The following is a 55529-nucleotide window of genomic DNA, read 5'->3' on the forward strand; positions in this document are numbered from 1 at the left end:
CGTCATAATCGGTATAGAAAACCGGCTGCCGCGCCATTGACGTCAGGACCTCATACTGCCTGACGACGATGATCTGATTGTGATTTCTTTTGTGGAAGAGCCCAAAAATCATGAGAATCCCGGAATTGGCTCCTTCAGAGCGCGCCGTTTTTGCTTGGCCGTGTTGCATCCACGCAAAAGCTGGTTTACCGAAGCAGGCGCGAATTGCAATGCCGTTTGTGCCCGCTTCGAGGCTCCTGCCCCTTACCGTCGTCACGTTGTGCATGATCGGTGATGAAGAGTGCCGAACAACGTCTTTGTGCCTCTTCCAATCGCGGAAAGGCCACAATGATGTGCACAGCAAGGTCATACCGGCCGCTCGGCCATCGGATTGATTCATTAGGGGAGATGAGATGTCGTTGACCAGACGGTATTTCAAGTCTGACATTACTTTCAGCAGCGGTGCCGCCATCGCCCTGGTGATTGCGACCATGGGACTTTCAGGTTGCAAGACCAGCGAGGTCATGAATAACGGCTACATCTTCGATCCGCAGTCGCTCGCGCTTGCGCCGGTCGGCTCCAGCCGTGAGCAGGTCCTGCTCTCGCTCGGCACGCCATCGACCACCGCGACCTTCGACGGCGAGGTCTTCTACTATATCTCCCAGAAGCGCACCCGCGCCGTCGCCTTCATGAAGCCGAAGCTGGTCGACCAGAATATTCTGGCGATCTATTTCGACAAGGACGGTATCGTGAAGCAGGAAGCCAACTATACGCTGAAGGACGGCAAGGTCTTCGACATGATCAGCCGGACGACGCCGACAGGCGGCCGCGACATCACCTTCCTGCAACAGATCCTGCAGGGCAGCGGCAACGGCGTCAACGGCGCGAGGAACTTCCTCAACAACCTCAACCCAGGCCAATAAGCCGGGAAGCCCTTCAAAGAAAAACCCGCGAGGCACGCGCCCCGCGGGTTTTCATTATGCGTTCGATTTGCTTCGCTTAGAGCATGATGCCGAAAAGTGTCAGGGGATTTCGGACGACATCATGCTCCGCCTATTTGATGCTAGCGCGGATTCAGATTTAGGTCGATCCGACCTAAAATCATCTGGCGCTAGCCGGCGAGAACGGCGAGCAGCAGCAGGGCCACGATATTCGTGATCTTGATCGCCGGATTGACGGCCGGGCCTGCCGTATCCTTGTAAGGATCGCCGACAGTGTCACCCGTCACCGACGCCTTGTGGGCTTCAGAACCCTTCATGTGGCGCGTTCCGTCCTTGTCGACGAAACCGTCCTCAAAGCTCTTCTTGGCATTGTCCCATGCACCGCCGCCCGACGTCATCGAAATGGCGACGAAGAGACCGTTGATGATCACGCCGAGCAGTGATGCGCCGAGTGCGGCGAAAGCCGAAGCCTTGGAGCCGGAGAGCAGCAGGACGCCGAAGTAGACGACGAGCGGCGCCAGCACCGGCAGCAGTGACGGGACAATCATTTCCCGAATGGCGGCCTTGGTCAGCAGGTCGACGGCGCGGCCGTAGTCCGGACGTTCCGTGCCCTGCATGATGCCCGGTTTCTCGCGGAACTGCCGGCGCACCTCCTCCACGATCGAGCCGGCGGCGCGGCCGACGGCCGTCATGGCGATGCCGCCGAAGAGATAGGGGATGAGGCCGCCGAACAGCAGGCCGGCGACGACGTAAGGGTTCGAAAGCTCGAACGAGATCGTGCCCACATTGGCGAAATACGGGAACTTGTCACCGTGAGCCGCGAAATATTGCAGGTCGTTCGAATAGGCCGCAAACAGCACCAGCGCGCCGAGACCGGCCGAGCCGATGGCATAGCCCTTGGTGACGGCCTTGGTGGTATTGCCGACCGCATCGAGCGCATCGGTGGATTTGCGCACTTCCGGCGGAAGATGCGACATTTCCGCGATACCGCCAGCGTTGTCGGTAACGGGGCCGAAGGCATCGAGTGCGACGATCATGCCGGCAAGGCCGAGCATGGCGGTGACCGCGATGCCGGTGCCGAACAGGCCGCCGAGCTGGTAGGTGGCGATGATGCCGCCGACGATGACGATTGCCGGCAGTGCCGTCGATTCCAGCGAGACGGCAAGCCCCTGGATGACGTTGGTGCCGTGACCGGTCACCGACGCCTGGGCGATGGAATTGACGGGCCGCTTGTTCGTGCCGGTATAATATTCAGTGATGACGACGATCAGCGCCGTGACGATCAGGCCGACGATGCCGCAGGCGAACAGCTTTGTCCCGGTGACGTCGAAGCCCGCAACCGTGCCGATAGAGCCCCAGCCGATGGTCAGCGAGGTGGCGACAGCCAGTCCGACGATCGACAGGATGCCGGTGGCGATGAGGCCTTTGTAGAGGGCGCCCATGATCGAGCCGTTGGCACCGAGCTTCACGAAGAAGGTGCCGATGATCGAGGTGATGATGCAGGTGCCGCAGATCGCCAGCGGATAAGTCATAGCGGAATCGAGGAGCGGCGAGCCGGCGAAGAAGATCGAGGCGAGAACCATGGTCGCGACCACAGAAACCGCATAGGTCTCGAACAAGTCGGCCGCCATGCCGGCGCAATCGCCGACATTGTCGCCGACATTGTCGGCAATGGTGGCGGGATTGCGCGGATCATCCTCCGGAATACCGGCCTCAACCTTGCCGACGAGATCGCCACCGACGTCGGCGCCCTTGGTGAAGATGCCGCCACCGAGACGCGCGAAGATCGAAATCAGCGAAGCGCCGAAGCCAAGCGCCACCAGCGCGTCGATGACATCGCGCGATCCGGCCTCATGGCCGAGAATGCCGGTCAGGACGTAGAAATAGATGGAGACGCCGAGCAGGGCGAGGCCCGCGACGAGCATGCCGGTGATAGCACCCGACTTGAAGGCGATATCGAGGCCCGCCGACAGGCTATGCGACGAGGCCTGCGCCGTGCGGACATTAGCGCGCACGGAGACATGCATGCCGATGAAACCAGCCCCGCCCGAGAGAATCGCGCCGATCAGGAAGCCAAAAGCGGCTTCGGCAGACAACAGAAGCCAGGCCGCGATGAAAACGATGACACCGACAATTGCAATGGTTCTATATTGACGCGCCAGATAGGCCTGCGCGCCTTCGCGGATATAACCCGCGATTTCCTGCATGCGCGCGTTACCCTGATCGGCTGATAGCACCGACCGGGTCGTCCAGATGGCATAGACCACCGAGAGCAAGCCGCACGCGATTACACCTAAAAGAATCGACATTTCGCTTTTTCCCTCCAAAAAGCCGGCGGTTCACTCCTCCCCCGGCCGCCTGCGACAACGAACAGCCCCTTCCTCCCGGGGCTCGACCAATGTGCAGTTGCGAGATTGCTGTCGCGATAACGCCACGTCAAGACCGCCCGCGGGTAAAATACCCGCAGGAGGTTCAAAAGAATATTCGAAGATGAAATCGGGCGCGAACGAAGGAAACGAAAGTGACCGCCGCCACCGATTACGCGCTCGCCGGACCTTATTTCTTGGCTTCGCCGCGAACCTGCTTGGCGATTCGGTCGAGCACGGCGTTGACGAGCTTGGGCTCGTCCTCCTCGAAAAAGGCGTGGGCGATCTCGACATATTCGGTGACGATGACCGGAACCGGCACGTCCTTGCGATCGAGAAGCTCGAATGTGCCGGCGCGCAGGATGGCGCGCACCGTGCTGTCGAGACGTGACAGCGCCCAGTCGTCCTGAAGGGCCGAGCCAATCAGCGGATCGAGCTTGGTTTGATCGCGCACGACGCCTGATACGATGGAGCGGAACCAGGATGCGTCAGCCTTCAGATAGGTCTCGCCGTCCAGCTCCTGTCCGAGACGATGGGCCTCGTATTCGGCCACGACCTCCAGAACGCCGGTTCCGCCGATATCCATCTGATAGAGCGCCTGCACCGCCGCAAGGCGCGCTGCGCCCCGCTGGTTCGCGGGCTTTGCCGGTCGCTCGTTATCCTGATTGCTCATGAATTATGCACCCAACTTCTCTTTCAGCGCGATCATGGTCAGCGCTGCGCGAGCGGCAAAGCCGCCCTTGTCCTTATCCGAACGGCGGGCGCGAGCCCAGGCCTGTTCATCGTTCTCGACCGTCAGGATACCATTGCCGATCGCGAGGGATTCGCTGACGGCCAGATCCATCAGCGCGCGCGAAGATTCATTGGCGACGATATCGAAATGATAGGTCTCACCGCGGATGACCATGCCGAGAGCGACATAGCCGTCATAGACCACATTACCATTGTCGCCGCCATCGAGCGCCATGGCGATCGCGGCCGGGATCTCCAGCGCGCCGGGAACGGTGACGACATCATAGGTCGCGCCAGCCTCCTCGAGAGCAGCCTTGGCGCCATCGAGCAGCGCATCGGCCATATCGTCATAGAAGCGGGCTTCGACGATAAGGATATGGGCATTGGAAGAGCTGGTCATACATCACCTGCGGATTGAGAGGGCGCGGCACCTTGTTAGGCCGGGTCAAACCACGGCGGGCCTCGCTTGGCAAGTGTTTTTAATGGTCGGCGCCAATTCCGGCCCTATTTGGAAATCCTCGATGCGGCGCGGAAATTGTGGCTTTCGCCAACGCAACCGCTTCGATAATAATTCAAAGTCTACGAAGGGGAGGTTCATGACGAAGAAATTCACACCCGCCGTCAATGTCGGCGCGCTCGAGCTGGAGCATTGGCAGCAGGGCAGCTTCTTTGCCGGCAGCGACACCTCCTTCGGGGCGATGCTCGGCCTGAAGGGCCTTGGGATCAGCTATAACGAGGTACCGCCCGGAAAGTCCGGCTGTCCCTTTCACAACCATCATGTCGAGGAAGAACTCTTCGTCATTCTCGACGGTGAAGGCGAATATCGCTTCGGCGACCAGCGTCTTGCGATTAGCAAGGGCGACGTGCTGGGTGCCCCCGCCGGCGGCCCGGAGACGGCGCATCAGCTGATCAATACCGGTCCCGGCGTGCTCACCTATCTTGCCATTTCCACCAAGGCACGGACAGAAATCGTCGAATATCCCGATTCCGGCAAGTTCCTGGCGAAGACCAATGACGACGGCAAGGCGACGTTCCGTACGATCGGCCGCACTGCCACCGGCAACCTCGATTATTGGGACGGCGAGCCCGGCGCCTCAAACGACTAAGCACCATCAAAGATGTAGTTCAGCAAAGCTCCATATCGCCATGACCCATATTCCGACGCTGACGACCGATCGCCTGCTGCTGCGCGGCCATAGACTCGATGATTTCGAAGAATTCCTCGGCCTCTGGAAACACGAGGAGATCGTTCGCTTTATCGGCGGCGAAATGCCGACACGCGAGCAGGTTTGGGCCCGCCTCCTGCGCTATGCCGGCCTATGGCATCACCTCGGCTTCGGTTTCTTTGCAGTCGAGGAACGCCAAAGCGGCAAGCTGATCGGTGAAGTCGGTTTTCTCGATCTGCACCGTGACATGACGCCGATGACGGAAGGCACGCTGGAAGCCGGCTGGGGCATTACGCCGCCCATGCAGGGCAAGGGCTATGCGACGGAAGCCATGAACGCGGCGATTGCCTGGGCGGACAGCCAGTTCGCAGGCCGACGCATGACCTGCATCGTAGACATCGAGAACGTACCGTCCCTGCGGGTTGCCGAAAAGATCGGCTTCCGCCGCATCGGCGAAGTAACGTTCAAGGACAGGTGCAATGCCATATTCGAGCGCTAGGCGCTGTCAAGAGGACTATCATGCCGGTTTCGCAGGATAGGTTTTCGGTCAAGCGTTACGAACCGCGTGACGCCCAAGCCACGATCGACATTTTCCTGAGGGCCATTCGCGAGGTCGCGTCGAGGGATTACAGCCCGGCGCAGATCGCCGCCTGGGCGAAGGTTGAAGACGCCGAAGTCTGGGCGCGGTATCGCGCGAGCCGGCCGACTTGGCTTGCGATGGATGGTTCACTGCCCGTCGGCTTTACCGATCTGAAATCGGATGACCGCCTCGATATGATGTTCGTTTCGCCCGACTATCAGCGAAAGGGTGTCGCCAGCCTGTTGCTTGCGACCGTTGAAAGAGCTGCGCGCGAACAGGGCCTTCAGCGGATTTTCACCGAGGCGAGCCTGACCGCCCGCCCCTTCTTCGAGCGCAAGGGCTTTGTCGTCGTGGCCGCGCAGCAGGTGGAAAAGCGCGGCCAGATCTTGTCGAACTTCCTGATGGAAAAAACGCTTGCGTAAGCTGCCGAGGCGCCGATCGACGCCTCCCTGCAGCGAGCCTATGAAACTCAGGCTTCGCGGACGACCGGGAATTCCGCCAGCCGGGCGGCGTAGCGGGCCATGGTGTCGACTTCGAAATTGACGAAGTCACCGGCCTTGCGCTCACCCCAGGTCGTGACTTCGAGCGAATGGCGGATCAAGAGCACGTCGAATTCGGTCCCATCGACGGCGTTGACCGTCAGCGAGGTGCCATCGAGCGCGACCGAACCCTTCGGAGCGACGAACCTGGCGAGGTGTTCCGGCGCGCGCAGGCGAAAACGGGTCGCATCGCCTTCGGCCGTGACCGAGAGGATTTCCGCCTTGCCGTCGATATGGCCGGACACGATGTGGCCACCGAGCTCATCGCCGATCTTGAGGGAACGTTCCAGATTGATCTTGGCTCCGGTTTCCCAGGTACCGATGGTCGTCAAGCGGAGCGCCTCTTCCCATGCCTCGACCTCGAACCAACGTCCGTTGCTGCCCTCTTCCGGCAAGCCGGTGACCGTCAGGCAGACGCCGGCATGCGAAATCGAGGCACCCATGTCGATCGTCGCCGGATCGTAATTGGTGGCAACGCGCAGCTTGATGCCTTCCTTCAAGGGAGCAATGGATTCGACCGTGCCGACGTCGGTGATAATTCCGGTAAACATCAAAAACCTCTTTCAAATTCGTCGCAGCGATCATCGCCGAAGCGGCTTTCGCCGATATGCATGAAACTTGCTGGGATATTGGATTTGAGGACGGGCGATTCAATACCGCCTTCGCCGATATCGGCAGGCCCCTGAAAGAGCAGGATGCGGTCGACCAGGTCAGCGGCGAGGAAACGCCGCGCTGTCTTGGCGCCACCCTCGACCAGCAGGGAGGAAATCCCACGCGTACCCAAGGCTTCCAGCAATTCTCCCGGTTCGCTCAAATTGGACTGCAACACCTCGACACCAGCGGCATCGAGGGCGGCACGGCGGCCCAAGAAGGCGCTGTCGGCATTCTCGTCGAAAGGTGGCTGATGACCAGCAACGGCAATAACCGGATATTGCCGTGCCGTCCTTACCAGCTTGCTGCCGAGCGGCAGCTGAAGATCTTTGTCGATGACGATGCGCAAGGGCGAGCGGTCTTCCAGGCCGGGAAGACGGCAAGTCAACTCCGGATCGTCTGATATCGCGGTGCCGATACCGACGAGAATGGCGTCGCTTTCGGCCCGCAGCATCTGCACCTGCGCCCGCGAGATGTCGCCGGTGATGCGTACCTGCCCCCCACCCGTCTTGCCGATCATGCCGTCGGCGGAAATGGCAAGCTTGAGAGTCACATAGGGGCGGTTTCTCGTCTGGCGCATGAGATAGCCAGCGAGAGCCCGCCTACCCTCCGTCTCCAGAATGCCGGTATCGACCTCGATGCCGGCTTCGCGCAGCATGGTGATGCCGCGCCCGGAAACGCGCTGGTCGGGATCGGTAACGCTGATGACGACGCGCACCACGCCATAGGCAATCAGCGCTTCGGCGCAGGGCGGCGTCTTGCCATAGTGGGAACAAGGCTCCAGCGTCACATAGGCGGTGGCACCTCGCGCCGCCTCGCCTGCCTCGGCCAGAGCCTGAGGCTCCGCATGCGGCCGCCCGCCAAGCGCGGTTACGGCGCTGCCGAGGATGACGCCATCCTTGACGATGACGCAACCGACGGATGGGTTGGTTGAGGTCAATCCAAGATGCCTGCGCGACAGACGGATGGCCGCGGCCATGAAACGCTCGTCCTCGGGCCGCGGCGTCATGGTCAGGGATCCAGCGGATCGCGGGCGATCTTCGCGTTGATCTCCTCGATCACATGCTCGAAATCTTCCGCATGCGAAAAATCGCGGTACACGGAGGCGTAGCGCACGAAGGCAACGTCATCGAGGCTCTTCAGCGCCTCAAGCACCTGCAGACCGATCTGCTCGGAGCTGATTTCGGTCTCGCCGGAGCTTTCAAGGCGACGGACGATGCCGGAAACGGCGCGCTCGATCCGGTCCCGATCGACCGGGCGCTTGCGCAGCGCGATCTCGAAGGAGCGCACCAGCTTGTCGCGATCGAACAGCACCTTGCGGCCGGTCTTCTTGATGACCATCAGCTCGCGCAGCTGCACGCGCTCGAAGGTGGTGAAGCGGCCGCCGCAATCCGGACAAATGCGCCGACGGCGGATGGACGTATTGTCCTCCGCCGGGCGCGAATCCTTGACTTGGGTGTCTTCTGAGCCGCAGTAAGGGCAGCGCATGCGCTCTCCTTAGCCCATGTAGCCGTACATCGGGAAGCGGTCGGTGAGCTTGACCACTTTCTCGCGCACGGCAGCCTCGACGGCAGCATTGCCTTCATCGGAATTGGCAACCTTCAGGCCATCGAGCACTTCGATGATCAGATTGCCGATTTCCCGGAATTCGGCTTCCTTGAAACCGCGTGTCGTGCCGGCCGGCGTGCCGAGACGGACACCGGAGGTGACAAAAGGCTTTTCCGGATCGAAGGGAATGCCGTTCTTGTTGCAGGTGACATAAGCGCGGCCGAGGGCAGCTTCGGCGCGCTTACCGGTGGCGTTCTTCTTGCGCAGGTCGACCAGCATCAGGTGGTTGTCGGTGCCGCCGGAGACGACGTCGACGCCGCCGGAGATCAGCGTTTCGGCAAGCGCCTTGGCGTTTTTGACGATCTGGGCGGCGTAATCCTTGAATTCCGGCTGCAGCGCCTCACCGAGCGCAACGGCCTTGGCGGCGATGACGTGCATCAGCGGGCCGCCCTGGAGGCCGGGGAAGACGGCCGAATTGAACTTCTTCGCCAGATCCTCGTCATTGGTGAGGATCATGCCGCCACGCGGGCCGCGAAGCGACTTGTGCGTGGTCGTGGTGGCGACGTGGCAATGCGGGAACGGCGACGGATGCTGGCCGCCGGCAACGAGACCGGCGATGTGCGCCATATCGACCATCAGATAGGCGCCGACGCTGTCGGCGATCTCGCGGAAGCGCTTCCAGTCCCAGATGCGGGAATAGGCCGTGCCGCCGGCGATGATCAGCTTCGGCTTGGTTTCTTCAGCCTTGCGCTGCACTTCGTCCATGTCGAGCAGGTTGTCGCCTTCGCGCACGCCGTAGGACACGACGTTGAACCACTTGCCGGACATGTTGACCGGCGAACCATGCGTCAGGTGACCGCCCGAATTGAGGTCGAGGCCCATGAAGGTGTCGCCCGGCTGCAAGAGCGCCAGGAATACGGCCTGGTTCATCTGCGAACCGGAATTCGGCTGAACGTTGGCGAAGTTGACGCCGAACAGCTTCTTGGCGCGCTCGATGGCGAGTTCCTCGGCGATATCGACGAACTGGCAGCCGCCATAATAGCGCTTGCCCGGATAGCCTTCGGCATATTTGTTGGTCATGATCGAGCCCTGCGCTTCCAGAACGGCGCGCGAGACGATGTTTTCCGAGGCGATCAGCTCGATTTCGTGGCGCTGACGACCCAGTTCCTTGCCGATCGCACCAAAAATTTCCGGATCGGTATCGGCAAGCGAGCGATTGAAGAAGGGTTCGGTGGACGCATTGGTCATCGTGAAAGCTCCTGAACGGGCCGGAACGGCAATGCAGACGGTATTAGCGTCAGGGTCGCCGGAGAGCAATACGACCAGCGACATTTGCGCGCATAATCCCGAAATCCAGCAGGATTTCGGAAAAGATTATGCGCCATTTCAAAGCGTTACTGCGTCCTTTGCGCGTCCAATGACGCGCGGCGCAGTAAGCATTCTACGCAGAGCGATACCGGCAAACGAAAAAGCCGCATCCGAGGACGCGGCTTCCATAAGAATTGCCATCAGGCGGCCGTTATTGAACCGGCTGCTCCATGCCTTGGGTCGTATTGAGCGCCAACTGGGAATTGCCGTCGAGATTATAGATGTCGTCGCGGAACTGGACGATACCGTCGCGGGCGCTCCAGGCCGAAATATAGACGAAATAGACAGGCACTTCCGACGCCAAGGTGATCGGCGTATTGACGCGGGTGGAGATGACCTGCTCGATGTGCTGACGCGGCCAGCCGGGCGTTTCGGCCAGCAGCCAGGTCGCGAGGTCGCGCACATTCTGAACGCGCACGCAGCCCGAGCTGTCGAAACGCATCAGCTTGTTGAACAGGCCCTGCTCCGGCGTATCGTGCATGTATTCGTTGTTGGGGTTGTGGAAGTTGATCTTCGTGGACGCCATGGCGTTCGTTTTGCCCGGGTCCTGACGGAACATCAGGTCCGGCGCCTTGTCCGAATTCCAGTCGATCGTCTCGGGCGCTACTTCCTGGCCCTTGCCGTCGATAAGGCGAATGTTGTTCTTCGTCAGGTAGGTCGGGTCCTTGCGCATCAAGGGCACGATGTCCTTGATGACGATGGAGCGCGGCGCCGTCCAGTACGGGTTGAGGATGACCTCGTAGATCTTTGAATTGATGATATGCGTCGGCCGTGATTCCCGGCCGACGATCGCCTGGTGGCGCAGCGCCACCTGACCATCCTCGACGGCTTCGACACGTGTTGCCGGGACGTTGACCATGACGTGACGACGGCCGAGGTCGGATGGGAACGTCTGCAGGCGAACAAGATTGGTGTTCAGCTGCTGCAGGCGGACATTGGCGGGGATGTTCATCGCCTTCAGCGTGAAATCGCCCATGACGCCATCTGCCGGCAGTCCGTGACGGGCCTGGAAACGCTTGACCGCACCGTCGACATAGGAATCGAAGGCAGAGGAGATACCAGCCTCACGCGGCAGGTCGCCGGTAATCATCAAATGCTGGCGCAGCGACTGTACGGCCGGATCGGTCACACCGAGCTGCAGCGGCTGCTGGCTTGTCGGATTGATCTGCGGCCATCCGCCGTTGGCGGCAATGTTCTGATATTGCGCGATCGCCTGTTGAATATTCGATACGGAATCTGGCCCGAGGATTGGCGCGTTCGACTGGACGGCGGCGGCGGTGCGCGCCGCAGCCTTGGCGTCGAACTGATCGTCCCAATTCCCGCGGGAGCGGTCATTGATCAACGCCTCGAGCGGAGTTGCGTTTTGCGCGAGAGCCGGAGCGGCCAGTGCGGCAGCGCCAAGAGTTGCAGCCGATCGCAGGAAAGAGCGGCGCGAAAAGGGTCCAATTCCGTTTTTCTTCGACATATCCCAACCGTTCAACGCTGCGATCCAAATCATGCGCAGCCTAGAGAGGAAGCAGTAAATAGCGCAAGCTCGCGCCAAGTAACGCCGCTCAGTATCAATCAGCACCCTTAAAGCACCACCAAAAACTTCGCCACGAACTATCACAATATCGCGAAGCGAAGACTTTAGGGCCGTAAGATCGAAATTCGAGAGCGCTGCTTGCCGTCCGTTTCCGCTGTCATAGCAATATGGCCAATTCGTGTCTCCCGGCATGGAACTCGCCTTACCGGACGACGCGGAAATAAAAGTCATATTGCAATTGCTAAAATACCACAGCTGCGCGTGGTTCATAGCGTGTATTGACCCGCCGTCAATGGCACACGCGTCATGCGGGTTGGATGTGACACAAGGCAAGGAGCGGACGTGGCAAAAAACGCACAATTATAACGCCGCAACGCATTCAAGCCGGACACGCAGGGAACGCGTCCGGCTTCTTCCTCTTTCGAGGCAGATCAGCGCGCCTACACATGGAGTCAGCGCGAGCAGCAGAAATACGATCATGTGGCGCTGGCGGCACTTCGTGAAGCCGAGCCCGCGCGCCACGCTCTCCTTTATCACAGTTCTTTAGTCGAAGCGTATGCCCAATCAAAGACTTGGATACCGCTATACAACGGTATTACATGCCCAGCTCGCGAGTTCCGGAGAGAGCGGCGTTGATCTGACCGACAAATTTCATGTGAGCATCAGTACTATAAACAAAGCATTAATGCACCCGGTTGCCTAGCTTCTGGTATTGTAGTGTCTGTTGCTTCGAATCTTCCCAGAGGAGTTCTCATGACCGAAATTCTTTACATTGTAACCGCTGATATCATGAATCGCGAAGAAGACGGCCGCGACCATCAGGATGGCTCAACGATCTTCCGCTCCTTTCAAACCCGCGAGACGTGGACGTTTCCTGCCAGCACCCCAATCGGAACTATCATGGAGGAGGTCAACAAGCTCAGCTACCAGCACTCATATGTAACCGGTGTAAGCATCAATGAAGACCGGATCACCGCAGAAAAGGCGCGCGAGGAACGTTACCAAGCCCGCAGAGCCAAGGAACATGATAACATTCCCGACTAAACCGGCCCGCGGGGGAAAAACTATAATTCTGCATACACTTTTGGGTGGAAACGAACCAGATGAATGAAAAAAACGGCGATTTCGAGAGTATTAACCTACCCGCTTCTTCCAAATTCCTGCTGATCGGAGCTATTGCGCTCACTGTTGTTTGGCTTTTAGGTGCTCTTTACTTGGGATCTCATCCATCAAGCTTAGCAAAGCCGCCGGAAAAAATAAATGAATGGGGTGATTTTGCTGCCGGTGTTTCTGCGCCAATCGCCTTCTTATGGCTTGTTCTTGCCGTCATTCTTCAGTCCACGGAACTTAAGGAGCAGCGCAAGGAGATTGCGCTCACTCGCAGAGAATACGAGCACAACCGTGAGGTCATGACGGCGCAGGCTAATGAAGCACGACGACAGGCAGAATATATTGAACAACAAACGAGGATGCACCTCGAAGACCGAGCGCATGCAGCTTCTTTAGAGGTTTACACCGCTAGCATCGACCTAATCGCCACGCGCCTGCGTCAATATTCAAACGCGTGGGAAATTTACCTTGCGACTCCTAACGGCAAGCTAGACACAAATAACTCGGCAATCTTCGGAATATCAAGAACGGCGTACAATGATTTAACCGATCAATTGGTCGTTGCTCGGACCGTTCAGACTGTCAGGACGCAGCTCCGCAATTTTCGGGAACATTTCGAAGGTTCCAGTCTTGCGGCTGCCTACCCCTACGACTTCGAGCGCATTTCCAGCGCCGTCATCAGCAGCGCAGAAACAATCTCAAAACTTCCTGAGAGCGTTCAAATTAAAGCAAAGACATTGGAGCTGGACGAACTCAAATCCCAAATCATTTTTATCAACAATCTTCTTCCTGCACGGAGCTTGTTCTCAAAGCTGATTGATGGCTGAGACCGGTTTCAGGATGGCTGCACGGTATTTTCCTGTGCTTCAGATCGGCTGTTTCTCTTCGGGGCTAGCGGTGACCGTGGGTTCCAAACCGGAGAAACATTCGAACTTATCGAATGTGAAAATGGCCGCTTCGTTAGCCGATCGTTTCTCAGCCTGATTATCCATGTGACTAACTTCGAGCAAAAGACAAATTGGGTTGTTTTCGGCTTCCTTGAGCGCAAAAATATTCACGCGTAGCTGGCGCAACGTGGCGTCTTCTCTCGCCTCGTTACGCCCATCTACACACCGGGAGGTTCTAAGAAGCCGGAGGGAACGCCAGCTTGGTAGATTACATGCGGTAGGCGATGCTGTCGTTCCAGAAGCGGTCGAGACGCTGCAGGAGCTTGTTCATCTGGGTGAATTCGTCGGTGCCGATACCGCCGACCTTGTCGATCGAGCCGATGTGGCGCTCATAGAGCTTGGCAACGGTTTCGGCGATGTCCTGGCCGGTTTCGGTCAGACTGATGCGGACCGAGCGGCGGTCGATGCGCGAGCGCTGGTGATTGATGAAGCCGAGGTCGACCAGCTTCTTGACGTTGTAGGAAACGTTGGAGCCGAGGTAGAAACCGCGGGAGCGCAGCTCGCCGGCCGTCAGCTCGGAATTGCCGATGTTGAAAAGGAGAAGTGCCTGGACGGCGTTGACGTCGTCGCGACCCTGACGGTCGAACTCGTCCTTGATGACGTCGAGCAGGCGGCGGTGCAAACGCTCGACCAGGTGGAGCGATTCCATGTAGAGACCCCGGATATCATCAACCTGCTGATCCCGAGCATTTGCAACTGCCTGCGGCTTGATTTTCGTGTTCATCATGACTTGGCCTCACTGTTTGTTTGGCGGTGTCGTTTTCTTCCCGCCTTGAGTGAGACCCTATCGAATACACATAAAATTCTACTTAAACTGCAGGCTTAACAGCACCTTACCGCGAAGTCTTGGTGTCTCAGGGTAAATCAACCATTACCTGCTGCCGACGACGCCGGCGTTTTTCCTGCCACAGCAGGACGCGGAAAAGGCAATAGATCACGGCCACGCAGGCATGCAAGATCATGATCAGCGGGTTGGAGCCGAATATCTCCGGCCAGGCCCCATACATCAATCCCTGCCCGCCTGCCGCCAGCACCCACATGACCGGCCCCCACGACACGGTGAGCCACAATCCGAGCGCGGCAACCGGAAAGACGACGGCGAGACCGGCGCCCGCAACCTTCCATGGCAGGGCCAATAGATCGAAGCGGGCATGACCTTCCAGCGAATAGCCGACCAGCATCGCCCAATATTGCAGGCCGAGCCAGAAGCAGGCGATCGCGATCAGCCGCAGGAACAGCACGAACAGGATGTCCGTCAGCGTATTCTTGGGTACGGTCGAAGAATCAGGTTCCATGCGCGAACAATACGTAGGAGGCATCGGCCTCGCCAGAATATAATGGCTGCGGCTTTTCGCCTGGTTTTGAATCCTGGGGACAGCGTGATAGGTACGCGGCCTATATATAGAGTGCCATAACTAGACGAAAAAGGATGGCGGCATCATGGAGAACAAGACGCATCTCGTTGACGAGATCACCGGACATCGCCGCATGCGACGTAACCGCAAGGCCGATTGGACCCGCCGCCTGGTACAGGAAAACCGGTTGACGGTCGACGATCTGATCTGGCCGATCTTCCTGATTCCCGGCACTGGCATCGTCGAGCCGATCCCCGCCATGCCCGGCGTCAACCGCATGACAGTGGACAAGGCCGTGGAAGCGGCCAAGGAAGCAGCCGATCTCGGCATTCCCGCGCTTGCCACCTTCCCCAACATCGAAATGGAGTTGCGCGACGAGACCGGCTCCAACAGCCTTGAGAAGAACAATCTCATCAATCTCGCCACTGCCGCCATCAAGAAGGCCGTTCCGAATATCGGCGTCATCACCGACGTCGCTCTCGACCCCTTCACCAGCCACGGCCATGACGGCATCCTGCGCGGCAATGAAATCGTCAACGACGAGACCGTCGAGCAGGTTGCGCTGGCTGCCGTCTACCAGGCGGATGCGGGTGCCGATATCATCGCGCCGTCGGAAATGATGGACGGGCGCATCGGCGCGATCCGCCAGGCACTCGATGCCGCCGGCCACCAGAATGTCGGCATCATGAGCTATGCGACGAAATTCAGCTCGGCCTTCTACGGCCCCTATCGCGAGGCGATTTCGACCGGTGGACTGCTGAAGGGCGACAAGAAGACCTATTACATCGATCCCGCCAACGGCACCGAAGCCGTGCGCGATGCCACGCTCGACGTCGAGGAAGGCGCCGACATGCTGATGGTCAAGCCCGGCCTGCCCTATCTCGACATCTGTTGGCGGCTGAAGGAGGCTTTCGGGCTTCCGACCTTCGCCTATCAGGTCTCCGGCGAATATGCGATGATCAAGGCGGCGGCCGCCAACGGCTGGATCGACGGCGAGAGGGTGATGCTCGAAACCCTGCTCGCTTTCAAGCGTGCCGGCTGTGACGGCATCCTCACCTATTTCGCCATGGATGTTGCAAAGCATCTCGCGCGAAAATAGCTCCGCACCGCTCGCTTATTGTATTTGCCGGACCTGATACCATATGTTCGGCAAATATTTCCCCAAGGAGGAAAGCAATGAGCCTGAATCCCAGCCCGCTCTATGCAGCACCGGACGACTGGCGCGCCTATAGTGGCGTGCTGAGCCGGCGCATCTTCGCATTCATCGTCGATTACATCATCGTCGCGTTGCTCTGCATTCCAGCCGCCGTCGTGCTGTTTTTCGTGTCGATCCTGACGCTGGGGCTTGGCTTCATCCTCTATCCCGCCCTCTTCGTCATCGTTGCCGGATTGTATTTCGGCTGGACACTCGGCGGCCCATACCAGGCCTCGCTCGGCATGCGCGCCATGGGCCTCACCATGGTCCGCGTCGACGGCCGGCGGATGGATTTCCTGACGTCGATCGTCCACCTGGCGCTGTTCTGGATCCTGAACTCCGTCTTGACGCCGCTGATCCTGCTGGTAGGCCTTTTTACCGAGCGCAGCCGTCTGGTGCACGACCTGCTGCTCGGCACGGTCATCGCCCGCACCGCCTGAAACACGCAAATCGCGATATCAAATTGACGATCCCTCGTGGGGCAAACGACCTGCGAGGTGGCGTCCGAGCGCATCATGAATTAGGAAACTTCGATCTTTAGCGAAGGACGTAGTTGACGTTTTCTAAACTTGGGCCATGCTTGTAAAAAACAGGTGCCGAAAGAAAGGGCAATCAACGGCAGATGAACACGCAGTCGACGCCTTCTCCGCAGTTTTACCTGACGGCACCGGCCCCCTGCCCGTACCTGCCGCACGAGATGGAGCGTAAGGTTTTTACGCACCTCGTCGGTCCTCGCGCGGCGGAGATGAACGATATCCTGACCCAGGGTGGCTTCCGGCGCTCGCAGAACATCGCCTATCGTCCTGCCTGTGAATCCTGCAGGGCCTGCGTATCGGTCCGCATTCTCGCCCAGGAATTCGAGCCCAGCCGCTCGATGCGGCGCATTCTGGCCGCCAATAGCGACGTCATCGCCACCGAATTTCCCGCGCAGCCCTCGAGCGAACAATATTCGCTCTTCCGCCGCTATCTCGACTATCGGCACCAGCACGGCGGCATGTCAGACATGACGGTGCTCGACTATGCAATCATGGTCGAGGATACGCATGTGAATACCCGCATCATCGAATATCGCCGCCGCGAAGAAGGCTCAGGGCTGGAACAGCGCCCGAAAGGCGAATTGCTGGCGGCCGCCTTGACCGACGTCATGAGCGACGGGCTGTCGATGGTCTATTCCTACTTCAATCCCGATCTCGACGCGCGATCGCTCGGCACCTTCATGATCCTCGATCATATCAAGCGGACGAAGGCGCTCGGCTTGCCGCATATCTATCTGGGCTATTGGGTCAAAGGCTCGCGCAAGATGGACTATAAGACGCGCTTTCAGCCGCAGGAACATCTCACGCCGCGCGGCTGGGAGCGTTTCGATCCCGCCTCCGACGGCGATAAAGATACTTTCCGCTGAATGTTCTCCCGTCTTTCGGATCATCAAAAGGGCCTGCTGCTGACGACGCTCGGCGGCCTCGCCCTATCGATGGACATACCGCTGATCCGGCTTTCCAGCGGTGAGATCTGGTCGGTGCTGTCGACGCGCAGCCTTGCGACCATCGTCGTTGCACTTGCCGCACTTTTCGTCGTCCGCCGCGTTACGGGTTCGCTGCGAAGCGTGCTGCCAGGCTGGCTCGGGCTTCCCGTCGGCTTCTTCTACGGGCTGACGACCATCGCGTTTCTCCTTGCCGTCTATTACACGACGGCGGCGAATGTGGTGTTCATCATCGCGCTGAATCCGATGTTCACAGCACTTCTTTCCTGGATATTCCTCAAGGAGCGCCCCGCCCTTTCCACCTTCATCACCATGGCCGTCATGATCCTCGGGGTCGGGCTCATCGTTGGTGACGGTATGGAAGGTGGCCATCTCTTGGGCGATGCGCTTTCCGTGCTCGCATCGTTTTCCATCGCCTGCGCCATCACCATCAGCCGCGCCTCGGGCCGGGATATGGGCTTCGCTTCCTTGCTGGCCGCCGTCATCCCGGCCGCCGCCGGGCTCTATCACATTGCGCCCTCCGGTTTTTCCATCGAACATCCCGGCTGGATCCTCTTCGACGGCGCCGTTCTGATGCCGCTTTCCTTCTGGTGCCTTGCGACAGGCACGCGCTTTCTCTCGGCACCGGAAGTGGCGATGTTCTACCTGCTGGAAACGATTCTCGCGCCCATCTGGGTCTGGCTGATCTTCTTCGAGGCACCCACCAACATGACGCTCGCCGGCGGCGGGATATTGATCCTTGCGCTTGCCGCGCACTCGCTTTGGCAGGTGCGGGTCAAGGCGAGAGCAGCAATCATCGCGCAAGCCCTCGCGCCTTGAAGCAACGCCCATCCAATGTTATAACCAAGTTATTACATTGGAGCTGAGACATGAACGTCACCATCCGCAAGATCGGCAATTCCGAAGGCGTGATTATTCCGAAGGAAGTCCTTCAGAGACTTGGCTTGAAAAATGGCGATGCCCTGGAGATACGTGAAGTGAACGGCAACATCGAGTTGGTTCCAGAGCGTGCCGACCTCGCGGAGCAATTGCGGGCTGCAAGGCTTGGCATGCAGAAATATCGTGCCGCTCTGCGTGAACTCGCAAAATGAATAACTATAAGTGGCTATCCCGTGAAGCGGTTGAAATCATGCACGAGGAGCAGGTCGCAGAACATGGCGGATTGCCGGGTTTAAAGGACGAGAATGCTTTGGAAGCAGCCATGGCACGCCCTTTAAACAAGGCCGCATATGGCGAGAATGATCTATTCGCTTTGGCTGCGGCTTACCTTTATGGCCTCGCGCGGAACCATCCTTTTTCCGATGGGAATAAAAGAACTGGATACCTAGCAGCTTTCACATTCCTCTACATCAACGGCTATTTGATTGAAGCCGAGGATGGGATGATTGTGGCCTTCGTACTAGGCGTTGCCGCCGGCGAAATAGATGAAGAGGGAGCGACACACTTCTTCAAAGACTTTTGCACCCCACTAGCTGGGTGACGACGGCTCCACCCCCCTACACTGCGCTGGCCCGCCGTTCATCCAAGCTCAGGGCGTTCGTCGCTGCAATCGACCCGCCGGGCCGATTGCCTTTAGCTCAACTCAACCAGGCCTCACCCTGAAAACCTGCCGCTTCTGGGGAAGCCTTTCGGCACTGCTCTGCCGGCACCGGCGCGATCGCCTAGCCATTCCGTCAGTTCGTCCTTGGTCTTGGTGAAGGTGCGCCCGGCGCTGTCTTCCCATGTCAGGCCGTCGGCAATCGCGAAGCACCGGATATCGGCAACGCCGCCATCTTTGTAGCGCTGCAGGCGCACGCCCTTGCCGCGCGACATTTCCGGCACCTGCGAAAGCGGGAAAATGACCATCTTGCGGTTCTCGCCGACCACGGCGACATGATCGCCCGAAACCGGCACGAGCAGCTTGGTCTCGTCGGGATAGGAGACGTTCATGATCTGCTTGCCCTTGCGGGTATTGGCGACCAGTTCCGCCTCGGGCACGATGAAGCCGTTACCCGCCGTCGACGCGATCATCTGCTTGCGCTGGGGATCGTGGACGAAGGCGGTCAGCACGTCCTGATCGTTCTCCATGTCGATCATAATGCGCAGCGGCTCGCCATGGCCACGGCCGCCGGGCAGCTTGTCGCCGCCGAGCGTATAGGCCTTGCCGCCGGTCGTGATGATGAGGATCTTGTCCGTCGTCTGCGCCGGGAAGGCAACCTTGAGCCCATCGCCCTCCTTGAAGGTCAGCGACGAGGTATCGGAGATATGGCCCTTCAGAGCGCGGATCCAGCCCTTTTCCGAGACGACGACGGTAATCGGCTCCTTCTCGATCATCGCCTGCTGAATGGCGGCATCGTCTGCCTCGGGCGCTTCCGCAAACTGCGTGCGGCGGCGGCCGATGTCGGTCGCCTTGGCGAATTTCTTCTTCACCTCGCCGATTTCCCAGGAAACCGTCTGCCACTGCTTTTCTTCCGAGGCGAGCAATGCCTCTATGTCGGTCTTTTCCTTGGTCAGGCCGTCGAATTCCTTGCGGATCTCGAACTCTTCCAGCTTGCGCAAGGAGCGCAGCCGCATATTGAGGATCGCCTCGACCTGATTGTCCGTGAGGCCGAACCGCTCCATCATCACGGGCTTCGGCTCATCCTCCTCACGGATGATGGCGATGACTTCATCGATGTTGAGATAGGCAACCAGGAAACCGCCGAGGATTTCGAGGCGCTTTTCGATTGCCGCCAGACGGAAGCGCGAGCGGCGCAGCAGGACGTCGCGGCGATGATCGAGCCACTCCTTCAGGACGTCGTTCAGCGCCATGACCTTGGGGATACGGCCCATGGACAGGACGTTCATGTTGAGCGGGAACCGGCTCTCCAGCTCCGTCAGCTTGAACATCGATTCCATCAGGATCGTCGCATCGACGGTGCGGCTTTTCGGCACCAGAACGACGCGGATGTCCTCGGCCGATTCATCGCGGATGTCTTCAAGCAGCGGCAGCTTGCGCGCCAGCAGCAGCTCGGCGATCTTTTCGATCAGCCGCGACTTCTGCACCTGGAACGGGATTTCGGTAACGACGATCTGGTAACCACCACGACCGAGATCCTCGATCTCCCATTTGGAGCGAACGCGGAAACCGCCACGGCCAGTCTTGTAGCTTTCGATGATGCTCCGGCGATCGTCGATGATGATACCGCCCGTCGGAAAATCCGGGCCGGGAATATAGAGTTCCACGAGCTTCTCGACGGTGGCATCGCGATCCTTGATCAGATGCAGCGCGGCGTCGCAGAGCTCATGGGCGTTGTGTGACGGAATGGAGGTCGCCATGCCGACGGCGATACCGGAGGAACCGTTGGCGAGCAGATTTGGAAAGGCGCCCGGCAGAACGATCGGCTCGGAATTCGACTCGTCGTAGGTATCGCGAAAATCGACCGCATCCTGATCGATGCCTTCGAGCAGCAGTTCGGAAACCGCCGTCATCTTGGATTCGGTGTAACGCATCGCGGCCGGGCTATCGCCGTCGATATTGCCGAAATTGCCCTGGCCGTTGACCAGCGTGTAGCGCTGAGAGAAATCCTGCGCCAAGCGCGCCAACGCGTCATAGATCGACTGGTCGCCATGCGGGTGATAGTTACCCATCACCTCGCCGACGATCTTGGCGCATTTGCGGAAGGCGGCATTGGGGCGAAGACCCATCTCGCTCATCGCATAGACGATGCGGCGATGCACCGGCTTCAACCCGTCGCGGACGTCGGGAAGCGCGCGTTGCGTAATGGTCGACAAAGCATAGGCCAGATAGCGCTCTTCGAGCGCGGCCTTCAGGTCGACCGGAACGATGTTGTCGTCGCCGTCACCGGACGGCGGTGTAAGATTTTGTCCCATGGCCCTTGACTATAAGAGATGGCGATTCCCGGCAAGAAATCAGCGGAAAGCACCTGTGGATGAAGGCATTTCGGCCATCCTGCGAGATGGCCACCGATACATTTTTGCTGCACTCGCGCGCTACATTCATTGTCATTGGATTTTCAAAGAAAGATCAATATAAGTCGGCGCAGTACACGCGCAATCTGTACACCCCCGCCGATACCACCGGCTCAACGAGGAAACGCCATAATGACTTTCTATCGGACCACGCGGCTGATGCTCTGCAGCGCTGCCATCCTGTCCTTCGCCAGCTCAGCCTTTGCCCTTGACGGCAACGACCTGCTGAAGAAGATCAACGACATCTACGGCCAGCAGGGCGCTTCGATTGCTGCTGGAGGTATCGATATCGACGGTAGCACCGTGACGCTGAAGGGCGCAAGCTTCAAGGCGGGCGGCATGGAAGACAGCATCCCGCTCGGCGACATCACAATGGAAGATGTCGAAGAAAGCAACGGCGGTTACACGATCGGGGAAATCGACTTCGCGGATGTCGATTTCAACAAGGATGGCGCGGCTGTTTCCGCCAGCGACCTCAAGCTGAGCGGCGTCGAAATTCCGGCTGACGCAACCAAGGGCGACCTCGCCTCGCTCCTCTATTACAAGAGTGCCCATGCCGGCGCCGTTTCCGTCACCAAGGACGGCACCGAAGTGTTCTCGATCGAGGGCGCCGACGCGACGATGAACAAGCGCGGCGACAAGTCGGGCCTCGACTTCGACGCGAAGATCAACGGTATCAAAGCCGATCTCAGCAAGGTCGACGACCAGAAGTCCAAGGAAGCGATCGATGCGCTCAAGCTGCAGCAGATCGACGGCGCGATCGCCATGAAGGGTAGCTGGGAGCTCGGTCCCGGCACGATCGACATCTCCGAATATTCCTTCGATTTCAAGGATATCGGCAAGTTGAACCTTGCCTTCAGCATTTCCGGCTACACGCCCGCTTTTGCGAAGTCGCTGCAGGAAGCGCTCAAGACGGTTCGCTCCAATCCGAACCAGCAGGAAGCGCAGCAGTCGGCTGGCCTTGCCATGCTGGGCCTCCTCCAGCAGCTGACCTTCAATAGTGCCGCGATCCGCTTCGACGATGCCTCGATCACCACACGCGCGCTCGATTTCGCCGGCAAACAGCAGGGCGTCACGGGCAAGCAGCTGGCCGACACGCTGAAGGCGATGACGCCGATCATGATGGCGCAGCTCAACATTCCGGAGCTGCAGAACGCCGTCTCGTCGGCAGTCAATGCCTATCTCGACAATCCGAAGAGCCTGACCGTCACCGCGGCCCCCGGCAAGCCGGTGCCGGTGCCGATGATCATCGGCGCCGCCATGGGCGCGCCGCAGACGATCCCGCAGGTTATCGGTCTTAAGGTTTCCTCGAACGACTAAGCCGTTGTTCGTTCCCGATGCTATTCAGAAACCCGGCGATCTCGGTCGCCGGGTTTTTCTTTGCGGCGAGTTAGGTTTCTTGCCTCAACTGATACTTCTTCAGTTCGCTGAGCGCATGGGACAACAGGGCAAGCAATTCATCCGTGGTCGCGCCGTCGCGCGCCTGAACCGACATGCCCTGCACGATCGCTCCCAGAAAGCGCGCAAGCGAATGGGCGTCGGCATCCGGCCGCATGTCGCCCTCCGCGATGCCGCGTTCGATCCGGGCGGCGAAGATATCCAGCGTCTGCAGGCGCATCGATGCGACGTGATGGGCGATCGGTTCGTTCTCCTCGGCGCAGTTCAGGACCGCCGTTGATATCATGCAGCCCTTCGGGTGTTCCGGAGCGGTGAAGATCTTGGCGGAATTCGTCAGAAAGCGCTCGAAGGCGGTTACCGTATCCACCTTGTCCTGAAACGGATTGCCGGGTTCCGGTCGCGGCATCCGCCGATATTGGTCAAGCGTCTCGCGATAAAGCTCCGCCTTCGAACCGAACGCAGCATAGAGGCTCTGCGGCGTGATGCCCATCGCCGCCGTCAAATCCGCAATGGAGGAGCCGTCGTAGCCGTGCCTCCAGAACGTGTCGCGCGCTGCGGCGAGAACCGTCTCGCGATCGAAGGCAGGCGGCCGCCCGCGCTTCCGTGGTGAAGAATTTTCTGTATCTTCAATATTTTTCACAATGGTCACTCTAGAATTATCTTCCGATCCGGTTTATTCAGGAATGGTCATTGTGATTATAGAAGGTTTTGCCCCATGAGTCTTCCCTTGGAAAATTTGGCGCGCCCGAGCGACGGCAGCCTTGCTGAAGGCGTCGACATCGCGATTGACTCCGCCTTGTCGGACAAGAGGCTGGTTGGAGCTGTGGTCCTCATCGCCCGGGGCGGAGAGCTGGTTTACCGCCGCGCCGCCGGTCTGGCGGATCGAGAAAACAGGATGGCCATGCGGGAAGATGCCATCTTCCGCCTCGCCTCCGTCACCAAGCCGATCGTTACAATTGCCGCTATGCGGCTCATCGAACAGGGCCGCATCGGGCTCGACGATCCGATCACCAAATGGCTGCCGGATTTCAGGCCTCGTCTACCCGATGGCGGCGAAGCGGTGATCCGCATCCGGCATCTCCTGTCCCACACATCCGGCTTGGGCTACGCGTTCTCCGGCGACGAGAATGATCCCTATACTCGCGCCGGCGTGTCGGACGGGCTCGACCAACCCGGCCTGCCGCTTGCGGAAAACCTGCGTCGCCTTGGGAGCGCTCCCTTGCGTTTCGCACCCGGCGATGGCTGGGAATACTCGCTCGCAATGGACGTGCTCGGCGGCGTCCTCGAAAAGGAAACCCGCGGCGTTCTCGGCGATGCCGTTGCAGAGCTTGTCATGAAGCCGCTCGGTCTCTCCGATACCGCCTTCTCCGTCCGTGATCGCAGCCGCCTGGCCGCAGCCTATATCAATGGCGCATCGGAACCGCAGCGGATGGGGGACGAGGCGCTGGCCCCGATTCTCGATGGAACGATCCGCTTCACGCCGGACAGGATATTCGATTCAAGTTCCTACCAATCCGGCGGCGCGGGCATGGCCGGAACCGCCAGTGACATCCTTGCGATCCTCGAAACCGTGCGCAAGGGCGGCTCGCCGCTGCTTTCGGCCGAGACCGTGAAGACGATGATGACCGATCAGGCGGGCGGCCATATGCACGCGCAGCAAGCCGGCTTCGGTTTCGGCTATGGCTGGTCCGTCGTCCTCGATCCTGTCGTGGCGCAGGTTCCCTTCTCGGCAGGCACGATCAAATGGGGCGGCGTCTACGGCCACAGCTGGTTCGTCGATCCAGAGAAAAAGCTGACGGTCGTGGCGCTTACCAACACGACGCTCGAAGGCATGTGGGGACAATTCACGATCGATCTGCGCGATGCGATTTATGCTGCTATCTAGCTGGTATTGGCATGCCAAACAAAAACCCGGCGATTTCGGTCGCCGGGTTTTTGCATTTCATCAAGCCTGTAAAGACCTCAGTCCTTCTTGACCGGCGGTACCGGACGGATAGCCAGTTCGCGCAGCTGTGTTGGCGTGGCGGCCGAGGGAGCGCCCATCAGCAGATCCTGTGCCTGCTGGTTCATCGGGAACAGCGAGATCTCGCGCAGGTTCCTGGCGCCGACCAGCAGCATGATGATGCGGTCGATACCGAAGGCAGCGCCGCCGTGCGGAGGCGCACCATACTGGAAGGCGCGATAGAGACCGCCGAAGCGCTCTTCGACGTCTGCCTGGCTGAGGCCGACCTTTTCGAAGGCGGCGACCATGGTTTCCGGCGACTGGTTACGGATCGAGCCCGAAGCGATTTCGAAGCCGTTGCAGACGGCGTCGTACTGGAAGGCCTTGATCGTCAGCGGATCCTGGCTCTGCAGCGCCTCAAGGCCGCCCTGCGGCATCGAGAACGGGTTGTGGGCGAAATCGACCTTCTTTTCTTCCTCGCTCCATTCGAAGAACGGGAAATCGACGATCCAGCAAAGCTCGAAACGGTCGCGGTCGACAAGGTTCAGCTCCTCGCCGGCCCTGGTGCGGGCCTCGCCGGCAAACTTGTAGAACTTGTCCGGATCGCCTGCAACGAAGAAGCAGGCATCGCCGTCGCCGAGGCCGAGCTGGGTGCGGATCGCATCGGTGCGCTCCTCGCCGATGTTCTTGGCAAGCGGGCCGGCGCCTTCGAGCTTTTCGCCTTCCTTGCGCCAGAAGATATAGCCGAGGCCGGGCTGGCCCTGGCTCTGCGCCCAGGCGTTCATGCGGTCGCAGAAAGCTCTGGAGCCGCCGGTCTTGGCCGGGATCGCCCAGACCTGAACCTTCGGGTTCGAGGCAATCATGTTGGCGAAGACCTTAAAGCCGGAGCCGGCGAAATGCTCGGTGACCGCTTCCATGACGATCGGGTTGCGCAGGTCGGGCTTGTCGGAGCCATATTTGCGGATGGCTTCGTCATAGGGAATGCGCGGCCATTCCTTGGTGACGGGCTTGCCTTCGGCAAACTCTTCGAACACCTGGGTCATCAGCGGCCCCATGGTGTTCCAGACGTCCTCCTGGGTGACGAAGCTCATCTCGAGGTCGAGCTGGTAGAATTCGCCCGGCAGACGATCGGCGCGCGGGTCTTCGTCGCGGAAGCAAGGCGCGATCTGGAAATAGCGGTCGAAGCCGGCAACCATCAGCAGCTGCTTGTACTGCTGCGGCGCCTGCGGCAGGGCGTAGAAGGTGCCGGGATGAATGCGTGATGGCACGAGGAAGTCGCGCGCGCCTTCCGGCGACGATGCCGTCAGGATCGGCGTCGTGTATTCGGTGAAGCCGACTTCGCCCATATGACGGCGCATCGAGGAGATAACCTGCGTGCGCTTGACGATGTTCCGATGCAGCGTTTCACGGCGCAGGTCGAGGAAGCGATACTTCAGGCGAACGTCTTCCGGATAGTCGGGCTCGCCGAAAACAGGCAGCGGCAGCTCCTTGGCGGCCGACAGCACTTCGATCTCCTGAGCGTAGAGCTCGATCTCGCCGGTCGGCATGTTCTTGTTGATCGTGTCTTCAGTACGCGCCTTCACCAGGCCGTCGATGCGGATGACCCATTCGCCGCGCACGGTTTCGGCGAGCTTGAAGGCCGGAGAATCCGGGTCGGCAACGACCTGGGTGATGCCATAGTGATCGCGCAGGTCGATGAACAGCACGCCGCCATGATCTCGGACGCGATGAACCCAGCCGGAGATGCGGACGGTCGAACCGACGTCGGACTTGCGCAGGGCGGCGCATGTGTGGCTGCGATAGCGATGCATAATATTATATATCCTGGACTTGGCGGGCGGCGGCGAAAGGACACGCAAGCCCCTCGCCCGCCGACGAGAAAATCGGGCGGAAAAGCGCATGGTGCGCCCGATTTGTCAAGGCTGGAACACGGGAAGTCGGCTTAAAGCTACTCACGTACCACCCATATCAGTACCCGCAAGTAGCCTCTGCGGCAGTTTGGCTACCTCGATGCTATTGCTGAACGCCGATGTCAACTTTAAACAAACATCCATAGATCTTCGCCCCCGGAGCATGACATGCCGATCCTCAGCCGCCGCAATCTCCTGAAAGCTTCAGCCGTTGCCGGAGCCTATGGCGTTGGTCTCGGCATTGCCGGGAAGTTTGCGGGCAAGGCGGCGGCAGCCGAGCCGTTTGCGCTGAAGACGGCCAAGATCGAGGCCAATCTTACCGATAGCGGCATCACAAAGAGCGTGTTGACCTATGGCGACGCCGGCATGCCGCCGGTCGTGCGCATGAAGAAGGGGGAATCCTTCGCCGCTCGGCTCATCAACGGCATAGACGATCCGACGACCATCCACTGGCATGGCATCCGCCTTCCCAACGCCATGGACGGCGTGCCGTTCCTCACCCAGCCTTACGTCTATACCGGCGATCATTTCGATTATACTTTCACGCCGCCCGACGCCGGCACTTTCTGGTATCATCCGCATTGCAACACGCTGGACCAGATGGGCCACGGCTTGACCGGCGTCATCGTGGTCGAAAACCCCAAGGATCCTGCTTTCGATTCGGAAGTGGTGCTCAATCTGCGCGATTGGCGCCTGGGCGGAGATGGGCAGTTCATTGCGCAGTTCCGGCCACGCGATGCGGCCAAATCCGGCACCTATGGCACGGTGCGGACTGCCAACTGGCAGCAGCTGCCGCAATATGACGCGCCTGCTGGCGGCCTTGTGCGCCTGCGCATTGCGATCACCGACGTCACGCGCATCTATTCCTTCCGCATGGACGGCGCGGAGGCGACCGTCATCGCGATCGATGGCAATCCCGTGCCGCAGCGCTTTCCGCTTGACCTCCTGCAGCTCGGACCGGGGCAGCGGCTGGAGCTGGCCGTGCGTATGCCCGACGGCGAAGGCGCGATCGTCAAGCTTGAGGATATCAAGGGCACTGATCCGAAGGTGTTGGCGACATTGCGCGCGGTCGGCAGTTCGCTCAAGCGCGACGTCCGCGACCTGGCGCCGCTGGAAGACAATCCCGTGCGGAAGGCCGATCTCGGCGCGGCCACCCATATCCCGCTCATTCTCAGCGCCACGGCGGAGAACACCGCCGACAACAGCATCTGTGGTTCTCTCGGCTACAGCTTCTGGGCCATCAACAAAGTGCCGTGGCCCGGCGACACTCCCGATCCGACGGCGCCCCTTGCCGAACTCAAGCTCGGCAAGAGCTATGTCATCGACATGGAAAATGTCACCCCGCACAGCCATCCGATCCATCTGCACGGAATGAGCTTCACGGTTCTGTCCTCCTCGACGCGGCAGGTCCAGCCATTCGTATCCGACACCTACCTGCTCCAGCCGGATGAAAAGGTTCAGCTCGCCTTCGTGGCCGACAATCCCGGCGACTGGCTGCTGCATTGCCACATCATCGAGCATCAGAAGACCGGCATGACCAGCTATGTGCGTGTGGCCTAAGCAGCGGCGAACGGCGCTGGCAGCTAGCCGGTTTCGACCGAAGCGCCATCTGCTTCCATTAATTTCAGCCAAAAGCGAAATGCGGCAAAGGCTTTGCTCGCGAAAGTATTGACATATCCGGCTGAAAGGAGAAGGAAGTTAACCAACTATTTTACCGATGAATGTGTTGAGATGATCGAAACTACCGCCCAATTGGAGGCGGCCTGCCAAGAGCTGGCCAAGTCGGAATTCATTACCATCGATACGGAGTTCCTGCGGGAAACGACCTTCTGGCCGGAACTGTGTTTGATACAAATGGCAAGCCCAACGACCGAGGTGCTGGTGGATCCGCTGGCCAAAGGTCTGGACCTCGCGCCCTTTTTCGAACTGATGGCCAATCCTTCGGTTCTGAAGGTATTTCATGCAGCGCGCCAGGATATTGAAATCATTTTCAATCGCGGCAATCTCATTCCGCATCCGATCTTCGATACGCAGGTCGCGGCGATGGTCTGCGGCTTCGGCGATTCGGTTTCGTACGATCAGCTCGTCAGCCGCATCAAGAACGTCCACATCGACAAGTCCTCGCGCTTCACCGATTGGAGCCGGCGTCCCCTCTCGGAAAAGCAGCTGGACTATGCGCTTGCCGACGTGACCCATCTGCGCGACGTCTATCTCTCGCTCAAAGAGCAGCTGGAGCGCGAGGGACGCGCTTCCTGGCTGCAGGAGGAAATGGCGATCCTCGAAGCGCGCGAGACCTACGACCTGCATCCCGACGATGCCTGGCAGCGACTGAAGATGCGGCTGCGCAAGCCTCAGGAGCTCGCGGTTCTGAAATATGTGGCGGCATGGCGCGAACGTGAAGCGCGCGCCCGCAACGTGCCGCGCGCCCGTGTGCTGAAGGATGACGCGATCTATGAGATCGCCCAGCAGCAACCGAAGGACAGCGAAGCGCTTGCACGACTGCGTACCATCCCGAAGGGCTGGGAGCGTTCGGCCGCCGGCACGGCCGTGATCGAGGCGATCAATGAGGCGCTGGCATTGCCGAAATCGGATATGCCGCATCCGCCGCGCCATCAGCAGGCGCCCGAAGGTACGGCCGCCGCCTCGGAACTGCTGAAAGTGCTGCTGAAGCTCATCGCCGAGAAGCATGGCGTCGCACCGAAAGTGATCGCCAACAGCGACGATCTCGACAAGATCGCCGCCGAAGGAGAAAAAGCCGATGTGGCGGCCTTGACCGGCTGGCGGCGCGATCTTTTCGGTGAGACGGCGCTGCAGCTCATCCAGGGCCAGGTTGCCCTGCGCTTCGTCGGCAAGCGGATCGAGACGGTTACCCTCTAGCGGCGATATTATCCTTCCCCAATCCCTTGCAATTGCGTATGATTCGGGGAGCGATATGGCGGCAGCAATCACGATTGCGCCGCAAATCTCGCGGAATGAACGTCTGATGTAATCGTTCTATTCGATGACGTTCCAGTTTGCCGGCGCAATTCCGCGTCGATGACAGGCGTCGTTTCTCGGCGGAAAAATGAATGGGCATTCTCCATTCGATACGCAACTGGATCCTGATATCGCTGCTTGTCGCCTCGTCCGGCGTCATCTACGGCAAGATATTCTTCCCCCAAGCGCCAATGTATATCGGCGCGATCTTCGCCCTGTTCTGCGGCATGCCGCTGCTGGCTTTCGAGCGTCGAATGATCCTGCCGCGGCTGAACGTCTGGATGCATCTCCTGCCGACGCCGGCCTTCATCCTCTCGGCTCTCATCGTCGATTTCCTGCTGATGAGCGTCGGCTATGCCACGGCGGGCAGCCTCATGAAACTGCTGGGCCTGGTCGATGGCTCCTGGGAAGACCTCACGCTGCTGAAGATCGATGTCTATCTCTATGCCGTCGTGGTGACCGCCATCATCATCTTCATCGGCCGCGTGCGGGAACTGCTCGGCAGGGACGTCTTTCTCAGCCTGCTGACCGGCCGGTACCGCAATCCGGTACAGGAAGAGCGCGTGTTCCTCTTCGTCGATCTCGTGGGCTCGACTGCCTTCGCCGAGGAGCATGGCGACCTGAAGACACAGGAATTCCTGGGCGCAGTGTTCGCCGCCATAGCTGAACCCGTACGGCGGCACAAGGGCGCGATCGACGATTATATCGGCGATGCCGCCATCATCACCTGGCCGCTTCGACGCGGCGTCAAGAATGCCAATTGCGTGCGCTGCGTCTTCAATATCCTCAACGATATCGAGAAGAATGCCGAAACCTGGCTGAAATCCTATGGCAGGGTGCCGCGTCTGCGTGCTGCCTTGCATGGCGGCAGCATCGTGACGGGCGAAATCGGCGTCGACCATCACAAGATCGCCTATTTCGGCGACACGGTGAACACCACCGCAAGGCTGGAATCGCTCTGCAAGACGCTGGAGCGCCAGGTGCTGATTTCGAGCGATCTTGCCCGACGGCTGGAGCTGCCCGAAGCGATCATCAAGGAAGAGCTCGGCGAACATGCCGTTCGTGGTCGCGATCAGCCTCTCGGCGTGATCGCGCTTCATACGCAGAGCCGGGAAGCTCTCAAGACAATTCGCAGCAGATTGTAGGCTGCGTAACGCCTTGGCTGCATTCCGAGATCGACGCACGCGTGAGCTTCACGTCTCCTGGGTTGTCCACAGTCACCAAAACTTCACCTGAGCGTTAATTCGCCGACATGGCTCGCCTGTTAAGCGGGGTTGTTTCGCCACTCCTCGCCAACAAGGTGACATGATGACCCGAATTCTTTCCGCCTCCACGGCGCTCTTCATTTTGCTTGCTGCCTCGGCCCAGGCCGACGAGCAGCAATTCAAGGCAAAGCTTGTCGGACAAGCCATTCTGCCGGCCAATACCATCACTGCCGCCCCTGCCGATGCGCCCGACTTCCTGAAAACCTCAGGCAAGTTCACCACGCCGGATCGCAAGCGCACCGACGCGCTCGGCACCGTGCCGGGCAAGGATGGCGCCCGTGTCACCGATCTGAAGCTGCCCTTCGCCGGCCAGCCGATCCAGGGCTTTTCCGGCATCAAGACCATGCCTGACGGAACCTTCTGGACACTCTCCGACAACGGCTTCGGCTCCAAGCAGAACTCCAGCGATGCGATGCTCTTCCTGCATCAGCTTAAATTCAACTGGGACAACGGCAAGGTCGAGGTCGTCAAGAACCTGTTCCTCTCCGATCCGAACAAGAAGGCCCCCTTCCCGATCGTTCTCGAAGGCGCCGATAAGCGTTATCTGACTGGCGCCGACTTCGACATCGAATCGGTCCAGCCGGTTGCCGATGGCTTCTGGATCGGCGACGAGTTCGGCGCCTATCTTTTGAAGTTCGATGCGAACGGCCAGCTGACCGACGTCTTCCCGACAACGCTCAACGGCAAGCCCGTCATGTCTCCCGACAATGCCCTGCTGCAGCTGCCGGGCAATCCGACACAGAAGATGCCGACCTTCAACCTGAAACGCTCGGGCGGCTTCGAAGGCCTTGCCATGTCGAAGGACGGCTCCAAGCTTTATGCCCTGCTGGAAGGCGCGATCTACAAAGATGACGGCCAGATGGAGAGCGTGGACGGCAAGACGGCCATCCGCGTCATCGAATTCGACGTCGCCTCGAAGAGCTGGACCGGCCGCAGCTGGCTCTATCCTTTCGCAGACAAGGGCGTCTCGATCGGCGACTTCAACATGCTCGACGAAACGACGGCCCTGGTGATCGAGCGCGACAACGGCGCCGGCACGAAGGACAAGGCCTGTGCCGATCCCAAGCAGCCGAAGCCGGATTGCTTCGAGGCTCCGGCCGAGCTGAAGCGCGTCTACAAGATCGAGTTCAGCGACGCCAATGTCGGCAAGGCCGTCCGCAAGATCGGCTATATCGATCTGCTGCACATCGAGGATCCCGATCACAAGCGTCGCCAGGGCGGCGGCGAAGGCTTCTACGACATGCCTTTCGTCACCATCGAGAATGTCGACCGCGTCGATGCCACGCATATCATCGTCGGCAACGACAACAACCTGCCCTTCTCGGCAGGCCGCGCCGTCGACAAGGCCGACGACAACGAGTTCAGCCTTCTCGAAGTCGGTGATTTCCTGAGCGCGAAGTAAGCCGCGATGAAAAGCCTCTCCCTGCTTTGTGGGGAGAGGCTTCAAAATCCTATTCGAAGCAGAAGGCCAGCCGGCGGTTCGTCAGCTTGCCGAGCTGCTGCAGACGCCCATCCAGCCTCTCGCCGGCAAAATCGTGATATTCGGCGGGCACGACGAATTCGAGATCGAGATCCGGATTGGTCGAGCGGCGGAACGACAGATTGCGGACGATGCCGGGCATCGACGCCGAGAAGAGGTAGACAACACGCAACAGACCGCCGAGCAGCTTGGCCCGTTCGATGTAGAGCGGGGTGGCGATCGTCGCCAGCGGTTCGGTGGCGCCGTCGTCGTTCAATCCTTCGAAGCGATAGTAATTGGCAAGCGCGATGAAGGCGCGGCCGGCATGAGTGATGCCGACAAAGGACGTATGGGCGATGATGTTCAGCGCCTGCAGGCCGCGATAATCCGGGTGCGCGCGCCAGCTGATATCGGCGAGCAGACACGCGGCCTGGCGATAGCGGCTTTCCTCCTCGGTTTCGGTGATCCCGAAGAACGGCATCATCCGCCCGGTCCAATCGGCCAGTTCACGGGCATGCTCCGGCGAGCGGGCACGCAGGATGGCAAGCTCACCGGCAGCGACGAGCAGCGGATCGCTGTTGCGCTCCGCCTCGGTCAGCAGCGAGTAGAGATAGCCTTCGCGGACGCCTTGTGCGGAAAAGGAGATAGCGGATGGCTTCATCGCCGTCAGTACTTCGCGCATGGCGACCGCGCCAAAAGGCAGCAGCAAACGGCGATGCTTGGAAACCGCCTGCAACGCCGTATCCTTCGAATCCTTCGATCCGACGATCTGATCCAGGAAGCGCACCATCTCGTCGAGCGGCACTTCATAGCCCTGCATCATGTGCAGCGGATATTTGCGGATTTGCATGTGCAGCTTGGCGATGTTTCGCCATGTGCCGCCGACCGCATAGAACGTCCGGCCTTCGCCCTTGTTCAACAGTTTCGCCGTCTTGACATGCTTGCGCGCGAACCCGCGCGCCTTTTCGATCGAGCCGCCGGCATATTCGGAGAGGCGCAGACCACCGAGCGGCAGCGTGATGCCCTTGCCGATCTCGCGGTCCTTGATATCGATCAGCTCCAGCGAGCCGCCGCCTAGATCGCCGGCAATCCCATCCGGATGGAAGAAGCCGCTGATGATGCCGAGCGCGGAGAAGCGCGCCTCCTCCTCGCCGGACAGCACGCGCACCTTGCGCTGCAGGATCGCCTCGGCCTGATGGATGAAATGCGGGCCATTGCTGGCTTCGCGCGCCGCGGCTGTCGCGAGCACATAGATGGTGGATGCGCGCGCCTGATCGGAGAGCGCCTTGAAGCGATGCAGCGCGGCCAGTGCCCGCGCCACGCTTTCCTCATCCATCTTGCCGGTCAGCGCTATGCCCTTGCCGAGGCCGCACAGCACTTTCTCGTTGAAAAGGATGGTCGGAGACCGCGAATGGCCTTCATAGACGACGAGACGGACCGAGTTCGACCCGATATCGACAACGGAGACAGGGGCGATACCCGGAAGACGCCCCTGGGCTTCTGATTCAACCATGAAGGTCCAATTTATTTGTTGCGGCCCGACAGCAGCCCAGCGATGAGTTTCGGTGCACTGGATTTCAAGGCTTCACCACGGCCCGACAGGCTGGGATTGGTCATGAAATACTGCTGCGCATTAAATGGCTCTTTTCCCTGGCGCACTTCCATGCGCCGTGAAGTCCCGTCCGGCAATATCTCGTAGCTTTGCTGATTGTCAATGATATTGCCCAGCATGATCTGTGAAAGCACCTGCTCATGCACGGTCTTGTTGGTCAGCGGCACGAGGGTTTCGACGCGGCGGTCGAGGTTTCTCGGCATCATGTCGGCAGAGCCGATATAGACCAGCGCCTTGTCCGACGGCAGGCCATGACCGTCGCCGAAGCAGAAGATGCGGCTGTGTTCGAGGAACCGTCCGACAATGGACTTGACCCGGATCCTTTCGGAAAGGCCCGGAATCTGCGGACGCAGGCAGCAGATGCCGCGCACGACAAGCTCGATATCAACGCCGGCGTTGCTGGCGCGATAGAGCGCGTCGATGATATCGGGATCGACGAGCGAATTCATCTTCATCCAGATCGCCGCCGGACGGCCGTTCCTGGCGTGCTCGATCTCCCCTTCGATATGCTGCAGGATGCGCGGACGCAACGTATAGGGCGAAACCGCGATCTTCATGCCCTGTTCCGGCTCGCCGTAACCGGTGATGAAGTTGAAGATATTCGCCATATCGTGGGCGATCGCCGGATCGCAGGTGAAGTAGGAAAGGTCGGTATAGATCTTGGCGGTGACCGGATGATAATTGCCGGTGCCGAGGTGGCAATAGGTGCGCAGCTTGCCATCCTCGCGGCGCACGACCATCGACATCTTCGAATGGGTCTTGAGCTCGATGAAGCCGAAGACGACCTGCACGCCGGCGCGCTCCAGGTCACGCGCCCAGCGGATGTTCGCCTCTTCGTCGAAGCGGGCCTTGAGTTCCACCAGTGCCGTAACGGATTTGCCGAGATCGGCTGCGTCGATCAGCGCGCGGACGATCGGGCTGTCGTTCGAGGTGCGGTAAAGCGTCTGCTTTATCGCCAGAACGTCAGGATCCCTAGCAGCCTGGAGAAGGAACTGGACCACCACGTCGAAGGATTCGTAAGGGTGGTGGACGACCATGTCCTTTTCGCGGATCGCGGCGAAACAATCGCCGGCATGTTCGCGGACGCGCTCAGGAAATCGGGCATTGTAGGGCTCGAAGCGAAGATCGTCGCGCGGAGCCTTGCAGATTTCCGAGAGCGTATTGAGCGCCAGCAAGCCGGGCAGAACTGCGATGCGGTTTCCCGGAACGTTCAGCGACTCCACCACGAACTGGCGAAGCTCGAGCGGCATCTCGGAGTCGGTTTCGATGCGGATCACCGAGCCGCGGCGGCGGCGCTTCAGCGCCGTTTCGAAGAAGCGCACCAGATCTTCGGCCTCTTCCTCGACTTCGATATCGCTGTCTCGGATGATGCGGAACGTACCGGAACCCTGCACCTCATATCCGGGGTAGAGCCTGTGAATGAAGATGTTCACCACATCTTCAAGCGTGATGTAGCGAATGACGTTGCTGGCATCCGGCAGGCGGACGAAGCGGTCCAGCGCCGGCGGCAGGCGCAGCAGCGCCGTCATTGGTTCGCGGCCGTTCATGCTCTTCAGCTGCAGCGCGATCGAGAAACCCAGGTTCGGGATGAAGGGGAACGGATGCGCCGGGTCGATAGAGAGCGGCGTCAGGACCGGGAAGATCGCCTGTTCGAACTCGGCGTGGAGCCACTGGCGATCGGCATCGGAAAGGGCAGCCGGCCGGACGATCAGAATATCTTCCTTGGCAAGATATTGCTGCAGGACGGCAAGCGAGGCCTGCTGTTCCATCTGCAGATTGTCGATCTCACGCAGGATGTCGTCGAGCTGCTCGGCGGGTGTCTTGCCGTCGGGCGTGCGCACCAGGATCTTCTCGCGGACCTGGCCTTCGAGGCCGGCGACGCGCACCATGAAGAATTCATCCAGGTTGGCGGCGGAGATGGAAAGGAAACGAACGCGCTCCAGCAGCGGATGGGCGGTGTTCAGCGTCTCCTCAAGGACGCGGCGATTGAACTGCAGCCAGGAAAATTCGCGGTTGATGAAGCGCTCGGGGCTGGTCAGCAGCTCGCTGACGGGAGCTGCGGCCTCCGGGGCTTCCGGGTTGGTGTCCTGATGTTCCGTGAGTGCCGAGTCCATGTTCCACCTACCCTCTTTTTAATCTTGTGCCACGTATATCAGTTTGACGACGGAACTGTGACAGTCGGTGTCAGCTCAATCCGGCTGACCGGAATTGCCCAGTTCATTCAAGACTTCAGCGGCCAGCAGGCGCGTAATCCTCGTGCCTCGCCCCAGTGCCAGCCGGTCCAGCCTGTCGACGATCATCTGCGCCGCGTTGAGTGAACGCTCCATGCGATTAACGATATAAAGGACGAGTTTGTCATCGATATAAAGCTGCCGATCGGCGAAGAGCTTGACGATCACCTGCGACAGCAATTCCTCGTCCGGTTCGCCGATCTCGACCACCGTTGCCGCCTTCAGGCGGGAGCGCAGATCGGGCAGCGTCACCGGCCAGGACATCGGCCAGAGCCGGCTCGTCATCAGAAGGCTGGTGCCGTTTTCACGAACGCTGTTGATGACGTGAAAGAGCTCTGTATCGTCAAAACCGAGGCGATCCACATCCTCGAAGACGACGGGGCCGTTCGCGGCTGCGACCGCGGCATCGGACCCGGCTGCGGGATGGATGTGGACGGCGCCGCACCGCTCACTCCAAATGCTAGCAAGATGCGATTTGCCCGAGCCGACGGGGCCGGCGAGTACAACCACCGGGGACGGCCAGCGCGGCCAGGAATCGACGATCTTCACCGCCGCGTTCAGCGGATCGGCGACGAGCAGGTCGTCACGCCCGTTTGCGGGATCGTGCGTAAAGGCCAAGGCCAGCTGTTCGGCGGCCTTGCGCCTCAAATCAGCGTTCTTTGCGTCGGTCATGTCTAGCTGTTCTCGGGCTTGCCGGCCTTGGCTCTACGTGCCTTGCCCGCTTCCGAGCGTCCGTAATAGAGATCACTCTGAAGGTACCGCGAAAGGGCGAAGCGAACAAGGACGCCGCAGGCGGCAGCCGCAGGCACCGCAATCAACAGGCCGACGAAGCCGAAGAGCGCGCCGAAGGCAAAGAGAGCGAACATCAGCCAGACCGGATGCAGACCGACGCTTTCGCCGACGAGCTTCGGCTGCAGGACGTTGCCCTCGAGGAATTGGCCGGTGAAGAAGACGGCAAGCGTCAGGCCGACCCATATATAGTCGGGCCAGAACTGAACCAGGGCGACGCCGACCGCCAGGATGAGGCCGACCAGCGAGCCGACATAGGGAATGAAGCTGATCACGCCGGCGAAGAGGCCGATCAGCAGGCCGAAGTTCAGCCCGACCAGCGACAGGCCGACGCCGTAATACACGCCGAGGATGATGCAGAGCGAGCCCTGCCCCCGAATGAAGCCGGCGATCGCCTGATCGATCTCATGGGCGATCTGGCGGACGCTGGCGACATGATCGCGCGGGATCCAGTCGTCCACCTTGGCGACCATGCGATCCCAATCGAGCAGGATGTAGAAGGCGACAACCGGCGTGACGACCATCAGCGAGATGATATTGACCAGCGCCTTGCCGGAGCTCCAGATCTGCGCGAACAGCCCGCCGACGAAGCTCAGGCCGTCGGACATGATGCTGGAAAAATTGTCCTTGATGGCTCCGAGCTGGTTGCGGATCCAGTCCGGCAGCACCATCGTCTGCGCCTTGGCGACCAGCTGCTGCACTTGCTGCACATAGGTCGGTATGTGCTGAACGAAATCGTTGAACTGGTTGATGATGATCGGAATGAAGATCGTCAGCGCCAGCGCGAAGATCAGCACGAAGGAGACGAGGATCACCACTGTCGCCATCAGGCGGCTAAGCCCGATCCGCTCCAGCCGGTCGGCGACGGGATCGAGGAAATAGGCGACCGCCATGCCGACGATGAACGGCAGCAGGATCGTGCTGAAGATATAGAGAAAGGCGACGAAGACGACCAGCACGATCACCCAGAACGTGACTTGACGCTTGAGGCTCGCCCCGCTGACCTTTTGCTCCATCATCTTCCCCGTTACTTCCAGCCCGTATGCCGTGTGCTTAGGACATAGGATGATGCCGCAATTATGGTCAAGCCTGAGGCCGGAAATCTCCCTCAGGCAATGGGAAGCGGGGAAAATCGAAGGGTTTGCGGCGCTTGCGCCTTGCATAAAGGCCCCTATCATGCAATGGCGACCCGATCAAAGCCCTGTCATAATGGATGGGCGGCCATCGGAGGCGGAAGCATGAGCCAGTCTGGAAAAAACGGTCTGACCTATAGCGACGCCGGCGTCGATATCGACGCCGGCAACCTGCTGGTCGAAAAGATCAAGCCTGCCGTCCGTTCGACGCGCCGGCCGGGAGCGGATGGCGAGATCGGCGGCTTCGGCGGCCTCTTCGACCTCAAGGCCGCGGGCTTTACCGATCCGGTGCTTGTCGCCGCCAATGACGGCGTCGGCACTAAGCTGAAGATCGCGATCGACGCGAACTATCACGACACCGTCGGCATCGATCTCGTCGCCATGTGCGTCAACGATCTGGTCGTCCAGGGCGCCGAGCCGCTGTTCTTCCTCGATTACTTCGCTACCGGCAAGCTCGACCCCGACCAGGGTGCGGCGATCGTCGGTGGCATTGCCGCGGGCTGCCGCGACGCGGGCTGTGCACTGATCGGGGGCGAGACGGCTGAAATGCCGGGGATGTATTCCGATGGCGATTACGATCTGGCGGGCTTTGCCGTCGGCGCGGCAGAACGCGGCCAACTGCTGCCGTCAGGCGATATTGCCGAAGGCGACATCATTCTCGGCCTCGCCTCGTCAGGCGTTCACTCCAATGGCTTCTCGCTGGTGCGCAAGATCGTCGAGCTTTCCGGCCTCGGCTGGGATGCGCCGGCTCCCTTCGCTGAAGGCAAGGCACTCGGCGAAGCATTGCTGACGCCGACGCGCATCTATGTGAAACCGCTGCTCAAGGCGATCCGCGAAACGCATGCTCTCAAGGCGCTCGCCCACATCACCGGCGGCGGCTTCCCGGAGAATATTCCGCGCGTGCTGCCGAAGCATCTCGCCGCCGAAATCGATCTGGCTGCCGTCACGGTGCCGCCGGTCTTCTCGTGGCTTGCCAAGACGGGTGGCGTCGAGACCAAGGAAATGCTGCGCACCTTCAATTGCGGCATCGGCATGATCGTCGTCGTCGCTGCCGAAAACGTCGAGGCCGTGAAGGCCGCGCTTGAGGCGGAAGGCGAAGCGGTCGTGACGCTCGGCCGCATGATCGCTCGCGAAGAAGGCGCACACGGCACCGTCTACAAGGGCACGCTGGCTCTATGACCACGCCGCGCAAACGCGTCGTCGTCTTCATCTCGGGCGGCGGCTCCAATATGCTGGCTCTTCTGAAAGCCACGAAAGCGGCTGACTTTCCGGCCGAGATTGTCGGCGTCATCTCCGACAAGGCGGAGGCCGGCGGACTGGCAAAGGCTGCGGCGGAAGGCATCGCCACCTTCGCTTTCATGCGCAAGGAATTTGCCAGCAAGGAAACCCATGAAGAGGCGATCCTTTCGCAACTGGAAGCCCTCTCGCCCGACATCATCTGCCTTGCCGGCTATATGCGGCTGCTCTCCGGCCGTTTTATCCAGGCTTACGAGGGCCGGATCATCAATATTCATCCCTCACTTCTGCCGCTTTTCCCCGGCCTCCACACGCATCAGCGCACCATCGACGCCGGCATGCGCATTGCGGGCTGCACCGTACATTTCGTCACCGAAGGCATGGATGAAGGCCCGGTTGTCGGCCAGGCGGCCGTGCCTGTCTTGACCGACGATACCGCCGACAGCCTTGCCGCCCGCGTGCTGACGATCGAGCATCAGCTCTATCCGCAATCGCTGCGGCTGCTGGCGGAAGGCAAGGTCAGGATGGAAGACGGTAAGGCCGTAAGCCTCGCCGAGACATCTGCCGTTCAGGGACGGCAGATCATGTCACTACTTGGTGATACAAACTAGCTTTCAGGCCGCCATCGCCATCAGCGGATGCAGCGTGCCGTCGCTATAGACGATGCGGCCGCCGCGGAAGGTTGCACGGATGCGGTGGACCGAACCGGGCTCGACAGCGACCAGATCGGCAAGCTGACCAACGGCGATTTCGCCGCGATCCGTCAGGCCCGCAGAACGGGCAGCATTGGACGTTGCCGTCGCAACGGCTGCCGGCAGGCCACCGCCGACGACATCCGCTATCTTGAAGATCGCCGGCACGAAGGCTGCCGGGTGATAATCGGCCGCGATGATGCCGAGCAGACCGGAGCGGGCCGCATCCAGAGCGCTGAGATTGCCGGACATGGACTGGCCGCGCAGCGCATTCGGCGCGCCCATCAACGTCCAGAGACCACGGCGGCAAGCTTCCTCGGCAGCCGGTCCCGTCACCGGAAACTCGCTGATCGTCACGCCGAGGTCGTGCATCGCCGCCACCTTCTCGGCGCTGTCGTCGTCATGCGAAGCCAGGGACAGCTTGTGTTTCAGCGATAACCCGACCACGTCATGCAGCTTGCGTTCGATCTCCGGGTCTTGGCGCTGTGCGATGCGTTTTGCGACGACTTCCTCAGCCGCCTCGCGCGACATGGAGCGGCGCTCGGACATGCTGCGGATATAGCTTTCGATGTCGTTGTACTGCCCCTGCCCCGGCGTGTGATCGGTGAGCGAGACCATGTCGACGGAGCCCTCCTCCAGCAGCCGCTCCAAGGTCGGAGCCGCGCCGAGATTGGTGATTTCGTAGCGTGCATGGACGCGATGGTCGATCAGAAGCTCGTCGCGCAGGTTGCCGATACCCCGGATAACAGCCGAGGTGGTTTCCAGTGAGCGGACGTGGCCGTAGACGCTTTCGGTCGCGAAGGAGAGCGCGGCGAAGGCGGTGGTAACGCCGGCCGCCGCCAGTTTCTTGTCGAGTTCGTGAATGCCGAAATCGATCGGCATCATGGCATTCGGCCGCGGTGCGATCTCTCGCTCCACCATGTCGCAATGCAGGTCGACGAAGCCCGGCATCAGCAAACGGCCGCCGCCGTCGAAGGTCGGCTGCTCCACCAGCTCCGAGCGGATTTCGGCAATCACGCCGTCCTCGATGCGCACCGCGCCTCCCTCGACGACTTCATTGGGAAGAACGAGCGTGAAATTGCTGAGCCACATAGGCTTTCTCCTGAAACAGCGTCAATGATCAAAGGAGGCTTGGAAACATTCGAATGTTTCCGGCCAGCACGCCCCGGTAAGCTTGATTCGTGACATTGTGATGAATGGGGAGCAGAATTTCCACAAAGCTTCTCCCACGCAGCAGCCTACTTCAGGCTGGCGACATTCAAAACCGTCCATTGCAGCAGCATGATTGTCTTGGCGTCGTAAATATCGCCCTTCTCGATCATCGCCATTGCGTCGGACAGCCGAACTTCCAGAACTTCGATATCCTCATGTTCTTCCGCAAGCCCGCCACCATCGGCAACACGGTCGGACGTATCGATCACAGCCGCGAAGAAATGGATGATCTCCGTCACGGCTCCCGGTGAGGTCATCGCCTTGAACAGGAAGCGGACGTCGCGCACGCGAAAGCCGGTCTCTTCCATGGCTTCGCGGCGGATCGCCGCTTCCGGATCGTCACCATCGAGCAGGCCGGCGGGCACTTCGATCATTCTCTCCGCCAGGCCGACAAGCTGCGACGGCAGGCGATATTGCCGGACCAGCACCACTGTTTCATGGCTGGGATCATAGAGCAGGATGCAGGCGGCCGGCGTGCGATGATAGACTTCGCGCTTCAGCCGATGCTGCTTGCCCTGCGAATCCGTGTAATCGACCTCAAAAGTGCTGAGCCGCGTCCATTGATCCGCCAGCGTCTTTTCGCTGACGATTTCGGCTTTCGCCTTGTCAAATTTACTCATGCCACGTCCTTGCGAAGCCATACCTTGTTGTCGTGGACAGCCGCGCCGCCATAGGGCGCGACCGGGTCGGCGCCGGTGAGCACGTTGATACCCTCGCCGTCGACATGGGCCTTGTTCGGCCAAAGACCTTCGGCGATCAGCACGCCCGGTTTCACTTCCGTCGTCACGCGCGCATGCAGGCGGATATCACCGCGGCCATTGCCAATGCGGATCAGTTCGCCATGGATGATCTCGAATGTTTCGGCGTCGGCCGGATTGATCATCACTTCGGGACGCCCTTCCTTCTGCCGCGACGTCTTCGTTTCCGAGAAACTCGAATTCAGGAAATTGCGCGAAGGCGAGGTCGCAAGCCGGAACGGATGCTCGGGATCGGCCACCTCGATGACATCGACCTGATCCGGAAACTCCGGCAGCTCGATATGCGGCCCAAGCAACCCGACCGACGCGGGCGGGCGGTTCGGCGCCGGCTGGTTGACCCAATCCGGACGGAAGCGGAACTTGCCGTCGGGATGGGCGAAACCATTGATAAAATGCGCTTCCTCGAAGTCAGGCTGGCGGTCGAACCATTTGTGTTCGAGGAAATAATCGTAATCCGGCAGGCCGCTCCTCGACAAAACCCGATCGATCATCTCGCGGGCGGAGAAGCCGAAGCCGGGGCGATCCGCGACGCCGAGGCGTTTGCCGAGCTCCTCGATCACAAAGAGATTGCTGCGCACCGTCGGCGGCGGCTCGACGAGCTTCGGGCCGAGGAGAATGTGGTTCTGTCCGCCGGCGCGATAGATGTCGTCATGCTCCACGAACATGGTGGCGGGGATGACGATATCGGCCATCTCGGCCGTATCAGTCATGAACTGCTCGTGCACGGCGACGAAGAGGTCGGAGCGGGCAAAGCCGCGCTTCACCAGCCGCTGTTCGGGCGCAATGTTCACTGGATTGGTGTTCTGGATCAGCATGGCGGTCACCGGGCCGCGATGGCGCAGCGCCACGGCATCGCCGGTCAAGGCGCGGCCGATCTGCGACTGGTCGATCATGCGGATATCATGATCCTTCATGGCGCGGCCGGTCAGTTCGCTCGCATCCATGCGGAAGATATCGCTGTTTGAATGAAAGGCTCCGCCGCCCTCATATTGCCAGGAGCCGAGGACCGTGGCGACCGACGCGGCCGCATGCATGGCAATCGCGCCGTTGCGCTGGCGGGTGAAGCCATAGCCGAGACGGAAGTAAGTCTTCTTCGTCGTCCCCACGAGCTTGGCGAAGGCTTCGATCTCGTCGACCGAAAGGCCGGTGATTTCTGCCGCCCATGCCGGGGTCTTCGACTTCAGATGCTCTTCCAGGCCGGCGGGATCGTCGGCATATTTTGCCATATAGGCGCGATCGGCATAACCGTCGCGAAAGGCGATGTGCATGACGGCGCAGGCAAGGGCCGCATCCGTGCCCGGCTTGACGATCAGCGCCATATCGGCCTGCTTCATTGTCGGATTGTCGTAGATGTCAACGACGACGATCTTGGCACCGCGTTCCTTGCGGGACTTTACCGCGTGGGTCATGACGTTGACCTGGGTCGCCACAGCATTGGTGCCCCAGATGACGACGCAATCCGTGCGGCCCATCTCGCGGGGATCGGGGCCTCGCAGCACGCCCGTCGCCATGGTGAAGCCGGTCCAGGCCGGATTGGTGCAGATCGACGAGAAGAAGCCGGAATAGCGCTTGGCATGGCGCAGGCGCTCGATGGAATCGCGCTGCACCCAGCCCATCGTGCCGGCATAGAAATAGGGCCAGATCGCCTCGCTGCCATCTCTGGCTTCGGCCTTGACGAAGGCGTCGGCGATCTCGTCGAGCGCCGCGTCCCACGAGACTTCCTGCCAGCGTCCCTCGCCCTTGGCGCCTGCTCGGCGCAGCGGCTTCATCAGCCGATCGGGATGGTAGAGCCGCTCGGCGTAACGCGCGACCTTGGCGCAGATGACACCAGACGTGTAGGAATGATCATTGGCGCCGCGAACGCGGCCGATCCTGCCGTCCTCAGTCAGATCGACCTCCAGGGCGCAGGTGGAAGGACAGTCATGCGGACAGGCCGTGTGGCCGATGCGCGATTTGGCTTGGATGGGGGTCGCAATGTTCATGATGTTTGTATATTTCAAGCGATGCGCGGCCACTAGAGACAATCCGGCCCATCTCAACAATTCATGCGGACTTCACCGACAATGAACTATCGGCACATCTATCACGCGGGCAATTTTGCCGATGTCTTGAAACACGCTATCCTCGCGCGCCTCGTCCGCTACATGCAGAACAAGGACAAGGCATTTCGCGTTCTCGACACGCATGCCGGCATCGGGCTCTACGATCTTTCCTCCGAGGAAGCGCAGAAGACCGGCGAATGGCGCGACGGCATCGGCAGGGTGCTGGAGGCGGAACTCGTGCCGCAGGTGGCCGATCTGCTGGAACCCTATCTTACCGCCGTCCGCGAGCTGAACCCCGAAGGCGGCGTCAGGCTCTATCCCGGCTCGCCGAAGCTTGCCCGCATGCTGTTCCGCCCGCAGGACCGGCTTTCGGCGATGGAACTGCATCCGGACGACTTCCAGCGGCTGCACCGCCTTTTCGAGGGCGACCACCACGCTCGTATCACCGAGCTCGACGGCTGGCTGGCGTTGGGAGCACATCTGCCGCCGAAGGAAAAGCGCGGCATCGTGCTCGTCGATCCACCGTTCGAAGAGGAAGGCGAATATGAGCGGCTGATCGACGGCCTGGCGAAGGCCTGGCGCCGCTTCCCCGGCGGCACCTACTGCCTATGGTATCCGATCAAGAAGGATGCGCCGATCAAGCCGTTTCACGAGGCCTTACAGGCGCTGGAAATCCCGAAAATGCTCTGCGCCGAGTTGACGGTCAAAAGTGATCGCGGCTTCACCGGGCTCACCGGTTCCGGCCTCATCATCGTCAACCCGCCCTTTACGCTGAAGGACGAGTTGCATGCGCTGCTGCCTGCCTTGAAGGATATTCTGGCGCAGGACCGCTTCGCCTCGCAGCGCGCATTCTGGCTGCGCGGCGAACATTGAGATTTTTCAGACATACCCCACAGGTGATTTCATGAGACTTCTTTGCTCGTCCACCTCCCCCTTCTCCAGCAAGGTGCGCATGGCAGCGCGCCATCTCGGCATCAAGCTGGAGGAAATCCACGTCGACACCAATGCCGGGCCGACGCTCCTCATCGACAACAATCCGCTCGGCAAGATCCCGACTTTGCTGACCGACGAGGGCGCCATTTTCGACAGCCGCGCCATCATGCATTATTTCGATCGTCGCGAAGGCGGGCTCTATCCGTCGAAGAAGGGCAAGCGCACCGAAATCGAGATTCTGGAGGCCTTGATCGATGGTACCAACGAGTGCCTGCTCTCGATCGTCTACGAGCGCCGCTTTCGCGAGATGGAAAAGCAGCATCAGCCCTGGATCGACCGGCAGTGGATGAAGGTCAGCCGCGCCCTCACCCATCTCGACGCCGAGCCGCCGAAGATCGGCAAGAAGCTGCATGCGGGTCACTTCGCGCTTGCCGCCCTCGTCGGCTATCTGCAGCTCCGCTTCGAAGGGCAATGGGAAGCGGACCACGCGGGCTTGATTGACTGGGCACATAAGTTCGAAAAGCATTTCCCTGATTTTCCGGCGATGAAGCCGCAGGTCTGACGCCATCGGGCTTAGCTGCGACGGGAACCTTCGTTCCTGACGAAATCGACGAAGGCACGCAAAGCCGTCGGTAGTTGCCGGCGGCTCGGGTAATAGAGGAAGAAGCCCGGATAGTAGGGGCACCAGTCCTCCAGCACGCGGATCAGCCGGCCATCCTCCAGAGCCGGCAACGCGTGATCCTCAAACAGGAAGGCAAGACCGGAGCCATTGATGGCGGCATCCCGCATTATGTCGAGATCGCCAAGCGTCAGCGGCCCCTGTACGTCGATCTCCAGCTCGATGCCCCCGCGTTCGAACTCCCAGCGATAATAGGTGCCGCTCGCGAAACGGTAGCGGATGCAGGGGTGATCTTTCAGATCATGGGGCGTGACCGGTTTGGGGAAGCGCTGAAAATATTCGGGCGAGCCGACGATCGCCGTCCGCTGGCGGGGACCGATGGCAATCGCGATCATATCGGCGGCGATTCTTTCACCGAATCTTATCCCGGCGTCGAAACCGGCAGAGACCGTGTCCACGAGTGCATCGTCCACTACGATTTCCACTTCAATGGCCGGGTAAGCCTTCAGGAACCGTGACACGATCGGCAGCAACACCATCTTGGCGGCGGGGCGCGGGGCATTGATGCGCAGCTTGCCGTAGGGCTGGCTTCGGAATTTATCGAGATCATCGAGCGCATCGTCGATATCGAGGAAAGCCGGGCGGATGCGGTCAAACAGGCGCTCGCCGGCCTCCGTCAGCCCGACGCCGCGGGTGGTGCGATTGACCAGCCGCACATCCAGCCGCTCCTCGATCGCCCGCAGCGAATGGCTGAGCGCGGAGGCGGTCACGCCGAGTTCCACCGCCGCCTTGCGAAAGCTGCGGTGTTGCGCAATCGCCAGGAAGATCGCCAGATCGGTCGAACGGATGCGTCGCATTGATGAGATTTTCTCAGCACTTTATGGAATAGAAAGTAGATTATCTCAACGGTGCCATCAAGCTACCTTTCTCCTGCAAACGAATTCCACCCACGGAATTACTAACCTACGAAGGAGAAAGTCATGCGTGTTTGGTTCATTACAGGTGCTTCCCGCGGCTTCGGCGCCCTCATCGCCCAGGAAGCCCTCACCGCCGGCGACGCCGTCGTTGCAACCGCCCGTAACCCCGCCGGCCTGGCGGAAAAGTTCGGCAATCACCCGAACCTCCTGCCCGTCGCCCTCGACGTTTCGAACGAGACGCAGGCCCATGAAGCCGCCGCGGCAGCCGTCAGGCGCTTCGGCAAGATCGATATCTTGGCCAACAATGCCGGCTACGGGCTGCTGGGTGCGGTGGAAGAGGCAACCGCCGAGGAGATCGAGAAGCTCTATGCGACCAATGTCTTCGGCCTACTGAAGGTGACCCGCGCCGTCCTGCCGCATATGCGCCGGCAGCGCTCGGGCCATGTGATCAACATGTCCTCGGTCGGCGGTTATCAGAGCTTTGCCGGTTGGGGCGTCTATTGCTCGACAAAGTTCGCCATCGAAGGTCTGTCCGAGGCAATGGCGGCGGAACTGCCGCCGCTCGGTATCAAGGTTACCGTCGTCGAACCCGGTTTCTTCCGGACCGACTTCCTTGACGAAAGCTCGCTCGCCGTCAGCCCGAGCTCGATTGCCGACTACAAGGACACACCGGCAGGCGCGATGCGCGATTTCGCCGCCGGCCACAATCACGGCCAGCCCGGCGATCCCAAACGGCTTGCAAAATCGATGATCACGCTTGCACATTCGGCCAACCCGCCGCTGCGCATGCCCTTCGGCTCCGATACGGTCGGCGCGATCGAGGCCAAGAATGACTATGTCGCCAGGGAATTGGCCGACTGGCGCGAACTGGCCGTCTCGACGGACTTCCCGAAGGACTTCGCTTAAACAGTCAGCACCATGAAACGGAAAAAGCCGGGGCGCAAACCCCGGCTTTTTCTTCATTCAATGCCGTCAAATGATTAGAACTTGACGCCGATACCAACCTTGACGCTCTGCTCGTCGTAGCCACGCGAAAAGTTGCCGGAGTCGAGGTTGAAGGTCTTCTTGCCGTAGTCCGTGTAACGGTACTCGAGACGAGCCGTGATGTTGTTGGTGATGAAGGTTTCAGCACCTGCACCAACCGTGTAGCCAACAGCCGTCTTGCTGTCAGACGAGGTGTCGTCGGAGAGCTTGTTCTGGCCGATTGCCAGACCGGCCGTGCCGTACAGCATGAACGGGTTGAAATCGTAACCGAGGCGGCCGCGAACCGAGCCGTTGACGCCGTTCTTGGCGGTCAGGCCGTTGCGGGTCGCGTCGGCGCCGGAGTAGCCGAGGTCAGCTTCAACACCATATACGATCTGGCCCTGCTGCCAGTTGTAGCCGGTGAAGGCCTGGCCACCGAAGCCGTAGGCGTTGCCGTTGCGGGTGAAGTGACCTTTGTGCCAGTCGCCAGCGCCACCGATGTAGAAGCCGGACCAATTGTTGATGGCCGGAGCTGCTTCCTGAGCGACGGGCGGCTGCGGAATCTGCTCAACAGCGTCAGCAGCCTGAGCTGCGGTGTAACCGCCGAGAGCGAAAGCGGAGACCATAAGGGTCGTGATAAGAGTACGCATACTTTTCTCCTTTCAGTCCCGTGTGCCCCGCTTACTGTCCTAGACTTCGAAGCGCCACGAGCAATTAAAAAATATCCCTCCCGGATCGAGGTTGAAATTGGAATGCAAATGAGGAATTGGAAGAGCCAAAATATGATATCATTGTGGCACAGACATGGCTGAATTTCGATGTTGCTTCATCGCAACAGAGGAATTGTTAACCATAACCAATGGTTAAAGCGTGTATACTTATTTTAATCTAAATATATCTCAAGCTTTACATAAGAAGCCTCAAAGAGCGTCATTTGCTCATGCATCTTTTCATATGGTGTATCGACGCCCTATATGAGCGTCGAACGGATAACGACGAGCAAAAGGCAATCTCTTGAGCCAGGAAAAACTACGCACGGCGTTGATAACGGGCGCTTCCAAAAGAATAGGCAGGGCAATTGCCGAGGATTTGTCGGCTAACGGCTTTGCGGTGGCGCTGCATGCCAATCAATCCCTTGCCGAGGCGGCGGAGATTGTGGCGAAATTGCAGCAAATGGGCCGAAAGGCGATTGCGATCAAGGCCGATCTGCAAGATTTGGCCGAAACGTCAACCCTTGTCGAAAGGGCCACGGATGCCCTCGGCCCGCTCGATCTCCTGGTCAACAATGCGTCCGCCTTCCTCGGCGATTCCGCCTATCGTTTCGATGCGGAAGCCTTCGAGGCGCATTTCGCGGTGCATGTTCGCGCGCCTTCGATCCTGGCGGCCGATTTCGTGCGGCAGCTTCCCGAACCGCATCCGGGACTGATCGTCAACATGGTCGACCAGCGGGTCTGGGCGCTCAATCCGCGCTTCTATTCCTATACGCTGTCGAAGGCAGCGCTTTGGACGGCGACACAGACGATGGCGCAGAGTTTCGCACCCCGCATCCGCGTCAATGCCATCGGCCCGGGACCGACAGTGCGCAGCGTGCGGCAGAGCGAAGAGGACTTTCAAGCACAGATCGACGGCCTCATATTAAAGGCGGCGCCGGGGCTCGAAGAATTCGGCCGGACCATCCGCTTTCTTTTTGACACGCCCTCGATCACGGGCCAAATGATAGCGCTCGATGGCGGCCAGCACCTTGCCTGGGAAACGCCAGACGTGTCGGAGAGTGCGGAATGAACGGAAGAAAGCTGCCCGATGGCGGCATTCTCTACGACGAATCAGACGATATCGAAGACGACATCGAGGTGGAGGGCGATGCCGCCGCCTCCCCTGTTGCGCCCGTCGACTGGAACGAGGGCGGCAAAAACGAGACCGGGCTTCGCGGCGCCGAGTTGATTGCCGAATTCGTCAAGCGGCTGCCGAACAATCCCGGCGTCTACCGTATGTTCAACGAGGGTGGTGACGTGCTCTACGTTGGCAAGGCACGCAGCCTGAAGAAGCGCGTCTCCAACTATGCCTTGGGCAAGGTCCATTCCAACCGCATCGCCCGCATGGTGCGCGAAACCGCCAATATGGAATTCGTCACCACGCGCACGGAGACGGAAGCGCTGCTGCTGGAAGCGAATCTGATCAAGCGTTTGCGCCCGCGCTTCAACGTCCTGCTGCGCGACGACAAATCCTTCCCCTATATCCTCATCACGGGCGATCATCGCGCGCCGGCGATCTTCAAGCATCGCGGCGCCCGCGCGCGCAAGGGTGAGTATTTCGGCCCATTCGCATCAGCCGGCGCCGTCGGCCGCACCATCAATTCGCTGCAGCGCGCCTTCCTGATCCGCACCTGTACCGATAGCGTCTTCGAGACGCGCACGCGGCCCTGCCTTCTCTATCAGATCAAGCGCTGTTCCGGACCCTGCACGCATGAGATCAGCGATGCGGGTTACGGCGAACTGGTGCAGGAGGCAAAGGACTTCCTTTCGGGCAAAAGCCAGAACGTCAAGGCCCACATGGCCGAGGCGATGAACGCCGCCGCCGAGGATCTGGATTTCGAGCGCGCTGCTATTTTCCGCGACCGTCTGGCGGCGCTGTCGCATGTGCAGAGCCATCAGGGCATCAATCCCGCCGGCGTCGAAGAGGCCGATGTCTTCGCCATCCACCACGAGGGCGGCATTTCCTGCATCCAGGTCTTCTTCTTCCGCACAGGCCAGAACTGGGGCAATCGCGCCTATTTCCCGAAAGCCGACCCGTCGCTCTCGGGGGCCGAGGTGCTGAACGCCTTCCTGGCGCAGTTTTATGACGACAAGCCGGTGCCGCGGCAGATCCTGTTGTCGGAGACGATCGAGGAAATCGAGCTGCTGGCGGCGGCCCTCAGCGAGAAGGCCAGCCACAAGGTTGCGATCCTCGTGCCGCAACGCGGCGAGAAGCGCGATCTGGTCGAACACGTCATCGCCAATGCCCGCGAGGCGCATGGCCGCAAGCTTGCGGAAACCGCTTCGCAATCTCGGCTGCTCGAAGGCTTCAAGGAAACGTTCAAGCTTCCCTACGTGCCGCAGCGCATCGAGATCTACGACAACTCCCATATCATGGGCACGAATGCGGTCGGCGGCATGGTTGTCGCCGGGCCAGAAGGCTTCGTGAAAAACCAGTATCGCAAGTTCAACATCAAATCGACCGACATCACGCCGGGCGACGACTTCGGCATGATGCGCGAGGTCATGACCCGCCGCTTCTCCCGGCTATTGAAGGAAGAAGGCAAGCCTGACCGCTCAGCTGCAGCCGACGCGACCGTGGATGCCGCCGATCGCCCCTTCCCGGCCTGGCCCGATATCATCCTCATCGACGGCGGCCAGGGGCAGATGACGGCGGTGCGCGCCATTCTCGAGGAGCTCGGGATCACCGACAGCGTCATCGCCATCGGCGTTGCCAAGGGCGTCGATCGCGATGCCGGGCGCGAGCGCTTCTTCGCCCCTTCGCGCGAAAGCTTCACGCTGCCGCCGCGCGACCCCGTACTCTATTTCATCCAGCGCCTGCGCGACGAGGCACACCGCTTCGCCATCGGTTCGCACCGAGCCCGCCGCAAGAAGGAGATGGTCAAAAACCCGCTGGACGAGATCGGCGGCATCGGTCCTTCGCGCAAGCGCGCATTGCTGCAGCATTTCGGTACCGCGAAAGCCGTTTCGCGCGCCGGCCTCTCGGATCTGATGGCAGTGGAAGGCATCTCCGAAGCCGTGGCGCGGCAGGTCTACAACCATTTTCATGAGGACGCCGCGAAATAGAAAAAGCTGGTCGCAAATTCCACGCAATAGCGGTGAAAAAACAGAAACAATATTGACGATAAGGTTGCCAAACCATCATCTAGGACTTGGTCCCAAAAAGTGCGAAGCGGTTTTTGGAGAAGATCAAGACAATCAAATGCCCGGAGTACGATGAGACCGAAACGGAAACTCATCGCGGTCCGCCGAGATAACCGAAACGAAACGATTTCCATGGCTTCGCGCGCTTACAGCATCCCCAATCTGCTCACCTACGGCCGCATTCTCTGCGTACCCCTGATCGTTCTTTGCTTTTTCATCGAAGGCAAACTCGAAGGCTCCGATTTCGCGCGATGGATCGCGCTCTGGATCTTCGTCATCGCCTCGATCACCGATTTCCTCGACGGTTATCTCGCGCGGATCTGGAACCAGACCTCGAATATCGGCCGCATGCTCGACCCGATCGCCGACAAGCTGCTGGTCTCGGCGATCCTGCTGCTGGTGGCCGCCGACGGCACGATCGCCGGCTGGTCGCTCTGGGCTGCGATCATCATCCTCTGCCGCGAAATCCTGGTCTCGGGCCTGCGCGAATATATGGCCGGGCTGAAGGTGAGCGTTCCCGTGACGCGGATCGCGAAATGGAAGACGACCGCCCAGCTCGTGGCCATCGCCTTCCTTCTGGCTGGGCCGGCAGGCGACAAGGTGCTACCCTATACGACGGAGATGGGCATCGTCCTGCTTTGGGTCGCAGCACTGCTGACCATCTACACCGGCTACGACTATTTCCGGGCCGGGCTGAAGCATGTCGTGGATGAGGAATGATGACGAAACTCGTCTATTTCGCCTGGGTGCGTGAACGGATCGGCAAAGCGGAAGAGGAGATTTCCCTTCCCGCCGATGTCGTCACCGTCGGCGATCTTCTCGGTCATTTGAAGGGCTTGGGCGAGGAATACGAGGCAGCGCTTCAATTCCCCGAGGCGATCCGCGTCGCTGTCGATATGGAACACGCCGATCACGACGAGCCCATCGCCGGAGCGCGGGAGATCGGGCTCTTCCCGCCGATGACGGGGGGGTGAGGAGCGGTCGGGCGACGGCCCGAGCAATCGATCCAGTGAATCGATTGCAGCGACGAACGCCTTGAGCCAAAGCGAAGGGCTGGAAGGTCCTCAGCCTGATTGCGAGGACGATCGAGGAAATTGCGATGATTTCACCATTCGTCAAAGTTCAGCGCGAGGATTTCGATCTCCAGGCGGAGATCGACCGGCTGACCGACGGGCGGCACGACATCGGCGCGGTCGTGACCTTCTCCGGTCTCTGCCGCGATGAAGGCGGCGCGCTTGGTGCGCTGGAACTCGAACATTATCCCGGCATGGCGGAGGCAGAGATCACCCGCATCGCCAGCCTCGCCATCGAACGCTTCGAGCTTCTTGGCCTCACCGCCATCCATCGCTACGGCAAGATCGCACCCGGCGAGAACATCGTTCTCGTCATCGCCGCCGCACCCCATCGCCAGGCCGCCTTCGACGGCGCCAATTTCGTCATGGATTTCCTGAAAACCTCCGCGCCCTTCTGGAAGAAGGAGCATGGCAGGGATGGCGCGCAAGGCGGCTGGGTTTCCGCCAAGGATGCCGACGATGCGGCGCGGGACAAATGGACCGGCAATAAATAGGTTTAAGGCACGACGCGCTCTCGCCGGCTCAAGACCAGCAGCAGTACAAGCAGCGAGAAGATGACGAAATCGCGCCACAGGAACGGGCCGTAGGCACCCCACATGGTTTCGGTGAGGCCGAGGAGTGCTGCTCCAGCTGCCGACTTCAGCGGATCGGAATAACCGCCGACCGCCGCGATCATCAGCACCTTGAGCCCGAACATCAGCCCTGCCCCGAAATCCATCGTTCCGTAGTAGGAGGTGGCGAGTAGGCCGCAGATGGTCGCGACCAAGGCAGAGGCAACATAGGCCAGCAGGAAGACGCGGTTGGCGCTGGCGCCGCAAAGTTCGGCGGCAAGAGCGTCGTCGGTCACCGCCCGCCAGATGCGGCCCCATCCCGTGCATTTCAGGAGGTAGGCGCCTGCGAGAATGACGAGAATCATCAGGGCGGTATTGAGCAACTGAATTTCGGTAAGCGTCACACGGAAATCGCCGCTATCCCAGAAGACGATCGCACCGTTCAGAAAAGGCGGCAGCCAGATGCCGCGCGTGTTGGAGGCCAGCCGCGCGGTTTCCATCAGGATGATCATCATGCCGAGTGCTGCAACGATCACGGTATTCGGAGACTTGCGCGACAGCGGCAGCATGATCGCGCGGCCGATGAGAAGGCTGCTGCCGAGCGTGTAGCCGACGGCGACAACCGCACCGAAAGCAAAGGCCGCCGGCAGGATCAGATACATTTTCGTGTAGCCGACATCGGTAAAGAGCACGAGCATCTGGCCGGCAAAGGCGAACAGCGCGCCATAGGTGATATCGGCCCGCTTCATGACCCCGAACGCAATGGAATAACCGAAGGCCAGCGCCGCATAGAGTGCAGCGAGCGGAACGGCATTCGCCAATTGCTGCAGAAGATAGGCCATTCACCCCTCCGAGGAACGAGCAAATAGTAACTGGCAAAATGATTTTTACCAGTTATAATTTTCGCCATGAGCTTTTCCTGGACCCCACATCGCTTTTCAGGCGGCGCACTTGCGCTCGATGTCGCCAACAGCGTCATCCTGCGCCATGACGACGAGCGCCGGATCGACCGTTTTGAAGCGCATGGACAGATGGAGAGCTTTCCGAAGGCAGCCGTGAATTTCTGCGCCGAGCGGGCGCTCTTCGGCAATATCCTGCCGGTGAAACAGGAGAACAAGGACGACTTCATCGGATTGCGCGAAGCGATCGACCGCTATTTTCGGGCCCGCGTGCTGGACGGCGCCGCCGACACGCTGCTCGCGGACCTGCTGGAGGCGCTGGCGAAAGTGATGAGGCGAGCCTCGGCCGATGGGCTAGATGCAGCGACCGTGCACTCGACACTGCGGCTCATTGCCATGCCCGATCCGGAGCGAATGAAAATATGCCGCAACTGCGGCTGGCTCTTCATCGACCGCAGCAAGAACAAGAGCCGCGCCTGGTGCGACATGGCGGTCTGCGGCAACCGCGCCAAGGCAAGCCGGCACTACCGGCGCAAGAAGGAGGAGACTGCGCCATGACAACGCGAAAGATCATGCTGACAACGATGAGCATTGGGATAATCGCCGGCCTGTCGCTGGCCGGCTGCCAGAGGAAAGACGATGAAGGCCCTACCCAGCTCACCGGCCGCCTCTTCGTGTTCAACTACCGCGTGGCGAGCGCGAGCTACATGATCACGCTGAAGAAGATCGCTCCGATCCCGGAGGGAACGACAGCCGTTGCGGAATTCGAAAATCCGGCCGGCGGCGATCCGCTTGTCGTCAACCAGAAGATCTATACCTTCTGGGACAAGATCACGCTGGAAAGCCCGGACCTGCGCTGTGTGCGCAAGGACCGCCCCTATTCCGTCTCGATCAAGCTGGTGGACGCCGGCGACAAGACGATCCAGACAATCAAGACCGAAGTCAAATCCGACCTCGACCAGACGGTGCTGCCGACGAAGCCGCTCGTGGTCGGCCCTGTCTATACCGCCAACCCGGATGTTTTCAAGGGTGACGGCAGCGCCGATTACGGGCATGATGCCGCCTGCCCGGCGTGAAAAAAGCCGGGATGATCTCCCGGCTTTCATGAATCAATTCAAATCGTTCAGCACCAAAGCTGAGAGGCCGATTCAGCCGACGATTTCGGTTTCCGAGAACCAGTAGGCGATTTCGACGGCAGCCGTTTCCGGAGCGTCCGAGCCGTGAACGGAGTTTTCGCCGATCGAAAGCGCGAAGGTCTTGCGGATGGTGCCTTCGTCAGCGTTTGCCGGGTTGGTCGCGCCCATGATTTCGCGGTTCTTCAGGATGGCGTTTTCGCCTTCCAGGACCTGAACGATGGTCGGGCCGGAAGTCATGCCTTCGACGAGTTCACCGAAGAAGGGACGTTCCTTGTGCACGGCGTAGAAGCCTTCGGCTTCGCGCTTGCTCATCCAGACGCGCTTGGAGGCGATGACACGCAGGCCGTTGTCTTCAAAAACCTTGGTGATGGCGCCGGTCAGGTTGCGCTTCGTCGCATCCGGCTTGATCATCGAGAAAGTACGTTCAATCGCCATGGGTCCATTCCTTGTAATT

55 protein-coding genes and 1 pseudogene are annotated in these 55529 nt (G+C 60.1%); 30 read left to right on the top strand and 26 right to left on the bottom strand.

The window, feature by feature from the left end; translation table 11 throughout:
- Positions 1–472: pseudogene (locus tag ACPYOP_RS09800) on the bottom strand (hypothetical protein); the annotation flags it as partial.
- Here ACPYOP_RS09800 and ACPYOP_RS09805 point away from each other — a divergent pair.
- Positions 393–902 (top strand): outer membrane protein assembly factor BamE, encoded by a 510-nt coding sequence (locus ACPYOP_RS09805; protein WP_481410199.1) that lies wholly within the window; start codon positions 393–395, stop codon positions 900–902. The pseudogene ACPYOP_RS09800 and the gene ACPYOP_RS09805 sit on opposite strands and share 80 nt — an antisense overlap.
- Positions 903–1090: 188 nt before the next feature.
- Here the strand turns inward: ACPYOP_RS09805 and ACPYOP_RS09810 are convergent, their stop codons facing one another.
- The 3 genes from ACPYOP_RS09810 to ACPYOP_RS09820 form a co-directional block, all read right to left on the bottom strand.
- Positions 1091–3229 (bottom strand): sodium-translocating pyrophosphatase, encoded by a 2139-nt coding sequence (locus ACPYOP_RS09810; protein ID WP_481410200.1) that lies wholly within the window; start codon positions 3227–3229, stop codon positions 1091–1093.
- 247 nt (positions 3230–3476) lie between these two features.
- Positions 3477–3959, bottom strand: coding sequence for a transcription antitermination factor NusB (gene nusB, locus ACPYOP_RS09815; RefSeq protein WP_112344153.1), 483 nt, complete (start codon positions 3957–3959; stop codon positions 3477–3479).
- 3 nt (positions 3960–3962) lie between these two features.
- Positions 3963–4418, bottom strand: a complete 456-nt coding sequence (locus ACPYOP_RS09820) for a 6,7-dimethyl-8-ribityllumazine synthase (RefSeq protein WP_481410201.1) — start codon at positions 4416–4418, stop codon at positions 3963–3965.
- 196 nt (positions 4419–4614) lie between these two features.
- On the opposite strand from ACPYOP_RS09820, the gene ACPYOP_RS09825 reads away from it, so the two are divergent.
- From ACPYOP_RS09825 to ACPYOP_RS09835, 3 genes are read left to right on the top strand one after another with little or no spacing between them, the layout of a single operon-like run.
- Complete coding sequence (locus ACPYOP_RS09825) at positions 4615–5124, top strand: cupin domain-containing protein (protein WP_481410202.1); 510 nt, start codon at positions 4615–4617, stop codon at positions 5122–5124.
- Positions 5125–5164: 40 nt separating this feature from the next.
- A complete protein-coding gene (locus tag ACPYOP_RS09830; protein ID WP_481410203.1) occupies positions 5165–5683 on the top strand; it encodes a GNAT family N-acetyltransferase in 519 nt (172 codons plus the stop codon).
- Between the two features lie 20 nt (positions 5684–5703).
- Positions 5704–6186: a GNAT family N-acetyltransferase gene (locus ACPYOP_RS09835; protein WP_481410204.1), complete on the top strand. Its 483-nt coding sequence runs from the start codon at positions 5704–5706 to the stop codon at positions 6184–6186.
- A gap of 47 nt (positions 6187–6233) precedes the next feature.
- Here ACPYOP_RS09835 and ACPYOP_RS09840 read toward each other — a convergent pair whose 3' ends face one another.
- The 5 genes from ACPYOP_RS09840 to ACPYOP_RS09860 form a co-directional block, all read right to left on the bottom strand.
- Complete coding sequence (locus ACPYOP_RS09840; RefSeq protein ID WP_481410205.1) at positions 6234–6854, bottom strand: riboflavin synthase; 621 nt, start codon at positions 6852–6854, stop codon at positions 6234–6236.
- Entirely contained in the window at positions 6854–7963 is a 1110-nt protein-coding gene (ribD, locus tag ACPYOP_RS09845; RefSeq protein WP_481410206.1) for a bifunctional diaminohydroxyphosphoribosylaminopyrimidine deaminase/5-amino-6-(5-phosphoribosylamino)uracil reductase RibD, read from the bottom strand. The genes ACPYOP_RS09840 and ribD overlap by 1 nt, the downstream gene beginning before the upstream one ends.
- Before the next feature lie 2 nt (positions 7964–7965).
- Positions 7966–8442 carry a transcriptional regulator NrdR gene (nrdR, locus tag ACPYOP_RS09850; protein ID WP_120663528.1) on the bottom strand — a complete coding sequence of 159 codons (477 nt, stop codon included), beginning with the start codon at positions 8440–8442 and terminating at the stop codon, positions 7966–7968.
- A gap of 9 nt (positions 8443–8451) precedes the next feature.
- Positions 8452–9750 (bottom strand): serine hydroxymethyltransferase, encoded by a 1299-nt coding sequence (gene glyA, locus ACPYOP_RS09855; RefSeq protein WP_481410207.1) that lies wholly within the window; start codon positions 9748–9750, stop codon positions 8452–8454.
- 271 nt (positions 9751–10021) lie between these two features.
- Entirely contained in the window at positions 10022–11335 is a 1314-nt protein-coding gene (locus tag ACPYOP_RS09860; protein WP_481410208.1) for a L,D-transpeptidase family protein, read from the bottom strand.
- A gap of 813 nt (positions 11336–12148) precedes the next feature.
- Here ACPYOP_RS09860 and ACPYOP_RS09865 point away from each other — a divergent pair.
- Both ACPYOP_RS09865 and ACPYOP_RS09870 read left to right on the top strand, forming a co-directional pair.
- Complete coding sequence (locus ACPYOP_RS09865) at positions 12149–12439, top strand: hypothetical protein (protein WP_481410209.1); 291 nt, start codon at positions 12149–12151, stop codon at positions 12437–12439.
- Positions 12440–12498: 59 nt separating this feature from the next.
- The gene (locus ACPYOP_RS09870; RefSeq protein WP_481410210.1) at positions 12499–13332 is read left to right on the top strand and encodes a hypothetical protein; all 834 of its coding nucleotides are present in this window, start codon (positions 12499–12501) and stop codon (positions 13330–13332) included.
- 39 nt (positions 13333–13371) lie between these two features.
- Here the strand turns inward: ACPYOP_RS09870 and ACPYOP_RS09875 are convergent, their stop codons facing one another.
- The 3 genes from ACPYOP_RS09875 to ACPYOP_RS09885 form a co-directional block, all read right to left on the bottom strand.
- Entirely contained in the window at positions 13372–13578 is a 207-nt protein-coding gene (locus ACPYOP_RS09875; RefSeq protein ID WP_481410211.1) for a hypothetical protein, read from the bottom strand.
- Between the two features lie 82 nt (positions 13579–13660).
- Complete coding sequence (ldtR, locus tag ACPYOP_RS09880; RefSeq protein WP_481410321.1) at positions 13661–14176, bottom strand: transcriptional regulator LdtR; 516 nt, start codon at positions 14174–14176, stop codon at positions 13661–13663.
- 130 nt (positions 14177–14306) lie between these two features.
- On the bottom strand, positions 14307–14747 hold the full coding sequence (locus ACPYOP_RS09885) for a DUF6163 family protein (RefSeq protein WP_168842183.1): 441 nt from the start codon (positions 14745–14747) through the stop codon (positions 14307–14309).
- A gap of 145 nt (positions 14748–14892) precedes the next feature.
- Between ACPYOP_RS09885 and hemB the strand changes: the two genes are divergently transcribed.
- The 6 genes from hemB to ACPYOP_RS09915 all read left to right on the top strand — a co-directional run bounded on the left by hemB (position 14893) and on the right by ACPYOP_RS09915 (position 18962).
- Positions 14893–15906 (top strand): porphobilinogen synthase, encoded by a 1014-nt coding sequence (gene hemB, locus ACPYOP_RS09890; protein WP_481410212.1) that lies wholly within the window; start codon positions 14893–14895, stop codon positions 15904–15906.
- Positions 15907–15983: 77 nt separating this feature from the next.
- Positions 15984–16442 (top strand): RDD family protein, encoded by a 459-nt coding sequence (locus ACPYOP_RS09895; RefSeq protein WP_481410213.1) that lies wholly within the window; start codon positions 15984–15986, stop codon positions 16440–16442.
- Positions 16443–16624: 182 nt separating this feature from the next.
- A complete protein-coding gene (locus tag ACPYOP_RS09900) occupies positions 16625–17404 on the top strand; it encodes an arginyltransferase (protein ID WP_481410214.1) in 780 nt (259 codons plus the stop codon).
- Entirely contained in the window at positions 17405–18301 is an 897-nt protein-coding gene (locus tag ACPYOP_RS09905) for a DMT family transporter (protein ID WP_481410215.1), read from the top strand.
- A 50-nt stretch (positions 18302–18351) separates the two neighbouring features.
- On the top strand, positions 18352–18573 hold the full coding sequence (locus ACPYOP_RS09910; RefSeq protein WP_481410216.1) for an AbrB/MazE/SpoVT family DNA-binding domain-containing protein: 222 nt from the start codon (positions 18352–18354) through the stop codon (positions 18571–18573).
- A complete protein-coding gene (locus ACPYOP_RS09915; protein ID WP_481410217.1) occupies positions 18570–18962 on the top strand; it encodes a type II toxin-antitoxin system death-on-curing family toxin in 393 nt (130 codons plus the stop codon). The genes ACPYOP_RS09910 and ACPYOP_RS09915 overlap by 4 nt, the downstream gene beginning before the upstream one ends.
- A 113-nt stretch (positions 18963–19075) precedes the next feature.
- Here ACPYOP_RS09915 and parC read toward each other — a convergent pair whose 3' ends face one another.
- Positions 19076–21334: a DNA topoisomerase IV subunit A gene (gene parC, locus ACPYOP_RS09920; protein WP_481410218.1), complete on the bottom strand. Its 2259-nt coding sequence runs from the start codon at positions 21332–21334 to the stop codon at positions 19076–19078.
- A 231-nt stretch (positions 21335–21565) separates the two neighbouring features.
- Here parC and ACPYOP_RS09925 point away from each other — a divergent pair, with 231 nt between their 5' ends.
- Positions 21566–22753 (top strand): hypothetical protein, encoded by a 1188-nt coding sequence (locus tag ACPYOP_RS09925; RefSeq protein ID WP_481410219.1) that lies wholly within the window; start codon positions 21566–21568, stop codon positions 22751–22753.
- A 70-nt stretch (positions 22754–22823) separates the two neighbouring features.
- On the opposite strand, the gene ACPYOP_RS09930 is transcribed toward ACPYOP_RS09925, so the two are convergent.
- On the bottom strand, positions 22824–23480 hold the full coding sequence (locus tag ACPYOP_RS09930; RefSeq protein WP_481410220.1) for a TetR/AcrR family transcriptional regulator: 657 nt from the start codon (positions 23478–23480) through the stop codon (positions 22824–22826).
- Between the two features lie 66 nt (positions 23481–23546).
- Here ACPYOP_RS09930 and ACPYOP_RS09935 point away from each other — a divergent pair, with 66 nt between their 5' ends.
- Entirely contained in the window at positions 23547–24716 is a 1170-nt protein-coding gene (locus tag ACPYOP_RS09935) for a serine hydrolase domain-containing protein (protein ID WP_481410221.1), read from the top strand.
- Positions 24717–24793: 77 nt separating this feature from the next.
- On the opposite strand, the gene aspS is transcribed toward ACPYOP_RS09935, so the two are convergent.
- Positions 24794–26584, bottom strand: a complete 1791-nt coding sequence (aspS, locus tag ACPYOP_RS09940) for an aspartate--tRNA ligase (protein WP_481410222.1) — start codon at positions 26582–26584, stop codon at positions 24794–24796.
- Between the two features lie 267 nt (positions 26585–26851).
- On the opposite strand from aspS, the gene ACPYOP_RS09945 reads away from it, so the two are divergent.
- The 4 genes from ACPYOP_RS09945 to ACPYOP_RS09960 all read left to right on the top strand — a co-directional run bounded on the left by ACPYOP_RS09945 (position 26852) and on the right by ACPYOP_RS09960 (position 32326).
- Positions 26852–28243, top strand: coding sequence for a multicopper oxidase family protein (locus ACPYOP_RS09945; protein WP_481410223.1), 1392 nt, complete (start codon positions 26852–26854; stop codon positions 28241–28243).
- Between the two features lie 171 nt (positions 28244–28414).
- Positions 28415–29560 (top strand): ribonuclease D, encoded by a 1146-nt coding sequence (gene rnd / locus ACPYOP_RS09950; protein ID WP_481410224.1) that lies wholly within the window; start codon positions 28415–28417, stop codon positions 29558–29560.
- Between the two features lie 191 nt (positions 29561–29751).
- Positions 29752–30804, top strand: coding sequence for an adenylate/guanylate cyclase domain-containing protein (locus tag ACPYOP_RS09955; protein WP_481410225.1), 1053 nt, complete (start codon positions 29752–29754; stop codon positions 30802–30804).
- 163 nt (positions 30805–30967) lie between these two features.
- The gene (locus ACPYOP_RS09960) at positions 30968–32326 is read left to right on the top strand and encodes an esterase-like activity of phytase family protein (RefSeq protein WP_481410226.1); all 1359 of its coding nucleotides are present in this window, start codon (positions 30968–30970) and stop codon (positions 32324–32326) included.
- Between the two features lie 49 nt (positions 32327–32375).
- Here ACPYOP_RS09960 and ppx read toward each other — a convergent pair whose 3' ends face one another.
- The 4 genes from ppx to ACPYOP_RS09980 form a co-directional block, all read right to left on the bottom strand.
- Positions 32376–33896, bottom strand: coding sequence for an exopolyphosphatase (ppx, locus tag ACPYOP_RS09965; RefSeq protein WP_481410227.1), 1521 nt, complete (start codon positions 33894–33896; stop codon positions 32376–32378).
- Between the two features lie 11 nt (positions 33897–33907).
- Positions 33908–36109, bottom strand: a complete 2202-nt coding sequence (locus ACPYOP_RS09970; protein ID WP_481410228.1) for an RNA degradosome polyphosphate kinase — start codon at positions 36107–36109, stop codon at positions 33908–33910.
- A 75-nt stretch (positions 36110–36184) separates the two neighbouring features.
- Positions 36185–36898 (bottom strand): DnaA regulatory inactivator HdaA, encoded by a 714-nt coding sequence (gene hdaA / locus ACPYOP_RS09975; protein ID WP_481410229.1) that lies wholly within the window; start codon positions 36896–36898, stop codon positions 36185–36187.
- Between the two features lie 2 nt (positions 36899–36900).
- A complete protein-coding gene (locus tag ACPYOP_RS09980) occupies positions 36901–38031 on the bottom strand; it encodes an AI-2E family transporter (RefSeq protein WP_481410322.1) in 1131 nt (376 codons plus the stop codon).
- Between the two features lie 222 nt (positions 38032–38253).
- Between ACPYOP_RS09980 and purM the strand changes: the two genes are divergently transcribed.
- Together purM and purN are read left to right on the top strand one after the other, a co-directional pair.
- On the top strand, positions 38254–39327 hold the full coding sequence (purM, locus tag ACPYOP_RS09985; protein WP_481410230.1) for a phosphoribosylformylglycinamidine cyclo-ligase: 1074 nt from the start codon (positions 38254–38256) through the stop codon (positions 39325–39327).
- Positions 39324–39995: a phosphoribosylglycinamide formyltransferase gene (purN, locus tag ACPYOP_RS09990; protein WP_481410231.1), complete on the top strand. Its 672-nt coding sequence runs from the start codon at positions 39324–39326 to the stop codon at positions 39993–39995. The genes purM and purN overlap by 4 nt, the downstream gene beginning before the upstream one ends.
- 3 nt (positions 39996–39998) lie before the next feature.
- On the opposite strand, the gene ACPYOP_RS09995 is transcribed toward purN, so the two are convergent.
- The 3 genes from ACPYOP_RS09995 to ACPYOP_RS10005 all read right to left on the bottom strand — a co-directional run bounded on the left by ACPYOP_RS09995 (position 39999) and on the right by ACPYOP_RS10005 (position 44028).
- Positions 39999–41168, bottom strand: a complete 1170-nt coding sequence (locus ACPYOP_RS09995) for an alpha-D-ribose 1-methylphosphonate 5-triphosphate diphosphatase (RefSeq protein ID WP_481410232.1) — start codon at positions 41166–41168, stop codon at positions 39999–40001.
- A 146-nt stretch (positions 41169–41314) separates the two neighbouring features.
- Positions 41315–41908, bottom strand: coding sequence for an NUDIX domain-containing protein (locus ACPYOP_RS10000; protein ID WP_481410233.1), 594 nt, complete (start codon positions 41906–41908; stop codon positions 41315–41317).
- On the bottom strand, positions 41905–44028 hold the full coding sequence (locus ACPYOP_RS10005) for a molybdopterin-containing oxidoreductase family protein (RefSeq protein ID WP_481410234.1): 2124 nt from the start codon (positions 44026–44028) through the stop codon (positions 41905–41907). Before ACPYOP_RS10005 ends, ACPYOP_RS10000 begins: the two co-directional genes overlap by 4 nt.
- Before the next feature lie 81 nt (positions 44029–44109).
- On the opposite strand from ACPYOP_RS10005, the gene ACPYOP_RS10010 reads away from it, so the two are divergent.
- Together ACPYOP_RS10010 and ACPYOP_RS10015 are read left to right on the top strand one after the other, a co-directional pair.
- The gene (locus ACPYOP_RS10010; protein ID WP_481410235.1) at positions 44110–44961 is read left to right on the top strand and encodes a 23S rRNA (adenine(2030)-N(6))-methyltransferase RlmJ; all 852 of its coding nucleotides are present in this window, start codon (positions 44110–44112) and stop codon (positions 44959–44961) included.
- A gap of 31 nt (positions 44962–44992) precedes the next feature.
- On the top strand, positions 44993–45583 hold the full coding sequence (locus tag ACPYOP_RS10015; protein ID WP_481410236.1) for a glutathione S-transferase: 591 nt from the start codon (positions 44993–44995) through the stop codon (positions 45581–45583).
- Positions 45584–45594: 11 nt separating this feature from the next.
- On the opposite strand, the gene ACPYOP_RS10020 is transcribed toward ACPYOP_RS10015, so the two are convergent.
- Positions 45595–46497, bottom strand: a complete 903-nt coding sequence (locus ACPYOP_RS10020) for a LysR family transcriptional regulator (RefSeq protein ID WP_481410237.1) — start codon at positions 46495–46497, stop codon at positions 45595–45597.
- 123 nt (positions 46498–46620) lie between these two features.
- Between ACPYOP_RS10020 and ACPYOP_RS10025 the strand changes: the two genes are divergently transcribed.
- The gene (locus ACPYOP_RS10025; protein ID WP_481410238.1) at positions 46621–47463 is read left to right on the top strand and encodes an oxidoreductase; all 843 of its coding nucleotides are present in this window, start codon (positions 46621–46623) and stop codon (positions 47461–47463) included.
- Between the two features lie 74 nt (positions 47464–47537).
- On the opposite strand, the gene ACPYOP_RS10030 is transcribed toward ACPYOP_RS10025, so the two are convergent.
- Positions 47538–48170, bottom strand: coding sequence for an outer membrane protein (locus ACPYOP_RS10030; RefSeq protein ID WP_481410239.1), 633 nt, complete (start codon positions 48168–48170; stop codon positions 47538–47540).
- 364 nt (positions 48171–48534) lie between these two features.
- On the opposite strand from ACPYOP_RS10030, the gene ACPYOP_RS10035 reads away from it, so the two are divergent.
- The 5 genes from ACPYOP_RS10035 to ACPYOP_RS10055 all read left to right on the top strand — a co-directional run bounded on the left by ACPYOP_RS10035 (position 48535) and on the right by ACPYOP_RS10055 (position 52983).
- Positions 48535–49302 carry an SDR family oxidoreductase gene (locus ACPYOP_RS10035; protein WP_481410240.1) on the top strand — a complete coding sequence of 256 codons (768 nt, stop codon included), beginning with the start codon at positions 48535–48537 and terminating at the stop codon, positions 49300–49302.
- Positions 49299–51338, top strand: a complete 2040-nt coding sequence (gene uvrC, locus ACPYOP_RS10040; RefSeq protein WP_481410241.1) for an excinuclease ABC subunit UvrC — start codon at positions 49299–49301, stop codon at positions 51336–51338. The genes ACPYOP_RS10035 and uvrC overlap by 4 nt, the downstream gene beginning before the upstream one ends.
- A gap of 210 nt (positions 51339–51548) precedes the next feature.
- Entirely contained in the window at positions 51549–52136 is a 588-nt protein-coding gene (gene pgsA / locus ACPYOP_RS10045; protein ID WP_481410242.1) for a CDP-diacylglycerol--glycerol-3-phosphate 3-phosphatidyltransferase, read from the top strand.
- Complete coding sequence (gene moaD, locus ACPYOP_RS10050) at positions 52136–52390, top strand: molybdopterin converting factor subunit 1 (protein WP_481410323.1); 255 nt, start codon at positions 52136–52138, stop codon at positions 52388–52390. The genes pgsA and moaD overlap by 1 nt, the downstream gene beginning before the upstream one ends.
- A 125-nt stretch (positions 52391–52515) precedes the next feature.
- Positions 52516–52983, top strand: coding sequence for a molybdenum cofactor biosynthesis protein MoaE (locus tag ACPYOP_RS10055; RefSeq protein ID WP_481410243.1), 468 nt, complete (start codon positions 52516–52518; stop codon positions 52981–52983).
- Between the two features lie 2 nt (positions 52984–52985).
- Here the strand turns inward: ACPYOP_RS10055 and ACPYOP_RS10060 are convergent, their stop codons facing one another.
- On the bottom strand, positions 52986–53882 hold the full coding sequence (locus tag ACPYOP_RS10060; protein ID WP_481410244.1) for a branched-chain amino acid ABC transporter permease: 897 nt from the start codon (positions 53880–53882) through the stop codon (positions 52986–52988).
- A gap of 66 nt (positions 53883–53948) precedes the next feature.
- On the opposite strand from ACPYOP_RS10060, the gene ACPYOP_RS10065 reads away from it, so the two are divergent.
- Positions 53949–54497, top strand: a complete 549-nt coding sequence (locus ACPYOP_RS10065) for a CGNR zinc finger domain-containing protein (RefSeq protein ID WP_481410245.1) — start codon at positions 53949–53951, stop codon at positions 54495–54497.
- Entirely contained in the window at positions 54494–55015 is a 522-nt protein-coding gene (locus ACPYOP_RS10070; protein WP_481410246.1) for a hypothetical protein, read from the top strand. Before ACPYOP_RS10065 ends, ACPYOP_RS10070 begins: the two co-directional genes overlap by 4 nt.
- A gap of 72 nt (positions 55016–55087) precedes the next feature.
- Here ACPYOP_RS10070 and ndk read toward each other — a convergent pair whose 3' ends face one another.
- On the bottom strand, positions 55088–55510 hold the full coding sequence (gene ndk / locus ACPYOP_RS10075; RefSeq protein ID WP_004122188.1) for a nucleoside-diphosphate kinase: 423 nt from the start codon (positions 55508–55510) through the stop codon (positions 55088–55090).
- Between the last annotated feature and the right edge of the window lie 19 nt (positions 55511–55529).

This window comes from Rhizobium sp. KNZ2-6A, assembly GCF_056755475.1.

Coding starts and splice junctions, on each gene's coding strand:
- ACPYOP_RS09805 (WP_481410199.1), top strand. CDS start 393: ATGTCGTTGACCAGACGGTATTTCAAGTCTGACATTACTTTCAGCAGC.
- ACPYOP_RS09810 (WP_481410200.1), bottom strand. CDS start 3,229: ATGTCGATTCTTTTAGGTGTAATCGCGTGCGGCTTGCTCTCGGTGGTC.
- nusB (WP_112344153.1), bottom strand. CDS start 3,959: ATGAGCAATCAGGATAACGAGCGACCGGCAAAGCCCGCGAACCAGCGG.
- ACPYOP_RS09820 (WP_481410201.1), bottom strand. CDS start 4,418: ATGACCAGCTCTTCCAATGCCCATATCCTTATCGTCGAAGCCCGCTTC.
- ACPYOP_RS09825 (WP_481410202.1), top strand. CDS start 4,615: ATGACGAAGAAATTCACACCCGCCGTCAATGTCGGCGCGCTCGAGCTG.
- ACPYOP_RS09830 (WP_481410203.1), top strand. CDS start 5,165: ATGACCCATATTCCGACGCTGACGACCGATCGCCTGCTGCTGCGCGGC.
- ACPYOP_RS09835 (WP_481410204.1), top strand. CDS start 5,704: ATGCCGGTTTCGCAGGATAGGTTTTCGGTCAAGCGTTACGAACCGCGT.
- ACPYOP_RS09840 (WP_481410205.1), bottom strand. CDS start 6,854: ATGTTTACCGGAATTATCACCGACGTCGGCACGGTCGAATCCATTGCT.
- ribD (WP_481410206.1), bottom strand. CDS start 7,963: ATGACGCCGCGGCCCGAGGACGAGCGTTTCATGGCCGCGGCCATCCGT.
- nrdR (WP_120663528.1), bottom strand. CDS start 8,442: ATGCGCTGCCCTTACTGCGGCTCAGAAGACACCCAAGTCAAGGATTCG.
- glyA (WP_481410207.1), bottom strand. CDS start 9,750: ATGACCAATGCGTCCACCGAACCCTTCTTCAATCGCTCGCTTGCCGAT.
- ACPYOP_RS09860 (WP_481410208.1), bottom strand. CDS start 11,335: ATGTCGAAGAAAAACGGAATTGGACCCTTTTCGCGCCGCTCTTTCCTG.
- ACPYOP_RS09865 (WP_481410209.1), top strand. CDS start 12,149: ATGACCGAAATTCTTTACATTGTAACCGCTGATATCATGAATCGCGAA.
- ACPYOP_RS09870 (WP_481410210.1), top strand. CDS start 12,499: ATGAATGAAAAAAACGGCGATTTCGAGAGTATTAACCTACCCGCTTCT.
- ldtR (WP_481410321.1), bottom strand. CDS start 14,176: ATGAACACGAAAATCAAGCCGCAGGCAGTTGCAAATGCTCGGGATCAG.
- ACPYOP_RS09885 (WP_168842183.1), bottom strand. CDS start 14,747: ATGGAACCTGATTCTTCGACCGTACCCAAGAATACGCTGACGGACATC.
- hemB (WP_481410212.1), top strand. CDS start 14,893: ATGGAGAACAAGACGCATCTCGTTGACGAGATCACCGGACATCGCCGC.
- ACPYOP_RS09895 (WP_481410213.1), top strand. CDS start 15,984: ATGAGCCTGAATCCCAGCCCGCTCTATGCAGCACCGGACGACTGGCGC.
- ACPYOP_RS09900 (WP_481410214.1), top strand. CDS start 16,625: ATGAACACGCAGTCGACGCCTTCTCCGCAGTTTTACCTGACGGCACCG.
- ACPYOP_RS09905 (WP_481410215.1), top strand. CDS start 17,405: ATGTTCTCCCGTCTTTCGGATCATCAAAAGGGCCTGCTGCTGACGACG.
- ACPYOP_RS09910 (WP_481410216.1), top strand. CDS start 18,352: ATGAACGTCACCATCCGCAAGATCGGCAATTCCGAAGGCGTGATTATT.
- ACPYOP_RS09915 (WP_481410217.1), top strand. CDS start 18,570: ATGAATAACTATAAGTGGCTATCCCGTGAAGCGGTTGAAATCATGCAC.
- parC (WP_481410218.1), bottom strand. CDS start 21,334: ATGGGACAAAATCTTACACCGCCGTCCGGTGACGGCGACGACAACATC.
- ACPYOP_RS09925 (WP_481410219.1), top strand. CDS start 21,566: ATGACTTTCTATCGGACCACGCGGCTGATGCTCTGCAGCGCTGCCATC.
- ACPYOP_RS09935 (WP_481410221.1), top strand. CDS start 23,547: ATGAGTCTTCCCTTGGAAAATTTGGCGCGCCCGAGCGACGGCAGCCTT.
- aspS (WP_481410222.1), bottom strand. CDS start 26,584: ATGCATCGCTATCGCAGCCACACATGCGCCGCCCTGCGCAAGTCCGAC.
- ACPYOP_RS09945 (WP_481410223.1), top strand. CDS start 26,852: ATGCCGATCCTCAGCCGCCGCAATCTCCTGAAAGCTTCAGCCGTTGCC.
- rnd (WP_481410224.1), top strand. CDS start 28,415: ATGATCGAAACTACCGCCCAATTGGAGGCGGCCTGCCAAGAGCTGGCC.
- ACPYOP_RS09955 (WP_481410225.1), top strand. CDS start 29,752: ATGGGCATTCTCCATTCGATACGCAACTGGATCCTGATATCGCTGCTT.
- ACPYOP_RS09960 (WP_481410226.1), top strand. CDS start 30,968: ATGACCCGAATTCTTTCCGCCTCCACGGCGCTCTTCATTTTGCTTGCT.
- ppx (WP_481410227.1), bottom strand. CDS start 33,896: ATGGTTGAATCAGAAGCCCAGGGGCGTCTTCCGGGTATCGCCCCTGTC.
- ACPYOP_RS09970 (WP_481410228.1), bottom strand. CDS start 36,109: ATGGACTCGGCACTCACGGAACATCAGGACACCAACCCGGAAGCCCCG.
- hdaA (WP_481410229.1), bottom strand. CDS start 36,898: ATGACCGACGCAAAGAACGCTGATTTGAGGCGCAAGGCCGCCGAACAG.
- ACPYOP_RS09980 (WP_481410322.1), bottom strand. CDS start 38,031: ATGGAGCAAAAGGTCAGCGGGGCGAGCCTCAAGCGTCAAGTCACGTTC.
- purM (WP_481410230.1), top strand. CDS start 38,254: ATGAGCCAGTCTGGAAAAAACGGTCTGACCTATAGCGACGCCGGCGTC.
- purN (WP_481410231.1), top strand. CDS start 39,324: ATGACCACGCCGCGCAAACGCGTCGTCGTCTTCATCTCGGGCGGCGGC.
- ACPYOP_RS09995 (WP_481410232.1), bottom strand. CDS start 41,168: ATGTGGCTCAGCAATTTCACGCTCGTTCTTCCCAATGAAGTCGTCGAG.
- ACPYOP_RS10000 (WP_481410233.1), bottom strand. CDS start 41,908: ATGAGTAAATTTGACAAGGCGAAAGCCGAAATCGTCAGCGAAAAGACG.
- ACPYOP_RS10005 (WP_481410234.1), bottom strand. CDS start 44,028: ATGAACATTGCGACCCCCATCCAAGCCAAATCGCGCATCGGCCACACG.
- ACPYOP_RS10010 (WP_481410235.1), top strand. CDS start 44,110: ATGAACTATCGGCACATCTATCACGCGGGCAATTTTGCCGATGTCTTG.
- ACPYOP_RS10015 (WP_481410236.1), top strand. CDS start 44,993: ATGAGACTTCTTTGCTCGTCCACCTCCCCCTTCTCCAGCAAGGTGCGC.
- ACPYOP_RS10020 (WP_481410237.1), bottom strand. CDS start 46,497: ATGCGACGCATCCGTTCGACCGATCTGGCGATCTTCCTGGCGATTGCG.
- ACPYOP_RS10025 (WP_481410238.1), top strand. CDS start 46,621: ATGCGTGTTTGGTTCATTACAGGTGCTTCCCGCGGCTTCGGCGCCCTC.
- ACPYOP_RS10030 (WP_481410239.1), bottom strand. CDS start 48,170: ATGCGTACTCTTATCACGACCCTTATGGTCTCCGCTTTCGCTCTCGGC.
- uvrC (WP_481410241.1), top strand. CDS start 49,299: ATGAACGGAAGAAAGCTGCCCGATGGCGGCATTCTCTACGACGAATCA.
- pgsA (WP_481410242.1), top strand. CDS start 51,549: ATGGCTTCGCGCGCTTACAGCATCCCCAATCTGCTCACCTACGGCCGC.
- moaD (WP_481410323.1), top strand. CDS start 52,136: ATGACGAAACTCGTCTATTTCGCCTGGGTGCGTGAACGGATCGGCAAA.
- ACPYOP_RS10055 (WP_481410243.1), top strand. CDS start 52,516: ATGATTTCACCATTCGTCAAAGTTCAGCGCGAGGATTTCGATCTCCAG.
- ACPYOP_RS10060 (WP_481410244.1), bottom strand. CDS start 53,882: ATGGCCTATCTTCTGCAGCAATTGGCGAATGCCGTTCCGCTCGCTGCA.
- ACPYOP_RS10065 (WP_481410245.1), top strand. CDS start 53,949: ATGAGCTTTTCCTGGACCCCACATCGCTTTTCAGGCGGCGCACTTGCG.
- ACPYOP_RS10070 (WP_481410246.1), top strand. CDS start 54,494: ATGACAACGCGAAAGATCATGCTGACAACGATGAGCATTGGGATAATC.
- ndk (WP_004122188.1), bottom strand. CDS start 55,510: ATGGCGATTGAACGTACTTTCTCGATGATCAAGCCGGATGCGACGAAG.